The organism is Pseudomonas sp. GW704-F2 (assembly GCF_059423025.1).
In genome coordinates this window covers 1-57,433 of sequence record NZ_JBWKXO010000034.1, presented here as the reverse complement: position 1 = coordinate 57,433, position 57,433 = coordinate 1, and the positions used below count along the sequence as shown (strand labels likewise).

Genomic DNA, 57,433 nt, shown 5'->3' with positions numbered 1-57,433 from the left:
GAAAATCACCGCCCCGGTGACCTTCGGCTCCTACAGCCTGATGCCCTTGGTGACCGCGTTTTTGCGTGACAACCCCGATGTGAACATCGACCTGCACCTCACCGATCGTTTCGTCGACCTGGTGGAGGAAGGCTACGAAGCCGCCTTCCGCATTGGCCCCCCGGCGATCACTGGGCTGACCGCCAGGCCATTGGCGCCGTACCGTCTGGTGGTCTGTGCGGCGCCGGCCTACCTGGCGGCACGAGGCACACCGCTGTGGCCGGCGGACCTTCAACAGCATGAATGCCTGGGCTACGCCTTCTGGTCACGCCCGGCGGATCGCGAATGGGTGTTCTACCAGGGCTCGGTCCCGCACACCGTGCAGGTTGCCAGCCGTTTGCAGATCAACGAAAGCAGGGCCTTGATGTCGGCCGCGCTGGATGGGTTTGGCATTGTGCTCGGCCCGGAAGATTTTCTGCGCCCGGCCCTGGCCAGGGGCGAGTTGGTGCGAGTGCTGCCGGACTTTGACGCGCCGAGCCGGCCCATGCATTTGGTCTACACCGCCAACCGCCAGCGTACCGCCAAGTTGCGGCGTTTTGTCGAGGCTGTGCTGGAGCGCTTTGGCCCGGTTTGAGCGTTCAAATCGCGACCCGGCCTTCTGTCTGTTCCTCGGGATGCACTGTCGGCAGGTTCAGCAACCCGACAGACACCACCTGTTAAAAAGTACCCAGGCCTTGCAGGAGCGCGGCTGGAACAAGGGGGCATTTTTTACTGAGGCAGGTGTGGGGCGTTAGCGCCCGAGGGGTTTGTATGTTGCTACGTTATGCAGCATTGGCGGCCATGGTCGTCGCGGCGTCCGGGTGTGTGCAAGAGCGTGTCGTGCATGAGCGTCGACCGGTAGAACGTGAGTATGTGGAAGTGGTCGCGCCACAACCGCCGCCGATGCAAGTGATCGAAGTCGAGCCGGCGGTGCGTGAAGGTTATGTATGGTCACGCGGGTACTGGCGTTGGGACGGTGGACGTTATGTGGCGGTACACGGCCATTGGGAGCCGGTGCGCGAGGGCTACCGTTATGTGCATCCGCATTGGGTGCAACGAAATGACGGTTACCACTGGCAGCATGGTGGCTGGGTTCGCTGAACCCCGCTCAGGCCAGTCGCTTCATGCCCGCGCTCTTGGCCGCATCAAGGTCAAAGGTGGCGGTGTACTCGCAGCCGGCTGCGTGGGCGCAGCGCGCTATCAAACAGTCGGCGAAATCGGCTTTGTTCGCCGAAAACCGCCGGAGCGCCTGCCAGATGATCTCGGCATGCTCGACGATCAATTCACGGGTTCGCAGCAGCGTTTCCAGCACCGCCACCACATCGCTCTTGGCTGACTGGTAGCAACTTTGTAGCACCCATACCAACTCCACCACCGACACCAGGCTGACAAAGCCTGGCGACAGGGTGGTGAGGGATTCGATCAGCTCGGATGCCTTGGCGGATTGGACCGGATCATCCTGGGTGACATAGCGCACCAGCACATTGGTATCCAGGCCGATCATCGGGCTTTCGCTCCCTGTGCCGCAATCGCGCGGTTCATGTCCTCGATGGAAATGGCCTGGGCAGGCTTGCGGATCAGCCCCTTGAGGTCGTGAACGGTTTTGCTCGCGGCAATAATGGAAAATTTGCCGTCTTCCATTTCGACGAATTCAACCCGGTCTCCCGTTTCCAGGCCCAGGGCTGTCCTGACCTGGACGGGGATGGTGATTTGTCCTTTTGAAGTCAGCGTGGCGGTCGCCATATTGAAGGTCTCCATCGTGATGCTCCTTACATTAGGGTAAGGCGTCTGGGAGAACAAGATCCGTTGGTCCATAGGTCGCTCCTCGGTGTGGGTCAGTCGGGCTTCGTAAAAACGATAGCCCGACGTCTCCCGCCGACAAGCCTGAACACAAGGTTAAAGCGCTACAGCATGTGTGCTGACTTATTGCACCACGCGGTAACACGGCACATATGCCGCGCCACCCGGCAACTTCATGCGGTGCTGGGCGACGAACGCCTGCAGCAGTTCATCCAGCGGCTTCATGATGGCCGGGTCGCCATGGATCTGGTAAGGGCCGTTCTGCTCGATCAGGCGAATGCCCTTGTCCTTGACGTTGCCCGCCACAATCCCCGAGAACGCGCGACGCAGGTTGGCCGCCAGTTCATGGGGCGGCAGCGCGTGGCTCAGTTGCAGGCTGGCCATGTTTTCGTGGGTCGGGTCGAACGGGCGCTGGAAGCCTTCGTCGATCTTCAACAGCCAGTTGAAGTGGAACGCATCGTTACGCTCGCGGCGGAACTGCTTGACGGCCTTGAGCCCGGCGGTCATCTGGCGGGCCACTTCGGCCGGATCGTCGATGATGATCTGGTAGTGCGCCTGCGCGGCCTCGCCGAGGGTGGCGCCGACGAATGCGTGCAACTGTTGCAGGTACGGTGCGGCGTGCTTTGGCCCGGTGAGGATGACCGGGAACGGCAGGCCGCGGTTGTCCGGGTGCATCAGGATGCCCAGCAGGTAGAGGAACTCTTCCGCCGTGCCGGCGCCGCCCGGGAAGATGATGATGCCGTGGCCGACGCGCACGAAGGCTTCCAGGCGCTTCTCGATGTCCGGCAGGATCACCAGCTCATTGACGATCGGGTTCGGTGCTTCCGCAGCGATGATGCCCGGCTCGGTCAGGCCCAGGTAGCGCCCGCCGTTGATGCGTTGCTTGGCGTGGGAAATGGTCGCGCCCTTCATCGGGCCTTTCATCACGCCGGGGCCGCAACCGGTGCAGACGTCGAGGCTGCGCAGGCCCAGTTCGTGGCCGACTTTCTTGGTGTATTTGTATTCTTCGGTGTTGATCGAGTGCCCGCCCCAGCACACCACGATCTTCGGCTCGACACCCGGGCGCAGCGTGCGCGCGTTGCGCAACAGGTGGAACACGTAGTCGGTGATGCCCTGGGAGTTGCTCAGGTCGATGCGCTGGCTGTCCAGTTCGTTCTCGGTGTAGACGATGTCGCGCAGGGCGCTGAACAGCATTTCGCGGGTGCTGGCGATCATTTCGCCATCGACGAAGGCGTCGGCCGGTGCGTTCAGCAGTTCCAGGCGCACGCCGCGATCCTGCTGGTGGATACGCACTTCAAAGTCTTTATAGGCGTCGAGGATGGTCTTGGCGTTGTCGATGTGCGCGCCGGTGTTGAGGATGGCCAGGGCGCACTGGCGGAACAGGGTATAGATGCTGCCGGAGCCGGCTTCGCTCAGTTGCTGGACTTCACGCTGGGAGAGTGTTTCGAGGCTGCCCTTGGGGCTGACGGAGGCATTGATGACTTGACGTTGGGGCATTCTGATTCCTTGAAAGCACAGCCACCGCGCCCGTCATGGGGGCGATGGCTTGAGAAGAATGGGCGCCGGATACGGTCGCACGAGACGGCTATTTTCGCTGGCCCGCAGGCGCTACGCAAATACTGTCCAGCCCCATCATGCCGCAGAACCTACTGGATCAGCTTCCAGTTTTTGTAGAAAACCCGACGCAGCGTGAACACCAGGCCGGCAAACCCTGTGATCACGGCATTGAGGACGGCGGGCAACGCGGTCGGCCGCACGATATCAATGAACAGGCAGTAGCGCTTGGCATCGTTCTTGTTGAAGGACGCATGCATCAGCGTGTCATCGAAGATAAACAGTGGGTCGTCGTGCCAGTAATGCTTGTGTTTGCCCACCTGGATGTACACGCCCTCATGGTGAGGCGCCGGCGCCATGTTATAGAGCACCCGGAACATCATGCGCAGGGGGCCGAAGTGGAAGGAGGTCGAACGGTTTTCGTTGAACACCGACACGCCGATGGTCTTCACGAACGGCAATTTCTTGCGCAGTTCCGGGATGTCCAGGGTGGTTTCGATCGGCCGGCCGTACCATTGGAAAAACAGCATGCCGCGTTTCTTCTCGGTCATGCGTTCGTCCAGGTAGCCGATGATTTCATCCTTGTGGGCCATGGCGTCGTCGATCACCTGTTGCAGGTCTTCACGCCAGGCGGGCGGCAGCTCGCGCATCGTGTAGACGTGGCGGTTGCGGCTGCTCAGCAGGTCGAACAGGGTGTTGAACGGTGCCAGCAGCCAGGTATTGCGGCCGCTGCCGATGAAGTATTTCTTGAAGGTGTCGCGGTCATACAGGCCGTTACGCAGGAAATCATAAATACCGCAGACCAGCACGAGGCCGAGGAACACCACGGTGGTCAGGGGAAAGAGGTAAATAATCAGCAGGGTGCCGAATGCCCAGGCGAACGACACGGCTTTTTTGCGTAACGCAGATTGACTCATGAAACTCAGCTCCAGCTGGACGCCATTCGACAGGTCTATATGCGTGGCTGCGAGTGGTGGGGTTGCGAAACATATTGAAACAACCTCGTCATGATAAGGCGTTCCCAGGTCGATGGGCGTTTTAAATATTACGAAATTGTGAAGAGCTGACACAGTTTTTAACCCTCGGCGCGGCTTGCGCGGCGCGTTTTGGATTGGATTTTGTAAACAGAAGATTTGCGACTATCGTGACGCTTCGGTTTTTTGGACGTCATAGACCGGTACGATTACGTTGAATGGCCACCATTGGCCTTCGGCACCTTGGAAGAGGCAGAAATTTTATGATCATCAAACCGCGGGTTCGTGGCTTTATCTGTGTGACCGCTCACCCTGTTGGCTGTGAAGCGAACGTCAAGGAACAGATCGACTACGTCACCCAACACGGCGTCATCGAAGGCGGCCCGAAAAAGGTGCTGGTCCTCGGTGCTTCCACCGGTTACGGCCTGGCCGCGCGCATCAGTGCTGCGTTTGGCTGCGGCGCCGATACCCTGGGCGTGTTTTTTGAGAAAGAAGGCGAAGAAGGCAAGCTGAGCTCCGCCGGCTGGTACAACAGCGCCGCGTTCGAGAAGTTTGCCGTCGAAAAAGGCCTGTACGCCAAGAGCATCAACGGCGACGCGTTCTCTGACGAGATCAAGCGCCTGACCATCGAGACCATCAAGAAAGACCTGGGCAAGATCGACCTGGTGGTCTACAGCCTGGCCGCGCCACGCCGCACCGACCCGCAGGGCGTGGTGCACAACTCCACGCTCAAGCCGATCGGCAAGGCCGTGACCCTGCGCGGGATCAACACCGACAAGGGCGTTGTCGTTGACACCACCCTTGAGCCGGCCACCCAGGAAGAAATCGACGGCACCGTGAAAGTCATGGGCGGCGAAGACTGGCAGCTGTGGATCGACGCCCTGCGTGAAGCGGACGTGCTGGCCGAAGGCGCCAAGACCACGGCGTTCACCTACCTCGGCGAGAAGCTGACCCAGGATATCTACTGGAACGGCTCCATCGGCGAAGCCAAGAAGGACCTGGACAAGAAAGTCCTGACCCTGCGCGACAACCTGGCCGCACTGAAGGGCGACGCCCGCGTGTCGGTGCTCAAGGCTGTGGTCACCCAGGCCAGCTCGGCGATCCCGATCATGCCGCTGTACCTGTCGTTGCTGTTCAAAGTGATGAAAGAGCAGGGCACTCACGAAGGTTGCATCGAGCAGGTCTATGGCCTGTTCAAGGACAGCCTGTACGGCCGCGAGCCGAAGCTCGACGCCGACGGCCGCCTGCGTGCCGACCTGGCCGAGCTGCAACCGAAAGTCCAGGACGCCGTGGCTGCGCTGTGGAATCAGGTCACCGACGACAACGTCAACGAGATCAGCGATTTTGCCGGCTACAAGGCTGAGTTCCTGCGCTTGTTCGGCTTTGAGATCGACGGCGTGGACTACGAGGCTGATGTGAATCCGACCGTGAAGATCAACGGTCTGGTCCAAGCCTAAACACCCTCGAAAAACATGTGGGAGCGGGCTTGCCCGCGATTGCAGTGGGTCAGCCGAAACCTCCGGCACTGACAAACCGCCATCGCGAGCAAGCCCGCTCCCACATTCGTTGTGTGTAAAGCCATCGCGATCTGCCAGACTCCATCCGCTATCAACTCACGCTAACGGAGGATCTGATGACGATTCGTGCAGTCGTTTTTGATTTTGGCGGTGTCCTGTTCGATTGGAGCCCGCAGCACCTGTACCGCCAGCTGATCGCCGATGATGAGGAGCGGCAATGGTTCCTCGACAACATCTGCACCCAGGCCTGGAACACCGAGCAAGACGCCGGTCGCACCCTGGCCGAGGCGACGCGCAGCCTGGTCGCGCAATATCCCCAGCACGAACCCTTGATCACGGCCTACTACGACCGCTGGCATGAAATGTTGCACGGGCCGTTGCCCGAGGGCGTGGCCATTCTCAAGGCGCTGCATCAGGCCGACATGCCGCTGTTCGGGCTCACCAATTGGTCGGCCGAGACGTTCCCCTATGCGCGGGCCAACTACCCGTTCCTGCAGTGTTTTCGCGACATCGTGGTCTCCGGCGAGTTGAAGCTGATCAAGCCCGATGCCGCGATCTATCACGCCAGCCTCGACCAGGTGCGTGCTCATCTGCCGGATATCCAGCCTGCCGAAGTGGTGTTCATCGATGACGTCGCGGGCAATATCGACGCGGCCATCGCCCTGGGCTGGCAAGGCATTCACCACGTTTGCGCCGAGCGCACCGCTGAGCGTCTGCGTGAATTGGGCGTGGGCTTTTAGCGCGCCCATTTCTCCAGGGCAAAATCCACGAACGCCCGCAGTTTAGGCAGGCGGTAACGATCCTGGCCGTACAGCAAATGCATGGGGCGGCGAGGCAGTTGATAGGCGGTCAGCAAGGCCACCAGCTTCCCGCTCTGCAGGTCGGGCTGCACCAGGGCATCGGGCAGCATGACGATGCCCATGCCTTGCACCGCCGCCTGGCGCAGGGCTTGCGAGCTGTTGATGGTCAGCGAGCCGGACACCGGAATCTCCACTTCGCCGTCCGCGTCGCTCATGCGCCACAGTTTGTCGGCGTTACGCCAATCGTCGCCGGATGGGTAGGCGAAGGCCAGGCAGTCGTGTTGTTGCAGATCCTCGGGCGTTTGCGGCGTGCCGCGTCGCGCCAGGTAATCCGGCGCGGCGCACAGGGTGATGGTGTAGTCCTGCAGGGGCCGGGCGATCAGGCTTGAGGGTTCCAACTCGCCCAGGCGGATGGCCACGTCGAAGCCGCTGTCGACCAGGTCCATGCGTTGATTGCTGAGCACCACGTACAGCTTGATCAGCGGGTAACGTTGGGAAAATTCGCTCAAGGCCGGCGCCAGGCGTTCGGTGCCGAAGGCGGGCGGGGCGGTGATGCGCAGGGTGCCCTTGGGCACGTCGCTGTGGGCCTGTTCGGCCAATTGCTCGGAGTCGGCCACCAGCCCCAGCACTTCCAGGCAGCGCTGGTAATACTGCCCGCCGAATTCCGTGAGGCTTTGCTTGCGCGTGGTGCGCTTGAGCAGGCTGACCCCCAGGCGTTGCTCCAGGGCGCGCAAATGGTTGCCGACCATGGTGGTCGACATCCCACTGGCATGGGCCGCGGCGGTCATGCTGCCGGTCTCGACCACTTTCACATACACCGACATCGCCTGGAACAGATCCATTATCAAGCCCTGATTTAAAGTCATTGCAGGAAAGCACAGTTTATCCAGCTTGGGTGGCTAACGATACTGGACCCATCCCAACCCAGCACTGGAGCTTGCCACCATGACCGCCGCTTGCCTGATGACCACTTACCAACCCTTGGCCTTGAGCTTTGCGCGTGGCCTGGGCACGCGCCTGTGGGACCAGCAGGGGCGCGAATACCTGGACGCCGTGGCAGGCGTGGCCGTGACCAACGTCGGACACTCCCATCCGAAACTGGTGACAGCCATCAGCGAACAAGCCGGGTTGCTGTTGCACACCTCCAACCTCTACAGCATCGATTGGCAACAACGCTTGGCCCAGCGTCTGACCCAACTGTCGGGCCTCGATCGTGCGTTTTTCAACAACTCCGGCGCCGAAGCCAACGAGACCGCGCTAAAACTGGCGCGGCTGCACGGCTGGAAAAAAGGCATCGAGGCGCCGTTGGTGGTGGTGATGGAAAACGCCTTCCACGGCCGCACGCTGGGCACCATGGCGGCCAGCGACGGGCCTTCGGTACGCTTGGGGTTCCAGCGCTTGCCGGGGGATTTTCTCAAAGTCGGCTTCGGCGACCTGGCGGCGCTGGAGGCGATCACGCAAACGTTCGGCACGCGCATCGCAGCAGTCTTGCTGGAACCGATCCAGGGCGAAAGCGGGGTGCAAGTGGCGCCGCCGGGTTACCTGAAAGCCCTGCGCGCTCACTGCACGCGCCACGGCTGGCTGATGATGCTCGATGAAATCCAGACCGGCATCGGCCGCACCGGCGCCTGGTTTGCCTTCCAGCACGAGGGCATCGTGCCGGACGTGATGACCCTGGCCAAAGGCCTCGGCAACGGCGTGCCCATCGGTGCCTGCCTGGCCAGGAACGTGGCGGCCGACTTGTTCACCCCGGGCAGCCACGGCAGCACGTTCGGCGGCAACCCATTGGCCTGCCGGGTGGGTTGCACCGTGCTGGAGATCATTGAAGAACAAGGCCTGCTGCAGAACGCCGCGCAACAGGGCGAGCGCTTGTTGGCCCGCTTACGGGTGGAGTTGGATGAGCACCCGCAGGTCCTGTCGATTCGTGGCAAGGGCTTGATGATAGGCATCGAGCTGGCAGACCCGTGTCGCGAGCTGGCCCTGCGCGCCGCCGAGGAACATGGGTTGTTGATCAACGTGACGCGGGGCAAGGTGATTCGCCTGCTGCCGCCGCTGACCCTGGAGGCCAAGGAGGTCGAGATGATCGTGCGGGCCATCACCCGCTTGCTGGATTGAAATGAGATCCCCTGTGGGAGGGTGCTTGCTCCCGATGGCGGTGTATCAGTCGAGCAATCTGCAACTGACACACCGCCATCGGGGGCAAGCCCCCTCCTACAAGGGATTCCGGTGATCTTCAGTGGTCACTCCCATTCAACCACTCTTGGTTCATCGTCTCGCTATCCCCCAGGTAGTCCAGCAACCAACTCATCGCCGGGGACAGTTTGTTCTGTGCCCAGGCCACGCATGACGGGCTGGCCGGGAACGGCCTGTGCAGTTGCAGCGCGACCAACTCACCACGTTCGATCCACGGCAACACCTGATGCGCCGGCGCCATGCCGACGCACAGGCCGTCGCGCAGGCAGTCAATGGCCGAGGCCCAGTTCGGTACCACCAGCCGGCGCTGGTTATCCAGGGTCCAGGTATCGCGCTTGGGCAGGTTGCGCGAGGTATCGGTCATGCACAGGGACGCGAACGGGCGCAGTTGATCGTCACTGAGCAAACCATCCAACGCCGCCAGCGGGTGTTTCGCGCTGACCACGCACAACCAGTTCAACAGGCCCATATCGCGAAACGTGAAGTGACTCGCCACCGGCACCGCGCTGGTGGCGCCGATCACGATGTCGGTGCGCTCATCGGCGAGGGCGTCCCACACGCCGTTGTACACCTCGTACTCCAGCAGCAATTCCACGTCAGGGAACTGCCGATAGAAATCCAGCACCAATTGCCGGCAGCGCTGGGGTTTGACGATGGAGTCCACCGCGACCTTCAACTGGCCGCTCCAGCCATTGGCCACTTGCTGGCACAGGCGCCGTGTACCGAGCATGGTTTTCATCACGCCGCGGGCTTCGTCTATAAATAGACGGCCGGCCGCGGTGAGCTCGACGTCGCGATGGCGCCGCACGAACAAGGGCACGGCCAGCCACTCTTCCAACTGACGCACCGTGTAGCTGATGGCCGACGGCACGCGGTGCAATTCCTGGGCGGCGGCGCTGAAGCTGCCATGGCGTGCGACGGCATCGACCACATCCAGGGAGTATTCGGACCACATGGCAGTTGCCTTCAAATTAATTGATAGAAGTGTCCAATTATTATCGCTTCACAGAGAGGCTGCCAGCTTCATAATGGGCAGCAGTCAGCAAATAGTTTGATGGCAGGTTCAACAAGGCTTCAATGAAAAATTCTTTTGGTTTCACCTGGTACCTGGCGGGGCTGAGCATGCTCGGTTATCTCGCCATGGACATGTACTTGCCGGCGTTCGGCGCCATGGGCGAGCAATTACACATCGGCGCGGGCGCGGTGGGCGCCAGCTTGAGTATTTTCCTCGCGGGCTTTGCCGTGGGGCAGTTGTTGTGGGGGCCGTTGTCTGACCGACTGGGGCGCAAACCGATCCTGCTCACGGGCCTGAGCCTGTTCGTGCTGGGTTGCGTCGGCATGTTCTGGGTCGAGACCGCCACGCAGCTGCTGGCACTGCGTTTTATCCAGGCGATTGGCGTGTGTTCCGCCGCCGTGAGTTGGCAGGCACTGGTGATTGACCGCTACCCGGCCGACAAGGCTCACCGCGTGTTCGCCAGCATCATGCCGCTGATGTCGTTGTCGCCGGCCCTGGCGCCGCTGTTGGGGGCCATGGTGCTGAATCACTTCGGCTGGCAGGCGATTTTCGCGGTGTTGCTGGGCGTGTCGCTGCTGTTGCTGCTGCCGACTCTGTTCCTGCGCACGGCGCCGAAACGGCTGGCGGAGGAAGGCGAACCGACGCGCCTCGGTTACGGACAATTGCTCGGCTCGCGCGTGTTCACCGGCAACGTCATGATCTTTGCTGCCTGCTCCGCCAGTTTCTTCGCCTGGTTGACCGCCTCGCCATTCATCCTCGGCGATATGGGTTACAGCCCGAATGACATTGGCCTGAGTTATGTGCTGCCGACCCTCGCGTTCCTGATCGGAGGCTACAGCTGCCGCAGCGCGTTGCAGCGATTCCAGGGCAAGACGCTGTTGCCCTGGCTGCTGGTGGCCTACTGCATCAGCATGCTGGCGTTGTACCTGGTCGCCACCTTGAGCGTGCCGACCCTGACCACCTTGCTGATTCCGTTCTGCCTGATGGCGCTGGTCAACGGCGCGAGTTATCCCATCGTGGTGGCGAATGCGCTGATGCCGTTTGCGGAAAACTCCGGCAAGGCAGCGGCGCTGCAAAACACCCTGCAACTGGGCCTGTGTTTTCTCAGCAGCCTGTTGGTGTCGTCGATGCTCGAGCAGCCGCTGCTGATCACCGTGATCGTGATGCTGGCGACCGCGCCGTTGGCGGTGCTGGGTTACTGGTTGGCGCGGCCGAAAACCGATGATTCGCAGTTGGCGAATGCTTGATCTGACAGGTGGGCGCTGGATTGCCTGCGCTGCGCTGCATCAGGTTTACCGAGCCGATGCGATCGCAGGCAAGCCAACCCCCACACTTGATTGCGGCTTTTTCAGTGTCTTGAGCGGTAGATCCTAGAACGTCACTTCCATATTCAGCGTGGGTGTCGACGTGCGACTGCCCCGACCGCCGTCCACACCGAACTTGTTATGCCAGTACTCGTAGCCCACTCCGAGGTACAGGTTCGGCGTTACGCGCTTGCCGGGTCGCACCGCGACCATCAGCGCGCTACGCATCAGCGTTTCCGCTGCGGTATCGCGGCCGTGGAAGTCCTCGCCCTTGTTGCCGACATGGTTGATAAACCCCTGGAACTTGGCCGCGTGGCTGCCGATCTCGAACGGACGCATCCACGTCAGGTTGAGCATATAGGTGTCGTCGAAGGTATGGTCCGACTCTTTCGCGCCGGGAATCCCGCTGTGATTGCGTTCTTTGTAATACATCAGGCTCAGGTCCAGCACGCCGACGGTGTTGAACTTCAAGGTCGGGCCGAGCACCAGCGCGCGTTTTTTCGCCGAGGCAAAGTTGTTGTTGCGGTTGGCATCGAAGCCCAGGGTCAGGGCGTAGTCCTTGATCAGCCCGGTGCCCAACGGCGTATCGAAAACGCGAGAGGCATACAACTGGTGTCGGTATACCGCATACACCTCACTGCCGCCGTGGTCGGTGCCCTTGCGCGGGTCGCGGCTGTCGGACAAAAACACATCGAGGTTCAGAAAGTTGCTGCCGTACTGGTAGCCACTGGCGTGGGTGACGCTGTAGATGCGCTTGCTGAATGCGTCGGGGTTGTTCGGGTTGGTGAATTGCTGGCCGTAGCGAAATCCTACGCTGTTGTTCTTCCATTCCAGCGCGACAGCCTCCCCGCCGCCGAGGAGGGTCAATGCAACGGTTGCGCCCTGTAATGCCTTTTTCATTGTTTTAGGTCCTATGGCGTTCTGGCTCATGACGGCCGGATTGTTTTTGTAACGCCGGTGGAGGGTATCTTGTCCGAATGATTGTATACAACTCTATGGACATCTAGTCTCGGTATTGCATACAGTGGCGCCACAACAAAAACAGAGAACCCCTCACCATGACTATCCCGAAGGCGTCATCGCAACGACCCGAAGATGAGAATCTCGGCGTCGCCGCCAACATGGCTTACGGCCTGCAGCATGTGCTCACCATGTACGGCGGCATCGTTGCCGTACCGTTGATCGTCGGCCAGGCGGCCGGGTTGTCGCCGGCGGATATCGGCCTGTTGATCGCCGCGTCGCTGTTTGCCGGTGGCCTGGCCACGTTGTTGCAAACCCTTGGCCTGCCGTTCTTTGGTTGTCAGTTGCCGCTGGTGCAGGGCGTGTCGTTTGCCGGCGTGGCGACGATGGTGGCGATTGTCGGCAGTGATGGCGCCGGTGGGGTGCCGGCGATTCTCGGGGCGGTGATGGCTGCGTCGTTTATCGGGCTGCTGATCACGCCGGTGTTCTCGCGGATCACCCAGTTTTTCCCGCCGTTGGTGACCGGCATTGTGATCACCACCATCGGCCTGACGCTGATGCCGGTGGCCGCACGCTGGGCCATGGGCGGCAACAGCCGTGCGGCGGATTTCGGCAGCATGGCGAACGTCGGCCTGGCCGCGTTGACCCTGTTGCTGGTGTTGTTGCTGAGCAAGATTGGCAGTGCGACGATCTCGCGGTTATCGATCCTGCTGGCGATGGTGATCGGCACCGTGATTGCGGTGTTCCTGGGCATGGCGGACTTTTCCGGCGTGACCCAGGGGCCGATGTTCGGCTTCCCCACACCGTTCCATTTCGGCATGCCGACCTTCCATGTGGCCGCGATCATTTCCATGTGCATTGTGGTGATGGTGACGCTGGTGGAGACTTCGGCGGACATCCTGGCCGTGGGCGAGATCATCGACACCAAAGTCGACTCCAAACGCCTGGGCAATGGCTTGCGTGCCGACATGCTGTCGAGCCTGTTCGCGCCGATCTTTGGTTCGTTTACCCAGAGCGCGTTCGCCCAGAACGTCGGCCTGGTGGCGGTCACCGGGGTGAAAAGTCGTTTTGTGGTCGCGACAGGCGGGTTGTTCCTGGTCGTCCTCGGCCTGCTGCCGTTCATGGGGCGGGTGATTGCGGCAGTGCCGACCTCGGTGTTGGGCGGTGCCGGAATCGTGTTGTTCGGCACCGTGGCGGCCAGCGGTATTCGTACACTGTCCAAGGTGGATTACCGCAACAACATGAACCTGATCATCGTGGCCACGTCCATCGGTTTCGGCATGATCCCGATTGCCGCGCCGAGCTTCTACGATCATTTTCCCAGCTGGTTCGCGACCATTTTCCATTCGGGCATCAGTTCGTCGGCGATCATGGCGATCTTGCTGAACCTGGCGTTCAACCACTTCACCGCCGGCAATTCGGACCAGCAGTCGGTGTTTGTGGCCGGGACTGAGCGCAGCCTGTGTTTCCAGGATGTGGCCGTCTTGCGCGAAGGCGATTACTTCAGGGGCGGCAAGCTGTTCGATGCCGAAGGCAAGGAGATTCCAGTGGTGGCCGAGGTGCCGAGAAAAGCCGCGAAGGTCGAGACCAGCGAGGCTTGAAACGGTGGCAGCGGGTTTGCTCGCGATGGCGGTCAGGCGCTGACTGAACCACCGCCATCATGAGCAGGCCCGCTGCCACATTGCTCGTCAGCTTGCTTTGAGGGTCTTGTGCGGCACTGAACAGGCCTCATCCAAAAACTTCACCACTGTCCCCATGCACGCCTGGCGCTCTTCGACATGGGGCATGTGGCTGGAGTCTTCAAACAGCGCCCAGCGCACATCCGCGATTTCATCCAGGAACGGCTTGACCACCAGCGGTGTGGCTTCGTCATGCCGGCCGGAGATCACCAGGGTCGGCACCTTGATTGCCGACAGACGGCCAATCACGTTCCAGTCCTTCAAACTGCCGATCACATGGAACTCGGTCGGGCCGCTCATGGCGTGGTACACGGTCGGGTCTGCATCGACCTGGGCGAACGTGCGCGCAACCTCGTCCGGCCATGGGTTGACCCGGCAGACGTGCTGGTCGTAGAAAATCCGCGAGGCGGCGAGGTATTCCGGGTCCTGGTAGGTGCCGGCGGCTTCATGCTTGAGCAGGGTTTCATGCACGCCTTCGGGCAGCAGCTGACGCAGGCGGTTGGCTTCGCTGACCCAGGTACGCATGCAGGTGGGCGAGTTGGCCGGGATAAACGCACGCAGGCCCTTGGGTTGCAGAATCGCGTGTTCGCTGCCGAGCATGCCGCCCCAGGATTGCCCGAGAATCGCGTAGTCCTGGCTGATTTGCAGGTGGTCCAGCAGGTTGTTCAGTTCGTCGAGGAACAGGCTGACAGTCCAGAAGGAGGGGGCTTTGTCGGGCAAGTGCGTGGAGCGGCCGTTGCCCAGTTGGTCGTAGTGGATGACGGCGTGACCGCTGGCGGCGACGTCCTTGAAGGCATCGACGTAATCATGGGTGCAGCCGGGACCGCCGTGGATGATCACCAGCGGTGTACGGCCCGAGGCCCGGTCGCCGGTGACGCGATACCAGGTCTGATAGGGGCCGAAGGGCGCAAACCCTTCGCGGACTTTTTCGATGAATTCCATTTCGTATCCTGCTTTGAAAAAAAAGTATCAGGGACACGATAATCGGCACGCGACGTTTAAGTAACTAGCAAAACAGCTAGGTTTTGCCGAAGGGTCAATCTTCCAGCAGGCGATAATGAGTGGCGCGCACCACGGCCTGTACGCGATTTTTCGCCCCCAGTTTGTGCATTGCCGAGGCAAGATGCAGGGTAACGACCGCCAGCGAGCGGCTCAGTTGCGTGGCGATTTCGGCGGCGGTCAGGCCGTCGGCGGCCCATTTCAGGCACTCGCGCTCGCGTTTGGTCAGACGGATATGCGGGTAGGTGCGTAGTTCATTGCTGAACAGTGGGTAGGCCGCTTCCTGCAGGGCATGGGAAATCAGGCCGAAATCCGACAAGCTCTGGTGCGCGTCCTCCAGCACCGTATGCGCCTTGCCGGTGCGCAAACCGGTCAACGATGCGAAGCCGCCCCGGGGCAGATGAATCGGCACGCTGACGCCGCAGGTCAGTTGCTGGTCATGCAGGTAAGACGAGACGGGGGCGTGGCACGGGTCGATGATCTTCTGCAGCGCCGTCTGCGCCTTGGCCTCGTAGGACCAGACAAACGGCGACACCGTATTCAAGGCCAGGTGCTGCACCGGATCGATCTGGTAGAACCCTTCGCTGCACCACAAGGCATGCCAATCGGAAGGCGTGTTGCGCAGTTGCAGCACCGAAGGTGTGATCAACGTGCCGTTGAGGTCGATGGGCACTGGCGAGTAGTCATACACCAGTGCATCGAAACCCAACTGTTGGGCTAGGATAAACGCGTTGTCCATCTGCTCGTCCAGGCTCCTGCCCGGCATGAGACGGTGATTGAAGGCAGTTAGCTTGGCCAGCATCCGTTCTGCTCCCGAATTCATATGAATCTCGACTTACTGCAAGTAGAATGCCACGCCCCGGCGAAGGACTGCCAGGCCAAACCTATAAGAAATACTAGGTTATGGATGCACGGCATCCTCGGTAGCTTATGGCCTCATAAGCGGCCGCAACCCGCCAGGCCGATACCACACAAGGAACGTATGCATGTGGCGTGAAATAGCCCCCGACCAGCAGTACACCGTGCAAGTCGATGGCCATGACCTCGCGGTCTACAGCTTTGGCGAAGGCGATGAGGTGCTGTTGTGCCTCAACGGCGGGCCGGGGCTACCGTGTGACTATTTGCGCGACGCCCATGGCTGGCTCAAAGAGCATGACCTGCGAGTGGTTGCATTCGACCAGCTTGGCACCGGTGCTTCAGCCAGACCGACCGATGTTTCCCTGTGGGAAATCGGCCGTTATGTCGAAGAAGTCGAAACCGTGCGCCAAACCCTGGGCCTGGGCCGTGTGCATTTGCTCGGGCATTCCTGGGGCGGCTGGCTGGGCATCGAATACGCCATCCATTACCCCGATGCGCTGAAAAGCCTGATCTTGGAAAACACCGTCGGCGACATTCCGCACCTCTCCCAGGAACTCGAACGCCTGCGCGGCGCCCTCGGCAGCGAAACTGTGGCGATGATGCAGCGCCATGAAGCCATGGGGACGCTGGATCATCCGCAGTACCAGGCCGCGATCACCTTGCTCAATTATCGCCATGTGTGCCGCCTGGACGAATGGCCGGCGCCGCTCCGGCGCTCCCTTGACGACTGGAACATGGGGCCCTACGCAACCATGCAGGGCCCCAACGAATTTCTGTATATCGGCAACCTCAAGGACTGGAACCGCATCGCCGAGATGGCCGATTTCAACATGCCGATGCTGATCACCACCGGCCAGCACGACGAGCTCACCCCGGCCTGCGCCCTGCGCATGAAACTGGCCGCCCGGCACGCCGAATTGCATGTGTTCCGCAACAGCAGCCATATGCCATTTTACGAAGAGCCCCAGGCGTACTTCCCGGTACTGCTGGACTTCCTCGCTCGTCACCGAGGCTGACGGATGAACCTGGCGCGCTACCGCTTCGTGCTGACCCGGCCGCTGCAATTGCTGCCGGTGCTGTTCGGCATCAGCCTGATCACCTTCGTGCTGGTGCGCGCGATTCCCGGTGACCCGGCGCGCGCGCTGCTCGGCTCGCGCAGCACGCCGGATGCGTTGCTGAAGATCCGCGCACAGTTCGGGCTCGACCAGCCGCTGTGGCTGCAATATTTTTACTTCTTGAAAAACCTGCTCAAGGGCGACCTCGGCCAATCGCTGTTGTACAAGGTCGATGCGTTGAAGCTGATCGTCACCCGTATCGAGCCGACCCTGGTGCTGGTGCTCGGCAGTGTGTTGCTGGCGCTGCTGATCGCAGTGCCGCTGGCCACCGTCGCGGCGCGGCGCAAAGGCGGCTGGGCGGACAACCTGATCCGCGTGTTCACCACCGTCGGCCTGGGCATGCCGGCATTTTGGCTGGGGTTGATGCTGATCCTGCTGCTTAGCGTGCAATGGGGCCTGTTTCCGGTGTCCGGCTACGGTCGCACCTGGCTGGACAAGGCGCACCATATGGTCCTGCCGTGCCTGACCATCGCCCTGGCCCTGTCGGCGGTGCTGGTGCGCAACCTGCGGGCGAGCATGTTGATGGAATTGCAGGCGGACCATGTCACCGCCGCCCGGGCGCGCGGGTTGTCGGAAGCGGCGGTGTTTCGCCGGCATGTGCTGCCCAATTCCCTGGTGCCGACGGTCAACCTGCTGGCGGTGAATATCGGTTGGCTGATCAGCGGCACGGTGGTTATCGAAAGCCTGTTCGCCATTCCCGGCATCGGCCAGTTACTGGTGCGCGGCATCTTTACCCGCGACTACATGGTGGTGCAGGGCGTGGCCATGGTGCTGGCCTGTGCGACGGTGGTGGTCAACTTCGTCGCGGATGTGGTGACCGTCGCCCTCGACCCACGGGTGAAGATGCAATGAGCACTCGTCCGCTGATCGCGCCATGGCGCTTGCGCCTGCGCTTTGGCTTGCGCGACGGGCGGCTGACCGCCGCGTGGGGGTTGCTGATTCTGTTGACGTGGCTGGGCCTGGCGTTGTTTGCGCCGTGGCTCGCGCCGTTCGACCCGATCGCGCAGAACACCGATCTCAGCTTGCTCGGGCCGAGCCTGGGCCATCCCTTCGGTACGGATAATTATGGCCGCGATATTCTCTCGCGGGTGATCTGGGGCGCACGCATCGACCTGCAATTGGCGATTGTCGGGGTGATCTTCCCGTTCATGATCGGTACCTTTATCGGCGCGGTCTCCGGCTATATCGGCGGGCGTTTCGACAGCGTCTGCATGCGCGTCATCGACGTGATCCTGGCGTTCCCGTTCCTGGTGTTGATGCTGGCAATCATGGCCATCCTCGGTCCGGGCTTGAAGAGTTTCTATATCGCCATGGCGCTGGTGGGCTGGGTGTCGTATGCGCGGTTGATCCGCTCGCAGATCCTGGTGCTCAAGGAAAGTGACTTCGCCCTGGCGGCCAAAAGCCTCGGCTTTGGCCATGGGCGCATTCTGTTCCGGCACTTGCTGCCGAATGCGATGTTTGGCTCGATTGTGTTTTCCATGTCTGACGCGGTGCTGGTGCTGCTCAACGGCGCAGCGGTGAGTTACCTGGGCCTGGGCGTGCAACCGCCGACCGCCGAGTGGGGGACGATGGTCGCCGAAGGGCAGGCCTTCATTACCACCGCCTGGTGGATCTGCACCTTTCCGGGGCTGGCCATCGTGACCCTGGCCATGGGCTTCAGCCTGCTGGCCGATGGCGTGGCGCAAGTGTTGGGAGAGCGCCCATGAGCTTGCTGCAGGTGCGCGACCTGAGCGTGATCGCCAACAATGCCGGGCGCGACGTGACCCTGGTCGACCGCGTCTCCTTCGACCTGGCCGAAGGCGAGATCCTCGGCCTGGTGGGCGAAAGCGGCTCGGGCAAGACCATGGCCTGTCGCGGGCTGATCCGCCTGTTGCCGTCGCCCAACCTGCGCGTGCAGGGCGGCGCGGTGCGCCTGGCCGGCCAGGACTTGCTGCCACTGGACGACGCAGGCATGCGCGCAATCCGTGGCGGGCAATTGGGCATGATCTTCCAGAACCCCAGCAGCCACCTCGACCCGCTGATGCGTATCGGCGAACAGATCGCCGAGGGCATCCGCCTGCATCAAGGCGCGTCGAAAAAAGACGCACGCCGGCAAGCCATCGAGGTGTTGCGCCAAGTGGGCATTCCCGATCCCCTGGCGCGGGTCGACAACTACCCCCACGAGTTTTCCGGCGGCATGCGCCAGCGCGCCATGATCGCCGTGGCATTGGGCTGCAACCCGACAGTGCTGATTGCCGACGAACCCACCACGGCCCTCGATGTGACCGTGCAGGCGCAAATCCTGCGGCTGTTGCTGGAGCTGCGCGACCAGCGTGGCTTGTCGATCATCATGATCACCCACGACCTCGGCGTGGTGGCGCAAACCTGCGACACCATCGCGGTGATGTACGCCGGGCGCCTGTGCGAGCACGCCAGTAAATACGAGTTGCTCGCCCATCCCCGACACCCGTACACCGCGGGGCTGATCGATTGCCAGCCGGCCCACAGCAGCGGCCACGCCTTGCTGCGCACCATTGCTGGCCAGCCGCCGTTGCTCGATGCGTTGCCCGTCGGGTGCCGCTTCCACCCGCGTTGCCCGCAAGTCGGCAGCCTGTGTCGCGAACGCTTGCCGGAAGGTGCGCGGGTGGCCTGTCACTACCCGTTGGGAGATTGCCCATGAGCCTGTTGCAGATCAAGGACCTGGAGGTGCGGTTTGCCGCGTCCGGCAGCGGGATGTTCGGCCTGCACAAACAGTGGGTGAGGGCGGTCAACGGCGTGTCGCTGAACCTGGCGGCGGGCGAGACCCTGGGCCTGGTGGGCGAATCCGGCAGCGGCAAAAGTACCCTCGGCCGGGCGATTCTGCATCTCAACCCGATCAGCGCCGGGCAGGTGCTGTTCGACGGCATCGACATGGCCCACGGCAGCGCCGTCGACATCGCCCGCCTGCGCCATGAAACCGCGATGATCTTCCAAGACCCGTATGCCGCGCTGAACCCACGCCACACCATCGGCGAAACCCTTGCCGAAGTGTTGCGGGTGCAGCGCAAAGTCGCGCCGCAGCAGATCGCGCGGCGTGTCGACGAATTGCTCGAGCTGGTCGGCCTGCGCCCTGAATTGGCCGCTCGCAAGCCCGGCTCCCTCAGCGGCGGCCAGTGCCAGCGGGTCGGCATCGCCCGGGCGCTGGCGGTGGAGCCGCGCTTGATCGTTGCCGATGAATGCGTGGCGGCACTGGATGTCTCGATCCAGGGGCAGATCATCAACCTGTTGCTGGAGCTGCAACAGCGCATGAACCTGGCGATCCTGTTCATCGCCCATGATCTGGCCATCGTGCGCCGCCTGTGCGACCGCGTGGCGGTGATGTACCTGGGCCAGATCGTCGAGGAGGGGCCGGTGGAAGCGGTCTTCACTTCACCGCGTCACCCGTATACGGCGGCGTTGATCCAGGCGATTCCCGAGATCGATCCGCATCGGCCGTTGCCCACGGAACCCTTGCCCGGCGAGCCGCCGAGCCCGCTGAATTTGCCTACAGGCTGTGCTTTTCACCCGCGTTGCCGGTATGCCCAGGCCATGTGTTCCGTGGTGTTGCCGCCGACCCATTTCCTGCACGAGCATCGGTACAGTTGCGTGCTTGAAGAACCTTTGCTTTGACCCCTGCCATTCTTGAACAACCGCCGTTATAAACAAGGAGTTATGACATGCAATCGCGCCACTTGAAGTTGCTCGCCGCCGCGACCTTGACCGCCTGGTCGCTGACCGCCGGTCTTGCCCAGGCCGCCGGTGTTCTCACCATCGGTTGCCGGGAAGACAGCACCACGTTTGATCCGATCAAAAGCGCGCAAAACCGCGACACCTGGGTCTTTGCCAACGTCTACGACACCCTGGTGCGCGTGGACAACCTGGGCACCAAGATGGAGCCGGGGCTGGCTGAAAGCTGGGAGATTTCCAAGGACGGCCTGACCTACACGTTCAAGCTGCGTGCGGCGAAGTTCTCGGATGGCTCGCCGATCACCGCAGAGGATGCGGCGTTCAGCCTGTTGCGCATCCGCGACAACAAGGCCTCGCTGTGGAGCGACCCGTTCAGCCTGATCGACACGGCCAAGGCCGCCGACCCGCAAACCCTGGTGGTGACGCTGAAGACCCCGGCGGTTGCCTTCCTCTCGCAACTGGCGTCGCCGACGGTGTCGATCCTGTCGGAAAAGGCCATGAGCAAAATGGGCGAAGACGCCTACGCGGAAAACCCGGTGACCTCCGGCGCGTTTACCGTGGGCGAATGGCGCAAGGGCGATCGGGTGATCCTGAAGAAAAACCCTAACTTCTGGCAGGCCGGGAACGTCAGCCTGGATGGCGTGGAGTGGGTCTCGGTGACCGACGACAACACGCGCATGCGTATGGTGCAGAACAACGAGCTGGACACGGCGATCTTCGTACCGTTCTCCCGGGTTGAAGAACTGAAGAAAGACAAAAACGTGGTGATTCATTCCGACCCGTCCACCCGCGAAGATCACCTGCTGATCAACCACGAGCATGGCCTGCTGGCCAAGCCGGAAGTACGTCAGGCGCTGGACATGGCCATCGACAAACAATCGCTGGTGAAGACGGCCACTTACGGTCAAGGCACCGTGGCTTATTCCTACATCCCCAAAGGTTCGCTGTACCACTACGCCAACAACCTGCAGCGCCCGTATGACCCGACCGCGGCGAAGAAACTGCTGGCCGACGCCGGTGCCAAGGACTTGAAGTTGAACTACGTGGTCAACGCCGGCAACGAAGCCGACGAACAGATCGCGGTGATCATCAAGGACCAGTTGGCCAAGGTCGGCGTGACGGCCAACCTGCAGAAAGTCGACCCGACCCAAAGCTGGCAGATGCTGGTGGACGGTGAGTACGATATTTCGGTGATGTACTGGACCAACGACATCCTCGACCCGGACCAGAAGACCACCTTCGTGCTGGGCCACGACACCAACCAGAACTACATGACCCGTTACAGGAACGACAAGGTCAAGGAACTGGTCGCCGCCGCACGCATCGAGGCCGACCCGGCCAAGCGTGAGCAGATGTATGTCGACCTGCAGAAACTGGCGAAACAGGATGTGAACTGGATCGACCTGTATTACAGCCCGTACATCAACATCTCACGCAAGAATGTGAGCAACTTCCTGCAAAACCCACTGGGTCGCTTCACCCTCGAGGAAGTCGTGAAAAACTAAAGAACACCGCTAAATAAATGTGGGAGGGGGCTTGCCCCCGATAGCAGGGTGTCAGTCACTGCATCTGTGACTGACCCACCGCTATCGGGGGCAAGCCCCCTCCCACATGTATCAGCCGTTACTGCGCGTCGAACGCTTGCCCGTTGATCCCGCTGCTGTCCGGCCCCATCAGGTACAGGTACACCGGCATGATGTCTTCCGGCGCCGGGTTGTCGGCCGGGTTTTCCCCCGGGTACGCCTGGGCCCGCATGCTGGTGCGCGTGGCGCCGGGGTTGATGCTGTTGGCCCGTACTGGCGCAACGGTGTCGAGCTCGTCGGCGAGGGTTTGCATCAGGCCTTCGGTGGCGAATTTCGATACGCCATAGGCACCCCAATACGCCCGGCCCTTGCGCCCGACGCTGCTGGAGGTGAACACCACCGAGGCGTCCTGGGACAGCTTGAGCAGCGGCAACAGCGTGCTGGTCAGCATGAACATCGCGTTGACGTTGATGTGCATCACCCGCATGAAGTTCTCACCGGACAACTGCTCGATCGGCGTGCGTGGGCCGATGATCGAGGCGTTGTGCAGCAGGCCGTCGAGGTGGCCGAATTCCTTTTCGATCATCGCCGCCAGCTCATCGTATTGATGGGGCAGGGCGGTCTCCAGGTTGAACGGGATCACCACCGGTTGCGGGTGGCCGGCGGCTTCGATCTCGTCGTACACCTGGGCCAGGTTGGCTTCGGTCTTGCCCAGCAACAGCACGGTCGCGCCATGGGCGGCATAGGTTTTCGCCGCCGCCGCGCCAATCCCGCGACCGGCACCGGTCACCAGGATGACGCGGCCTTTGAGCAGTTCGGGACGTGCAGAGTAATCAAACATAAATAGCCTCGACAAAATTCACTAGGTGACCAACACCGAGCTGGAAAACACTGAAGATCCAATGTGGGAGGGGGCTTGCCCCCGATTGCAGTGTGTCATTCAACACATTCATTGACTGAACCACCGCAATCGGGAGCAAGCTCCCTCCCACATTGGGGCTTCATAGGTCAGCAAGACCGGTAGACCATCAGCAACTGCACAGCGCGTTATCCAGCACCTTGCGCAATTCCAACGGGTGATCCACCACCACATCCGCGCCCCAGTGACGCGGGTTGTCGTCCGGGTGGATGTAGCCATAGGTGACCGCCGCCGTGCGGGTGCCGGCGTCGCGGCCGGACTCGATGTCGCGCAGGTCATCGCCGACGAACAGCACGCTGGCCGGGTCCAGGTTGAGCATCTGGCACGCCAGGATCAGCGGCTCCGGGTGCGGCTTGCTGTTCGTCACGTGGTCTGGGCAGATCAGCAGCGCCGAGCGCTCGGCCAGGCCCAGCTGCTGCATGATCGGCTCGGCAAACCGCAACGGTTTGTTGGTGACCACGCCCCAGATCAGCTTGGACTTTTCGATGTCTGCCAGCAGCTCGGCCATCCCGTCGAACAACGCGCTGTGGATCGCGCAGCCCTTGAGGTAGCGCTCGAGGAACTCCAGGCGCAGTTCTTCAAAGCCCGGGGATTCCGGGTCCATCGAGAAGGTCACGGCGACCATCGCCCGCGCGCCGCCGGAGATTTCATCGCGGATATGCTGGTCGTTGATCGGCGCCAGGTCACGGTCGGCGCGCATCGCCTGGCAGATGGCGATAAAGTCCGGCGCGGTGTCCAGCAGGGTACCGTCCATATCGAAGAGAACCGCTCGCAACTTCACAGGCTTACTCCTCGCGCAGGGTCTGGATCATGTAGTTGACGTCGACGTCGCTGGCCAGCTTGTAGTGCTTGGTCAGCGGGTTGTAGGTCAGGCCGATGATGTCCTTGACGCTCAGCCCGGCCTGACGGCTCCAGGCGCCCAGCTCGGAAGGGCGGATGAATTTCTTGAAGTCGTGGGTGCCGCGCGGCAGCAGCTTCATGATGTATTCGGCGCCGATGATCGCGAACAGGTAGGCCTTGGGGTTGCGGTTGATCGTGGAGAAAAACACCTGGCCGCCGGGCTTGACCATGCGGAAGCAGGCGCGGATCACCGAGGAGGGGTCCGGTACGTGTTCGAGCATTTCCAGGCAGGTGATCACGTCGAACTGCTCGGGCATTTCCTCGGCCAGGGCTTCGGCGGTGATCTGGCGGTATTCGACGTTCACCCCGGATTCCAGCTGATGCAACTGGGCCACGGCCAACGGCGCTTCGCCCATGTCGATCCCCAGCACGGTGGCGCCGCGCTGGGCCATGGCTTCGCTGAGGATGCCGCCGCCGCAACCGACGTCCAGCACCTTCTTGCCGGCCAGGTTGATGCGTTCGTCAATCCAGTTGACCCGCAGCGGGTTGATGTCGTGCAGGGGTTTGAACTCGCTTTCGCGGTCCCACCAGCGGTGGGCCAGGGCTTCGAATTTGGCGATTTCGGCGTGGTCGACGTTGCTCATGGTGGTTCCTCTAAATCGGATAAATCGGTTTGTCGGCCCTGAACACGGGTTCAGGACCGGCGTTATTCGCGGTGCCCGCTGATGCGCTGGCCCCAGGCAATGGCCATGGCGATCAACTGTGGTTCATCCATGCGGGTCAATTGCCGGTTGTCGAGCAACTGCTTGCCGGCGACCCAAAGGTGTTTCACGCTATCGCGTCCGGTGGCATATATAAGCTGTGAGACCGGATCGTAGATCGGTTGTTGCGCCAGCCCCGAAAGATCAAAGGCGACGATATCCGCCGCCTTGCCGACCTCCAGCGAGCCAATCTCGCCCTCCAGGCCCATGGCGCGGGCGCCGTTGAGGGTCGCCATGCGCAAGGCGCGATGGGCATCCAGGGCGGTCACCGAACCGGAGACGGCCTTGGCCAGCATCGCAGCGGTACGGGTTTCGCCCAGTAGGTCGAGGTCATTGTTGCTGGCTGCGCCGTCGGTACCGATGGCCACATTGACGCCAGCCTGCCACAGACGCTCCACCGGGCAGAAGCCGCTGGCCAGTTTCAGGTTCGATTCCGGGCAATGGATGACGCTGGTGTTGCTTTCTACCAGCAAAGCCAGGTCGTCCTCGCTGATTTGGGTCATGTGAACGGCCTGAAAGCGCGGGCCCAGCAGGCCAAGCCGGCCGAGGCGCGCCAATGGGCGTTCGCCGGTCTGCTCGACAGACTGTTGTACCTCGAACGCGCTTTCGTGCACATGCATATGGATCGCCGCGTCCAGCTCCTCGGCGATCACCCGGATCTTTTCCAGGTTGGCGTCGCTTACGGTGTAGGGCGCGTGGGGGCCGAAGGTGATCTTGATGCGCGGGTGATGCTTGAGGTCGCCGAACAACTCGATGCCCTGGCGAATCGCCTCGTCGGCGCTGCTGGCGCCGGGAATCGGGAAGTCGAGGATCGGAATCGCGATCTGCGCGCGCATCCCGCTGTTGTGGACGCAATCACTGGCGACCTTGGGAAAGAAGTACATGTCCGAGAAGCAAGTAATGCCACCCTTGAGCTGTTCGGCGATGGCCAGGTCGGTGCCGTCGCGCACGAAGGCTTCATCGACCCACTTGGTCTCGGCGGGCCAGATGTGTTTTTCCAGCCAGGTCATCAGCGGCAGATCATCGGCCAGGCCGCGAAACAGGGTCATCGCCGCGTGGCCGTGGGCGTTGATCAGGCCGGGGCTGAGCAGCATGCCCGGCAGCTCGCGCACTTCACTGGCGGAAAGTTTCAGTGCCGCGGCCCGCGGGCCGATAAAGGCAATACGCCCATCGCGGATGCCCAGGCCATGCTCCTTGAGCACCACGCCGGCGGGTTCGACAGGTACCAGCCACGTCGGCAGTAGCAATAAGTCGAGCGGGGCGGCAGTGGAGGTCATCGCAGGCTTCTTCCCGGGCAGCAATAAAAGAAGGGCGAAGTATACCCGAGCGTCCTGGCTGGCGGATCGCTATAATCGGCGGCTTTTGTTCATGAGTGCGGGGTGAGGGATGCGCGATCGACTGTTGGCTGCGGAGAAAGTGAAGGCCATCGATTGGCGCGATGGCGCACTGCACCTGCTCGACCAGCGTGTTTTGCCGTCCCGGGAAAGCTGGGTGACCTGCTCCACGGTCGATGAAGTGGCCGCGGCTATACGCTCGATGGTCGTGCGCGGCGCGGCAGCCATCGGCATCAGTGCCGCCTACGGCCTGGTACTCGCCGCCCGCGAACGGATCGCCGAGGGCGATGACTGGCAGGCTGGATGGGAAGAAGACTACGCACTTTTGGCCGATACCCGCCCGACCGGCGCAAACCTGCTCTGGGCCCTCAAACGTATGCGCGACCGCCTGGACCGTCTCAAACAGCACGCCGATCCGCTGGCGGTGCTGGAGGCCGAAGCCATCGCGATCCATGAGAGCGACCGCGAAGCCAACGTCGTCATGGCTCAGTTGGGTGTCGAGCGGATTCGCAAGCACCAGGGCAACGCCCAGGCGATCCTGACCCATGGCAACGCAGGCGCCCTGGCCACGGGAGGCGTCGGCACGGCCCTCGGCGTGATCCGCGCGGCCTTCCTGGAGGGTCTGGTCGAGCAGGTCTATGTCAACGAAACCCGGCCATGGTTGCAAGGTTCGCGGCTGACGGCGTGGGAATTGGCTGGCGAGGGGCTGCCCGTCACGGTCAATGCCGACTCGGCGGGCGCGCATATCCTCAAGACCAAAGGCGTGACCTGGGTGATCGTCGGTGCCGACTGCATTGCGGCCAACGGTGATGTGATCGGCAAGATCGGCACTTATCAATTGGCGGTGTGCGCCATGCACCATGGTGTGCGTTTCATGGTGGTCGCGCCGAGTTCGACCCTGGACCTGATGATGGCCTCCGGCGACGACGTGGCCCTGGAAGAGCGCGCTGCGGGCGAGTTGCTGGACGTCGCCGGGCAGCGTTTTGCTGCGGATGTGAATGCCTTCAATCCGGTATTTGATGTGACCCCGGCCGACTTGATCGACGTGATCGTGACCGAAAAGGGTGTTGTCGAACGGCCCGACACGGCCAAGCTCGCCAAGTTGATGTGCCGTAAACGCCTGCATTGAGGGCTTTGGTGGCTGTTAGATTGCCATCGGGAGCAAGCTCCCTCCCACATTTGACTGTGTTTACAATTTGAGTGTGGCAGGGGGCTTGCTCCCGATTGGCCTTGAAAGGCCATGGTTTCTTCGGATCTGCCGCGCAAAAACAGCACCACCCCGGCTCTAAGCCCCTCTCGTCGCCCTCAAGCCTGTCATCCGTCAACTTACTATGCTCCATGCCCGTCAGGGGGATAGGTGCGTGGCGGCGATTGTGATAACATCCGGCGGTTTCCAGGGTCGCCCCGAGGGGCTGCCTTTAACGTGCAGATCCGTGTCATAACTCGTTGATTTGTCGTAAGTCGTTGCCAGGCACCATGCCGGCAGCGGCGAGCTTCGTTCGTCCCATATGGATGTGACGAGGTTTCACCCGAAAAAGGAATCAGGCTTCTCATGGGCGAACTGGCCAAAGAAATCCTCCCGGTCAATATCGAAGACGAGCTGAAACAGTCCTACCTCGACTACGCGATGAGCGTAATTGTCGGTCGGGCACTGCCTGATGCGCGCGATGGCTTGAAGCCCGTGCACCGGCGTGTGCTGTTCGCGATGAGCGAGCTGGGTAACGACTGGAACAAGCCGTACAAGAAATCTGCCCGTGTTGTCGGTGACGTGATCGGTAAGTATCACCCTCACGGCGACACTGCGGTGTACGACACCATCGTTCGGATGGCCCAGCCGTTTTCCCTGCGCTACCTGCTGGTAGACGGCCAGGGCAACTTCGGTTCGGTCGACGGCGATAACGCCGCGGCCATGCGATACACCGAAGTCCGCATGACCAAGCTGGCGCACGAGCTGCTGGCCGACCTGCACAAAGAAACCGTGGACTGGGTGCCGAACTACGACGGCACCGAAATGATCCCGGCGGTCATGCCAACCCGTATTCCCAACCTGCTGGTCAACGGCTCCAGCGGTATCGCCGTGGGCATGGCCACCAACATCCCGCCGCACAACCTCGGTGAAGTCATCGACGGTTGCCTAGCCCTCATCGACAACCCCGAGTTGACCGTCGATGAGCTGATGCAATACATCCCGGGCCCGGACTTCCCGACCGCCGCGATCATCAACGGTCGCGCCGGTATCATCGAAGCCTATCGCACCGGCCGTGGCCGCATTTACATGCGCGCCCGCTCGATCATCGAAGACATCGACAAGGTCGGTGGCCGCCAGCAGATCGTCATCACCGAGCTGCCTTACCAGTTGAACAAGGCGCGTCTGATCGAGAAGATCGCCGAGCTGGTCAAGGAGAAGAAGCTCGAAGGCATCACCGAGCTGCGCGACGAGTCCGACAAGGACGGTATGCGCGTCGTGATCGAGCTGCGTCGTGGCGAAGTGCCTGAGGTGATCCTCAACAACCTCTACGCCCAGACCCAGCTGCAAAGCGTGTTCGGTATCAACGTCGTGGCCCTGATCGACGGTCGCCCGCGCATCCTGAACCTCAAGGATCTGCTGGAAGCCTTCGTCCGTCACCGTCGCGAAGTCGTGACCCGCCGCACCGTGTTCGAACTGCGCAAGGCCCGCGAGCGCGGCCACATCCTGGAAGGCCAGGCGGTTGCGCTGTCGAACATCGACCCGGTCATCGCCCTGATCAAGGCTTCGCCGACCCCGTCGGAAGCCAAGGAAGCGCTGATCAAGATGCCGTGGGAATCCAGCGCCGTGGTGGCGATGGTTGAACGCGCCGGCGCCGATTCCTGCCGTCCCGAGACCCTCGACCCGCAATACGGTCTGCGCGACGGCAAGTACTTCCTGTCGCCGGAACAGGCCCAGGCCATCCTCGAACTGCGCCTGCACCGCCTGACCGGTCTGGAGCACGAGAAGCTGCTGGCCGAGTACCAGGAGATCCTCAACCAGATCGGCGAGCTGATCCGCATCCTCAACAGCGCCGTGCGCCTGATGGAAGTGATCCGCGAAGAACTGGAAGTGATCCGCGCCGAATACGGCGACGTGCGCCGCACCGAAATCCTCGATGCGCGTCTCGACCTGACCCTGGGTGACATGATCCCGGAAGAAGAGCGCGTCGTGACCATCTCCCACGGTGGCTATGCCAAGACCCAGCCATTGGCTGCGTACCAGGCCCAGCGTCGTGGCGGTAAAGGCAAATCGGCTACCGGCGTCAAGGATGAGGACTACATCGCTCACCTGCTGGTCGCCAACAGCCACACCACGCTGCTGCTGTTCTCCAGCAAGGGCAAGGTGTACTGGCTGAAAACCTACGAAATCCCGGAAGCCTCCCGTGCCGCCCGTGGGCGTCCGCTGGTCAACCTGCTGCCGCTGGACAGTGATGAGTACATCACCACCATGCTGCCGGTCGATGAATACACCGAAGGTCACTTCATCTTCATGGCCACCGCCAAGGGCACCGTGAAGAAGACCCCGCTGGAATCCTTCAGCCGTCAACGCAGCGTGGGCCTGATCGCCCTGGAGCTGGATGAAGGCGACGTGTTGATCTCCGCAGCCATCACCGATGGCGAGCGTGAAGTCATGCTGTTCTCCGATGGCGGCAAAGTGACGCGCTTCAAAGAATCCGACGTGCGTGCCATGGGCCGTACCGCCCGCGGTGTGCGCGGGATGCGCCTGCCGGAAGGGCAGAAGCTGATTTCCATGTTGATCCCGGAAGAAGGCAGCCAGATCCTCACCGCTTCGGCGCGTGGTTATGGCAAGCGCACCGCCATCAGCGAGTTCCCGGAGTACAAGCGTGGCGGCCAGGGCGTTATCGCCATGGTCAGCAACGACCGCAACGGCCGTCTGGTCGGCGCGGTACAGGTGCTCGATGGCGAGGAGATCATGCTGATTTCCGACCAGGGCACCCTGGTGCGTACCCGTGTCGCTGAAGTATCGAGCCTGGGCCGTAACACCCAGGGCGTGACGCTGATCAAGCTGGCCAACGACGAAACGCTGGTTGGCTTGGAACGCGTCCAGGAACCGTCGGAAGTCGAAGGCGAAGAGCTGGAAGGCGAGGCATTTGACGGCGAGGTGATCGCAACCGGCGATGACAGCGTCGACGAGCCGACCCTCGACGCTGCCGCAGACGAAGAAGAACCGCAGGAATAAGCGGACAAACAGGGGGGCGGATGAAGATTCGCCCCTTGTTGTTTGTCACCTTTGAAATATCAATGCTCCCCCTGTAGGAGCGGGCTTGCCCGCGAAAATCGTCAACGATAACGCGTGCATCCTGGATAAACGCGGTGATCTTGCGTTTTTCGCGGGCAAGCCCGCTCCTACAGGCAGCGTTAGCAGTTAATATTCGATTTATTGCACCACCCCCACCAGATCAGAGTGAGATTGGATGTGAGCAAGAGAGCCTATAACTTCTGTGCCGGTCCCGCGGCGCTTCCTGAAGCAGTCCTGCAGCGCGCGCAGGGTGAACTCCTCGATTGGCATGGAAAAGGCCTCTCTGTGATGGAAATGAGCCATCGCAGTGATGAGTTCGTGTCCATCGCCACCAAGGCTGAGCAGGACCTGCGCGACTTGCTGGACATTCCCTCCGACTACAAAGTGCTGTTCCTGCAGGGCGGCGCGAGCCAGCAGTTCGCCCAGGTGCCGCTGAACCTGCTGCCCGAAGACGGCACGGCCGATTACATCGATACCGGTATCTGGTCGCAGAAAGCCATCGAAGAAGCTGCGCGCTACGGCAACGTCAACGTCGCCGGTACCGCCAAGCCTTACGATTACTTCGCGATTCCAGGTCAGAACGAGTGGAAGCTGTCGAAGGACGCGGCCTACGTACACTACGTGGCCAACGAAACCATCGGCGGCCTGGAATTCGACTGGGTGCCGCAAGTGGGTGACGTGCCGCTGGTGTGCGACATGTCTTCGGACATTCTCTCGCGGCCGATCGATGTGTCCAAGTACGGCATGATCTACGCCGGCGCGCAGAAGAACATCGGCCCGAGCGGCATCCTGGTCAACATCGTCCGTGAAGACCTGCTCGGTCGCGCCCGCTCGCTGTGCCCGACCATGCTCAACTACAAGGTCGCGGCCGACAACGGCTCGATGTACAACACGCCGCCGGCGTTTGCCTGGTACCTCTCGGGCCTGGTGTTCGAGTGGCTCAAAGAGCAGGGCGGTGTTGCCGCCATGGGCAAGCTCAACGAAGTGAAGAAGCGCACCCTGTACGACTTCATCGACGCCAGCGGTTTGTACAGCAACCCGATCAACCTGACTGACCGCTCGTGGATGAACGTTCCGTTCCGCCTGGCCGACGACCGTCTGGACAAGCCGTTCCTGGCCGGTGCCGAGGCGCGCGGCCTGCTGAACCTCAAGGGTCACCGTTCGGTGGGCGGCATGCGCGCCTCCATCTATAACGCTGTCGATATCAATGCCATCAACGCGTTGGTGGCCTACATGGCAGAGTTCGAAAAGGAACACGGCTAATGTCTGAGCAAGAACTCAAGGCCCTGCGTGTACGCATTGACAGCCTGGACGAGAAAGTCCTGGAGCTGATCAGTGAGCGCGCGCGCTGTGCCCAGGAAGTGGCGCGGGTGAAGATGGCGTCCCTGGCGGAAGGCGAAGTGCCGGTGTTCTACCGTCCGGAGCGTGAAGCCCAGGTGCTCAAGCGCGTGATGGAGCGCAACAAGGGGCCGTTGGGTAACGAAGAGATGGCGCGGTTGTTCCGTGAAATCATGTCTTCCTGCCTGGCGCTCGAGCAGCCGCTGAAAGTGGCTTACCTCGGCCCGGAAGGCACCTTCACCCAGGCGGCGGCGATGAAGCACTTCGGCCACGCGGTGATCAGCAAGCCTATGGCAGCGATCGACGAAGTGTTCCGTGAAGTGGCGGCCGGCGCGGTGAATTTTGGCGTGGTGCCGGTGGAAAACTCCACCGAAGGCGCGGTCAACCACACCCTGGACAGCTTCCTTGAGCACGACATGGTGATCTGCGGCGAAGTCGAGCTGCGCATCCACCACCATTTGCTGGTGGGTGAAAACACCAAGACCGACAGCATCAGCCGCATCTACTCCCACGCCCAGTCCCTGGCCCAGTGCCGCAAGTGGCTGGATGCCCATTACCCGAATGTCGAGCGCGTGGCGGTGTCCAGCAACGCCGAAGCGGCCAAGCGGGTCAAGGGCGAGTGGAACTCGGCGGCGATTGCCGGCGATATGGCGGCGGGCCTGTACGGCCTGACGCGCCTGGCCGAAAAAATCGAAGACCGCCCGGACAACTCCACGCGCTTTTTGATGATCGGCAGCCAGGAAGTGCCGCCGACTGGCGACGACAAGACCTCGATCATCGTCTCCATGAGCAACAAGCCCGGCGCGCTGCATGAACTGCTGGTGCCGTTCCACGACAACGGGATTGACCTGACGCGCATCGAGACTCGTCCTTCGCGCAGCGGTAAATGGACCTACGTGTTTTTTATCGACTTCATCGGCCATCACCGCGATCCGCTGGTCAAAAGCGTGCTCGAGAAAATCAGTCAGGAAGCCGTGGCACTCAAGGTGCTGGGCTCTTACCCGAAAGCGGTTTTGTGAGGCGTTAACATGAGTGGCAACTTCCTCGCCCTGGCGCAGCCGGGCGTGCAACAACTGTCGCCTTACGTTCCAGGCAAGCCTGTGGACGAGCTGGCGCGTGAGTTGAACCTGGACCCGGCGAAGATCGTCAAGCTGGCCAGTAACGAGAACCCACTGGGCCCAAGCCCCAAGGTGCTGGCGGCGATTCGTGAAGAACTGGCCGAGCTGACCCGTTATCCGGATGGCAACGGTTTTGCCCTCAAGTCCCTGCTGGCGCAGAAGTGCGGGGTCGAGCTGAATCAGGTGACCCTGGGCAACGGCTCCAACGACATTCTTGAACTGGTCGGTCGTGCCTATCTGGCGCCCGGCCTGAACGCCGTGTTCAGCGAGCACGCGTTTGCGGTCTACCCGATCGTCACCCAGGCCGTCGGTGCCGATGCGCGGGTTATTCCTGCCAAGGACTGGGGTCACGACCTGCCGGCCATGCTGGCGGCGATCGATGCACAGACCCGCGTCGTGTTTATCGCTAACCCGAACAACCCGACCGGCACCTGGTTCGATGCACAGGCACTGAACGACTTCCTACAGGATGTGCCGGAACATGTGCTGGTGGTGCTGGACGAGGCCTACATCGAGTACGCCGAAGGCAGCGACCTGCCCGACGGCCTGGATTTCCTCGCGGCCTACCCGAACCTGCTGGTCTCGCGCACGTTCTCCAAGGCTTATGGCCTGGCGTCGCTGCGCGTCGGTTATGGTCTGTCGACGGCGGTGGTGGCCGATGTGCTCAACCGTGTGCGTCAGCCGTTCAACGTCAACAGCCTTGCCCTGGCGGCGGCCTGCGCAGCGTTGCAGGATGCCGAGTACCTGGAAGAAGGGCGTCGCATCAACGAAAGCGGCATGCTGCAGTTGCAGGCAGGCTTTCGTGAGCTGGGCCTGGGCTGGATTCCGTCCAAGGGCAACTTCATCTGCGTCGATCTCGGCCAAGTGGCGGCCCCGGTGTTCCAGGGCTTGCTGCGCGAAGGCGTGATCGTGCGTCCGGTGGCCAACTACGGCATGCCGAACCACCTGCGCATCACCGTCGGTCTGCCGGCTGAGAACAGCCGCTTCCTGGAGGCGCTGGCCAAGGTTCTGGCCCGTGGTTGATGTCACTGCATTGCAACCTGCTGTGCCTATGATCGGTCGCCTGGTGGTGGTCGGTCTGGGGTTGATCGGTGGTTCCTTCGCCAAGGGCCTGCGCGAGAGCGGGTTGTGTGGCGAAGTGGTCGGCGTGGACCTGGACCCGCAATCGTGCAAGTTGGCGGTTGAGCTGGGTGTCGTCGATCGCTGTGAAACCGACCTGGCGCTCGCATGCCAGGGCGCCGATGTGATCCAGCTCGCCGTGCCGATCCTGGCCATGGAGAAGTTGCTGGCGGTGCTGGCCGGCATGGACCTCGGCCAGGCGATCCTCACCGACGTCGGCAGCGCCAAGGGCAATGTGGTGCGGGCGGCGCAGCAGGCGTTTGGCGAGATGCCCGCGCGTTTTGTGCCGGGCCATCCGATTGCCGGTTCCGAGCAGAGCGGGGTGGAAGCGTCCAATGCGCAGTTGTTCCGTCGGCATAAAGTGATTCTGACGCCGCTGGCGCAAACCGATCCGGCGGCCTTGGCCGTGGTCGATCGTCTGTGGCGCGAGCTGGGCGCGGATGTTGAGCATATGCAGGTCGAGCGCCACGACGAAGTGCTGGCGGCGACCAGTCATCTGCCCCATCTGCTGGCGTTCGGATTGGTGGATTCGTTGGCCAAACGCAACGAAAACCTCGAGATTTTCCGCTATGCCGCCGGTGGCTTTCGCGATTTTACGCGGATCGCCGGCAGCGACCCGGTGATGTGGCACGACATCTTCCTCGCCAACCGCGAGGCCGTGTTGCGCACCCTGGACACCTTCCGCAGCGACCTTGACGCCTTGCGCGACGCGGTCGATGCCGGGGATGGTCACCAATTATTGGGCGTGTTTACCCGTGCGCGGGTGGCGCGTGAACATTTCAGCAAGATCCTGGCACGCCGGGCCTACATGGAAACCGCAGTGAACGCCGACGACCTGACTTTCCTCGCCAACCCGGGCGGCCGCTTGAGCGGGCGTATTCGGGTGCCGGGCGACAAGTCGATCTCCCATCGGTCGATCATGCTCGGTTCGTTGGCCGAGGGCGTGACCGAAGTCGAAGGTTTCCTTGAGGGTGAAGATGCCCTGGCGACCTTGCAGGCGTTTCGCGACATGGGCGTGGTGATCGAGGGGCCGCACCACGGGCGCGTGACCATTCATGGTGTCGGGCTTCATGGTTTGAAGCCGGCGCCGGGGCCGATTTATCTCGGTAACTCCGGCACCTCCATGCGCCTGCTGTCCGGCTTACTCGCCGCACAGGCCTTCGACAGCGTGCTGACCGGCGATGCTTCGTTGTCCAAGCGCCCAATGAACCGCGTGGCCGAGCCGCTGCGGAAGATGGGCGCGGTGATCGAAACCGGGCCGGAAGGGCGCCCACCGCTGACCATCCGTGGCGGCCAGAAGTTGAAAGGCCTGACGTATGTGCTGCCGATGGCCAGTGCGCAGGTCAAATCCTGCCTGCTGCTGGCGGGCCTCTATGCCGAGGGCAAGACGTCCGTCACCGAGCCGGCACCGACCCGCGACCATACCGAGCGCATGCTGCGCGGTTTCGGTTATCCGGTAGAGGTCGTGGGTGCAACGGCGACGGTCGAGTCGGGCCATGCGCTGGTCGCCACCCATATCGAAGTGCCGGGGGATATTTCCTCGTCGGCATTTTTCCTGGTGGCGGCGTCAATCGCGGAAGGTTCCGAGCTGTTGCTGGAACATGTCGGCATCAATCCGACGCGCACCGGGGTGATCGATATCCTGCGGCTGATGGGCGCGGATATCCGCCTGGAAAACCCGCGCGAAGTGGGCGGCGAACCGGTGGCCGACCTGCGGGTGCGGGCGGCTGCGTTGAAAGGGATCGAGATCCCCGAAGCGCTGGTGCCGTTGGCAATCGATGAATTTCCTGTGCTGTTTGTGGCTGCTGCCTGCGCTGAAGGGCGAACCGTCCTGCGCGGTGCACAAGAATTGCGGGTCAAGGAGTCCGACCGTATCCAGGTCATGGCCGATGGTCTGCTCGCCCTTGGCGTGAAGTGTGAACCCACCCCTGATGGGATTATCATTGACGGTGGCCTGATGGGCGGTGGCGAAGTGCATGCCCATGGCGATCACCGGATCGCCATGGCGTTCAGCGTGGCTTCGCTGCGGGCAACGGCGCCGATTCGTATCCGTGACTGCGCCAATGTTGCTACGTCTTTTCCGAACTTTCTTACACTGTGTGCCCAAGTCGGCATCCGTGTTGCCCAAGAGGCTCAATTGTGAATATCAAAGCACCGGTGATTACCATCGACGGGCCAAGCGGCTCGGGCAAAGGCACGATCGCCGGCATCCTGGCCAAGCGCCTGGGCTGGTGCCTGCTGGATTCCGGCGCGCTGTACCGCCTGCTGGCATTTGCCGCCCGCAACCACGGCGTCGACCTCACCAACGAAGAATCTCTGAAGCTGCTGGCGGCGCACCTTGATGTGCAGTTCGTCGCTGCGACGGAAGGTCATCCCCAGCGCATCATCCTGGAAGGGGACGATGTGACCGATGACCTGCGTAACGAACAAGTCGGTTCCTGGGCCTCCCAGGTTGCCGCGCTGCCGGCCGTGCGTGATGCGCTGCTGCAGCGCCAGCGCGCGTTTCAGGAACCGCCGGGCCTGGTAGCCGATGGCCGCGACATGGGCACGGTGGTATTTCCCGAGGCGCCGCTGAAGATTTTCCTGACCGCCAGTGCCGAGGAGCGGGCGCGTCGCCGCTACTTGCAGTTGAAGGGCAAAGTGGATGGTGTTAGTCTGTCGAGTCTGCTAGATGAGATCCGTGCACGCGACGAGCGTGATACCCAGCGCGCAGTAGCCCCGCTCAAGCCGGCGGCTGATGCCATACAGCTGGATTCCACGGAGTTGTCCATCGAGCAGGTGCTGGAACGCATCTTGAGTGAAATCGCTATTCGCGATATCGCCGGGTGACCAAGAAGTCTGCAGGGGACCAGTCATAGTCCTGCGGTGCTTCTTTTAATTGAAACTAACCCACACCGTCTGGGGCGTGGAGATGGGCGTATTCTTCGCCCTTATCAACAGGAATTAAAATGAGCGAAAGCTTTGCGGAACTCTTTGAAGAAAGCCTAAAAACCCTGAACCTTCAGGCAGGCTCCATCATCACCGGTGTTATCGTTGATATCGATTACCAAGCTCGCTGGGTAACCGTTCACGCTGGTCTGAAGTCTGAAGCACTCATCCCGCTTGAGCAGTTCTACAACGACGCTGGCGATCTGACTATCAATGTCGGTGACGAAGTTCACGTTGCTCTGGACTCGGTTGAAGACGGTTTCGGTGAAACCAAGCTGTCCCGTGAAAAAGCCAAGCGCGCTGAATGCTGGATTGTTCTCGAAGCAGCCTTCGCAGCTGAAGAAGTGGTCAAGGGCGTTATCAACGGTAAGGTTAAAGGCGGCTTCACTGTCGACGTTAACGGCATCCGTGCGTTCCTGCCAGGTTCTTTGGTCGACGTCCGTCCAGTGCGCGACACCACGCACCTGGAAGGCAAGGAACTCGAATTCAAGGTCATCAAGCTCGATCAGAAACGCAACAACGTTGTCGTTTCCCGTCGTAGCGTCCTGGAAGCAGAGAACTCCGCCGAGCGTGAAGCTCTGCTGGAATCCCTGCAGGAAGGCCAACAAGTCAAAGGTATCGTCAAGAACCTCACCGATTACGGCGCATTCGTCGATCTGGGTGGCGTCGATGGCCTGCTGCACATTACCGACATGGCTTGGAAGCGTATCAAGCATCCTTCCGAAATCGTCAACGTTGGCGACGAGATCGATGTCAAGGTTCTGAAATACGATCGCGAACGCAACCGTGTTTCCCTGGGCCTGAAGCAACTGGGTGAAGATCCATGGGTCGCTATCAAAGCCCGTTACCCAGAAAGCACCCGCGTGACCGCGCGTGTTACCAACCTGACCGACTACGGCTGCTTCGCTGAGCTGGAAGAAGGCGTTGAAGGCCTGGTACACGTTTCCGAAATGGACTGGACCAACAAAAACATCCACCCTTCGAAAGTCGTACAAGTCGGCGACGAAGTGGAAGTTATGGTTCTGGACATCGACGAAGAGCGTCGTCGTATCTCCCTGGGCATCAAGCAGTGCAAATCTAACCCATGGGAAGATTTCTCTGGCCAGTTCAACAAGGGCGATAAAATCTCCGGCACCATCAAGTCGATCACCGATTTCGGTATCTTCATTGGTCTGGACGGCGGCATCGACGGCCTGGTTCACCTGTCCGACATCTCCTGGAACGAAGTGGGCGAAGAAGCTGTTCGTCGCTTCAAGAAGGGCGACGAGCTGGACACCGTTATCCTGTCGGTTGACCCAGAGCGCGAGCGCATCTCCCTGGGCATCAAGCAACTGGAAAGCGATCCGTTCTCCGAGTACGTTCAAGAGAACGACAAAGGCGCAATCGTTAAAGGCATCGTGAAAGAAGTTGACGCTAAAGGCGCCATCATCACCCTGGCCGACGATATCGAAGCGACTCTGAAAGCCTCCGAAATCAGCCGTGACCGCGTTGAAGACGCGCGCAACGTTCTGAAAGAAGGCGAAGAAGTAGAAGCCAAGATCATCAGCGTTGACCGCAAGAGCCGCGTAATCCAGCTCTCCATCAAGTCGAAAGACGATGCTGAAGAGAAAGAAGCCATCCAGAGCCTGCGCGACAAGCCAGCTACCTCTGAGCCTTCTGCTGGTCCTACCACTCTGGGCGACCTGCTGCGTGCACAAATGGAAAAACAGAACTGAGTTCTGTCAGGCCATAGAAAAAGGGCGACTTCGGTCGCCCTTTTTTGTGCCTGAAATTTGTTGAATCAACAACTTAGAATCACGTAGAGCTGATCGGTGTCAGAACTGATTATAGTCTTTGGATAAGCTATTCCCGTGCTGCTGATTCAGTAAGGATTTTCAATGAACAGGCTCATCTTAGTGTTCGCAATGGCCATGCTTGCAGGTTGCGCCGCCACCAATGCCAAGACTCACGCACGGCATGGCGTCAGTGGCATCGAGATCGACTGCTCAGGCTTGGGCTCCAACTGGGAGAAGTGCGAGAAGCGCGCGGCTCGAGAGTGCAAGATGCAGGGGTACAAGGTCATCACAAGGTCCAGTGACGCCAAGGACGAGGAAGGGGATTACTTGTTCGGCTGGAACCCGGCAGGCGCCGTTACCCGCACGATGCTGGTGATCTGCAATTGAGCGCGTAAGCGCTTGATAGTGAAGTCGATCTGGCGTGTAGATAAGTTATTGGATGGGCTGTTCAAATTCATCAAGTCATGCTAAAACCTTTGAAGCGCTTTTCCTAGCTGCTTGAAAAAGAAGGGAAAAATATGACGAAGTCGGAGTTGATCGAACGAATTGTCACCCATCAAGGGCTGCTTTCATCCAAGGATGTGGAGCTGGCCATCAAGACCATGCTTGAACAAATGTCCCAATGCCTGGCTACGGGCGATCGTATTGAGATCCGAGGGTTTGGCAGCTTCTCGCTACACTACCGCGCCCCGCGCGTAGGCCGTAACCCTAAGACCGGGCAATCCGTCAGCCTGGACGGCAAGTTCGTGCCTCACTTCAAGCCGGGCAAGGAATTGCGTGATCGAGTGAACGAAGACGAAGAAGAAAACGTCTGAGTGTCTTTAGGGTAGGAGAAGATTATGCGTGGGATTAAGCGCGCCGTGGTGTTACTGACAGTGCTGGTGGTCGCACTGGTGGTTATAGCGTTTGTGCTCGAAAACCAGCAGGGCGTGTCTCTCTCGTTCCTTGGCCTGGCGACCGGGCAGATGCCGGTGTCGGTGTTCGTGACCGTGGCGTTGATTGTCGGCATGCTGATAGGGCCATTGTTAGGCGTATTGGTGCGCAGTCGGCGTCATAAGTCGACTCCTGCAGGGCGTGCCTAGGGAGCTCTCTCCCGTTCCACAAAAATCGCATGCAGACTGAGACAACCGTCCGTCAGAAAACTGCCCTAAAATAGCCCGTCAATTTCTGCGCCGCCTTGTAATGATGCGGCCGCCCTCAAGTAAAAAATCCGCGGATTCATTGGGTTTCAGCTCGTAGATTCGGAAAATCCTTTCTGTTTTCACTCTCCTTGGACGTGCTGCATCAGGGCTACCCCTATACCTGTAGGAAAAGCCTACCGCTCATGTCAAGACTTGTAATATGTCAGAGAGATGGCAAAATGAAATCTGTTCTCGATAACAGGCATTTTGTGCGCTCGAAATTTGGCAGAGACGCTGGGTTTTGACGGTCATCTAATTAGAATAAAAAAGACACAATTTGGTCTGCATAACGAGCCCGCAGTTTCTTTTTGAAGGCAGGTTTTTGTTGTGAGTAGTAGTTTCCGTGCCCCCACAGTACGTTCTTCCGGCGAAATAGATCTCGTCGAGCTTTTGAAATCTGTCTGGCATCAAAAAAAGCTACTGCTTCTAGTAACACTGGCAGTTGGCTTGATTGCGGCGTGTTATGCGTTTCTGGCAACTCCACAATACCAGGTCAGTGTGGTGTTGCGTCCTGCGGCCATCAATGATTTGGATGCACTGAATCGCTCTGAGGTTTACCAACTGCCACCGGCCGATGCGCTTCTCAAGATTGGCGCGGCGCTGGAATCTTACGATACTCGCTTAGCTTTCTTTAGGGCCAACCAGAATCTATTCGAAAGGTTTGTTCGTCCGGGAGAGACACTGGAGCAGAGTTTTGAGGCGTTCAATCGCAATTCCATTCATTTGATTTTGCCGGATTCAGATAAAAAATATACAATGAGCAATTATGTCAAGCTTGAAATGACTTATCCAAGAGGTATCGATGGCGTTGCCATTCTGAATGGTTTGGTTGACTACGCCATTGGCCGTGAGCGTGAGCAGATCAGTGCGGATGTGAGTGTAATCGTCCAAAACCGGCTCAATGAACTCAAAGGAAAACTCGATTCGGCGCGCTCGAACTACAACGTTGAGAAAGAAGCCAAAATTGCTTCTCTGCGCGAAGTCGACTCATTAAGGCGTGCGCAGTTACAGGACGAGTTGGCGGCCTTACGTTCGCAATTGAAGGCGTTGCGCAGCGATCGTATTTCTCAACTGAATGAAGCTGTCGGAATCGCCAGAACCTTAGGTATCCAAAAACCGGCTACGCCGTCTTCATTCGGTGATTCTGACAGTGCGGGCTCTGGCAGCTTGATTCGCACCGAAGTAAATAATCAGCAAATCCCTCTTTATTTTATGGGCGTGGAGGCGCTTAAGGCTGAGCTTGCCGCGTTGGGGCAGCGTAGGTCGGATGACTTCACCGATCCTCGCGTCGCCCAGATCGCGAAGGAACTTCAGTTGCTGGCGGCCAACCGCGAAATTGAAGTGCTGAGCGCACGGAAAAATGAGGATGTTTTTCTCGCCGGTGTTCAGCCGTTGCGTGCAGAGATGACCCGTTTGAGGCACTTGAATACTGATATGGCGGACATCAAATTAGTCACTATCGATCAGCAGGCCCTCGAGCCGCTAGCGCCGGCTAACCCAAATCGTCTACTTATCGTGGTGCTTGGTTTGTTTGGAGGGGCTGTATTGGCGGTTTTCATCGCGCTCATCAGGCATATGGTTCTCGCCGGCGGCGCCTCTACCACCGGTAGCACCCCGACCGTGCTCTCTCGTGCGCTTAGCGATGCTAAGTCGATCAGTGGTGCTCAACCTTAGCTGTCCAAAAGTAGCTGAGCGGCGTTGTGTGATTGATCGTACCTGTCTTTATTCGAATGGCTTTTATCGCTCTCGATCCCCAGGGCACCGCTATCTGGCGTGTGCCCGCTTGTCTGTGAAATTTTTGGTAAGTCTGAGTATTGAATCTAAGCCCGCAGCCATAAGCGACGCTGAACCTTTCGGCTTTCGAATTGGTTTTAACGCGGCTATGCAGCTCTGAAAAAGATTTGTATATGTGGTAAAAACTTGCCGCGGACCCTCCCAGCTCGGGAGGGCGCAGGTGTTAGGATTGATTGCTTTTATCGAGTGGTATCATCCAAAAGCTGAAGAAGGTCGCGCAGGGCGGCGGTCCATTGTCGTGTTGCGCGCTCATTTGACGCGAAACTGTTTCATAGCGGCATGATCCAGCTAGGAAGAGTCGCTGTATCAAACGAATATGATGTGCCAGTTCGTGGCTTGCTGGAAAGGCATGAATGTTGGTGTGGATTTTTTCGGCTGATTAACTGATTGAGGGTCGTTCGTGATAGGTCATGGCATTTCGGTGTCGTGTTTGAACCAACGTTACGCGTTGAGCTCTACCAAGAGCTCGAGCTGCGAACGGAATTCCGAAATGTATCGAATCAAAAAAGAGAACGATATTTTTTGTGTGAAAGAACACGTCGAGATCGATGCTTAAAACGGCTATTGTACTTAGTTTGACGCACGTGAGGCGATTCGATGACCGTCCTGTCGAATTTATAGATGCTTATAAATCCGTCGATCGGCATAAGCAGCGTGAGTAGGTGATATAGGCCAACGGCTCTGAAAGGCGCGGTCTACGAATTAATCATTAATTGAGAGCAAAAAAGCCTTTTTTATGCGCGTGCATTTTTTGAGCCTCAGGCAAAGGCGTAAAAAATGGTGTGTACTTCAGACCTTCCAAAGGGGGACCGCGTTAACGACCAAGCGAGGCCAGATGAGGCTGATCGCGAAAAGCCATCATGATAAGGTGCTTCCCCCTAGTTCATAATTTTTCCAGAGTCAAATGCGAAAGCTTTAATGACGAATGAGCGCTTCTAGCGCTGTTTGAGTTTAAGGAGAGTGTTTTGAAAATATTAGTGACCGGTGGCGCTGGTTTCATTGGTTCGGCAGTTGTCCGCCATATCATCGCCAATACCAAGGATTTGGTGGTCAATCTCGATAAACTGACCTATGCTGGCAACCTAGAGTCACTGGGAGAAATCGCCACGAGTAGCCGATATAGCTTTGAGCGCGTTGATATTTGCGATGCCGACCAACTCAAGCGAGTGTTTGAAAAGCATCAGCCGGATGCAGTCATGCACCTTGCTGCAGAATCCCATGTGGACCGCTCGATCAGTGGCCCATCGGATTTTATTCAGACTAATATCGTCGGTACCTACACTCTCCTTGAAGCGGTACGTCATTACTGGATGGGTCTGAATCCTGACGCCAAACAGCGCTTTCGTTTCCATCATATCTCCACTGATGAGGTATATGGTGACCTTGATGGTCCGGAAGACCTGTTTACCGAGCAGACGCCTTACCAGCCCAGCTCTCCTTATTCGGCCAGCAAAGCAGGTTCCGACCACTTGGTTCGGGCGTGGACTCGAACCTATGGTTTACCGGCAATCATAACGAACTGCTCGAATAACTACGGTCCGTGCCACTTCCCTGAAAAGCTGATACCCCTGGTCATCTTGAATGCACTCGAAGGCAAGCCCCTGCCTATTTATGGCAAGGGTGATCAGGTTCGTGACTGGTTGTACGTGGAAGACCATGCCCGCGCTCTTTATAAAGTGGTGACTGAGGGCGAAATCGGCGAGGCCTACAATATTGGCGGTCACAACGAGAAGAAGAATCTCGAAGTGGTACACACCGTGTGCGCCCTGTTGGATGAGCTTTGCCCTGAGTCGTCTCATCGTCCGCACGCGCAGCTGATTACTTACGTTCAGGATCGTCCAGGACACGACCGGCGCTATGCGATCGACGCAAGCAAAATTCAGCGTGAGCTGGGCTGGAAGCCCGAGGAGACATTCGATTCGGGTATTCGCAAAACGGTTGAGTGGTATCTGCAGAATCAAGCTTGGGTAGAGAACGTGAAAAGCGGTAACTACCAGCAATGGATCGAAAAAAACTATACCGAGCGTAAAGCCTGACATGAAAGTTTTGCTGCTAGGTAAAAATGGCCAGGTGGGTTGGGAGCTTCAACGTTCCCTTGCGACGTTGGGCACTGTCGTCGCGCTTGATCGCAACGTGAGCAATGGTCTGTACGGCGACCTTGCCAGTGACCAGTCCTTGCGCGCCACCATCCAGCAAATAGCTCCGGACATAATCGTCAATGCAGCCGCTTATACTGCTGTGGACAAGGCTGAGTCCGATAAAGATCTTGCGTTGCAAATCAATGCGACGGCGGTGGCGGCAATCGCTGAAGAGGCGAACAAGCTCGGGTGCTGGTTTGTGCATTTTTCCACGGATTATGTATTTGACGGCGAAGGCGACACGCCATGGCAGGAGAACGACGCGGTCTCTCCAGTCAATTATTACGGCACTACGAAACTGATGGGCGAGCAAGCCATTGCAGCGTCAGGCTGCAAGTACCTGATTTTTCGTACAAGCTGGGTTTACGGTGTAAAAGGCAATAATTTTGCCAAGACGATGCTGCGCCTTGCTGCGGATTGCGAAGAACTTAACGTCATTGCGGACCAGATTGGCGCGCCTACTGGCGCGGATCTTATCGCCGATGTATGCGCAGTTGCTGTCAGGAAGGCACTGATAGATCCATCTGTAGCTGGGGTTTATCATTTGGCGGCCGGAGGGTTTACCTCTTGGCACGAGTACGCCCAGGTGGTCATCGATTACGGCAAATCTATGGCACTGCCGATGCAGGTAAAGGTTGTAAACCCTATTCCAACATCGCGGTTCCCAACGCCTGCCCGTCGACCATTGAATTCACGGCTCAATACCGAGAAACTGCGTCAGACTTTTTCCATCCACCTGCCTGAATGGCGCGGTGGTGTGACTCGGATGTTAAAGGAAGTTTTAGAGAAATGACGGTTATTAAACGCAAAGGCATTATCCTGGCAGGCGGTTCCGGTACGCGCCTGCACCCCTTGACGTTGGGCGTGTCCAAACAGATGTTGCCCATCTTTGACAAGCCGATGATTTTTTACCCGCTGTCCGTTCTGATGCTAGCTGGCATGCGTGAAATCCTGATTATTTCTACTCCAGAAGACCTGCCGTGCTTCAAAAAATTGCTGGGCGACGGTAGCCAATACGGTATCGAACTCACCTATGCAGAACAGCCGAGCCCGGACGGATTGGCACAAGCTTTCATCATCGGCGAAGAGTTTATTGGTAATAATCCTTGCTGTCTGATTCTGGGCGACAACATTTTCTATGGCCAGCATTTCTCCGATAATCTGCGCTCTGCGATGTCTCAAAGTTCCGGCGCGACAGTGTTTGGTTATCATGTTTCGGACCCTGAGCGTTTTGGGGTGGTTGAATTTGACCACAGCGGCCGCGCGCTCAGCATCGAGGAAAAGCCAGCACTGCCTAAGTCAAACTATGCAGTTACAGGTTTGTATTTCTACGATAACCGTGTTGTTGAAATTGCAAAGAACATCAAGCCTTCACCGCGTGGTGAGCTCGAGATTACAGATGTAAACAAGGCTTACCTGGACGACAAATCATTAACGGTGGAAATGTTAGGTCGAGGCTTCGCCTGGCTTGACACAGGTACTCACGAGTCGTTGCTTGAAGCGAGCCACTTCGTTCATACCATCGAACACCGTCAGGGGCTTAAAGTAGCTTGCCTTGAAGAAATCGCCTTCAGCAGCGGTTGGATCTCGCCAGAGCAACTTAGTGAACAAGCTGAGAAACTCAAAAAAACAGGGTACGGGCAGTACCTGCAGAAGCTACTTAAAGAGGCTTGTGATAAATGAAATTGATCCAAACCTCGATTCCGGACGTCGTGATAATTGAACCTGGTGTTCACACTGATGAACGCGGCTGGTTCATGGAAAGTTTCAATCAAGCGAAATTTGATGCGGCTCTGAAGGATCTCGGCCTGTCTGCCCCGAATGTGTTCGTACAAGATAATCACTCTTATTCCGCTAAAGGGGTTTTACGTGGACTTCATTTTCAACGTGCGCCACATGCACAAGGAAAATTGGTCCGGGTTGTAAGGGGAGCGGTTTTTGATGTTGCAGTTGATATCCGCCCCGGTTCACCTACCTATCTGCAATGGGTTGGCGTTGAATTAAATACAGTTAACAATCTAATGCTGTGGATTCCTGAAGGCTTTGCTCACGGATTCGTTGCGTTAGAAGATGATACGCACTTCCTTTATAAGACCACTGATTACTACGATAAAAAGTCTGAGGGGGCGCTTCATTGGAATGATCCGCTACTTTCTATCGAATGGCCAGGAGCCGAAGATTACATTGTCAGTGCTAAAGACGATGAAGCCCTCGGTGTCGAAAGCTTATCGGTAGCTGTAGAATGAGTTTGATAAATTTTTTAGATATCAAGAAATTGGGTGATGATCGTGGCCACCTTATTGTGCTTGAGAATAACAAAAATATCCCATTCGCTATAAGGCGTGTCTATTATTTGGCCGATACGCAAATCGGCGTGCCTCGTGGGTTTCACGCTCATAAGGAACTCACTCAAGTCGCGGTCTGTGTGTCAGGACGTTGCCTGATGAAAATGGACGACGGTGTAAATAAAGAAGAAGTTTGGTTGGACGCAGCTGACAAGGCTATCGTCATTGATAAAATGATTTGGCACGAAATGCATGAGTTCAGCGCAGATTGTGTGTTGTTAGTGTTAGCCAATGATTATTACGACGAACAGGATTATATTCGGAATTACGACGCATTTTTGGAGCTGACAAAACATGCCTAAAATTCATCCGCTCGCCGATGTGAAAAGCACAAGCATCGGAAAAGACACTCGGGTGTGGCAGTTTGCAGTGATTTTTGACGGTGCGGTCATTGGTGAAAACTGCAACGTTTGTGCGCATACGCTGATAGAAAACGGTGTATCGGTAGGCAACAATGTAACGATAAAGTCGGGCGTATTTCTCTGGGAAGGAACGGTAGTTGCTGATGGCGTGTTCATCGGACCCAACGCCACATTTACGAATGACGCTTTGCCCCGTTCCAAAGTTTACCCGGAGATTTTTTCAGGGATTACTATCAAGCGAGGTGCCAGCATCGGTGCCAACGCGACGATCTTGCCAGGAGTGACTATTGGCGAGTACGCGATGGTAGGTGCGGGCGCTGTAGTCGTTTCCGATATTCCTGATCATGCAGTCGTTGTTGGTAATCCAGCTAAAGTTATTAGGTACTTAGCCAAATGATAAATTTTCTCGATTTGAAGTCAATCAATCACATGTGCCGCCAGGAACTGATTGACGCGTGTACCCGAGTCATCGATTCCGGTTGGTATATAGGCGGAAGCGAACTGCAGCAGTTTGAACAGAGCTATGCTGAGTATTGCGGAACGAAGCATTGTATTGGCGTTGCAAACGGGCTTGACGCTCTGGTACTGGTCATCCGGGCATGGAAAGAGCTGGGCTATTTGAGCGAAGGGGATGAGATTCTTGTTCCTTCAAATACCTATATCGCGAGTATTCTCGCTATATCAGAGAATGGACTTGTACCTGTTCTAGTAGAGCCGGACCCTGCGACGTTCAATATGTGCCCCCTTAAGGCAGAAGACGCTATTACTAGCAGAACCAAAGCGATTCTGCCCGTGCATTTATATGGTCGTCTTGCGGATATGCCGGCCATCATGGAGCTCGCTGAGCGATCTGGCCTACTCGTGCTGGAAGATTCTGCTCAATCCCACGGGGCCAGCATGGATGGAAGGAAAGCCGGTAACTGGGGCCATGCCTCCGGTTTCAGCTTCTATCCTGGAAAAAATCTTGGTGCGCTTGGTGATGCGGGTGCAATTACTACAAATGATGAAGTGCTAGCGTCGACGCTTAGGGCTTTACGTAATTACGGTTCTCACGAAAAGTACAAAAATCTGTACCGTGGAATGAATAGCCGATTGGACGAGATTCAAGCCGCTTGTTTGTCTGTAAAACTAAAATATCTGGACGAGCAAACGACTCACCGCCGTCGGATTGCTGACCTGTACACCAGAACCATCAGTAACCTCGCAATTGTTTTGCCTGAGTCCGACGCTTTCGAGACTTTGCAGAATACAAGTCACGTGTGGCATGTATACACTGTGCTCTGCGAGCAAAGAGAAGCGCTTCAAAAACACTTTTTGGAAAGTGGAATTCAAACGTTAATTCACTACCCGATTCCTCCACATCACCAGCAGGCCTATGCTGAATTAGCTGGCTGCTCTTTCCCGGTCTCAGAGAAAATACATAATCAGATCTTGAGCTTGCCGATTGGTCCAACCTTGTCGCTGAGCGATGCTGAAGCCGTCGTGCGCGCATGCAATAGTTTTGTGGTTAAAGAAAGCAAATGAACCTTGTGAAGACCAGCTTTTTTAACGGAATAGCTGTTGTCGTTAAAATGTTGACCCTCTTGGGAATCAATAAGATTTTGGCACTGTATGTTGGGCCGTCAGGTTATGCTGCTCTGGGGCAACTACAGAACGCCCTTACGATGATAATAACGCTCTCCAGTGGTGCTGTTAATACCGGTGTTACCAAGTACACAGCTGAGTATGCTGATGATCCGAGCAAGCAGCAGGCGGTTTGGAAGACCTCGACAGCTTTGGCTGTTGTAGGTTCTTTTGCTGTAGGCATTGCGGTTGCAGTGTTTAGCCATAGATTATCATTGTATTTTTTTAAAAAAGAAGAATACGCCAGTGTATTTTTGTGGGTTGCGTTATCCCTGGTATTTTTTACATTCAATGCTTTGTTGATGGCCATCATCAATGGAAAAAAAGATGTAAAAACATTAGTGATCGCTAACATTGCTGGCAGTTTCTTATCTTTGATAGTGACTGGCTTACTCACTTGGTTCTTAGGGCTTTATGGAGCTTTGGTTTCTCTCGGCATATACCAGGCGCTGGCTTTCGTTACGACTGTTTTTTTATGCAGGCATGCCGAGTGGTTTCGAGTCGAGTTTTTTTTTGGACGGTTCGATAAAGGTATCGCTGTTGATTTGAGTAAGTATGCTGTAATGGCGTTGACCACTGCTGTGTGTCTTCCGATCGCTCAAATATTGATTCGAGATCATTTAACAAATGAATTTGGAATCGAGTACGCTGGTTATTGGGAGGCGATGTGGCGGCTAAGCAGTGCATACCTCTTGCTGGTGACGACCACGCTAGGGGTTTATTATCTACCCCGTCTTTCTGAACTTGTTGGCTATAATGCCATTCTGAAAGAAGTGATTGATGGTTATAAAATTGTGCTTCCTGCTGCCATAGTAGGCTGTGTGGCAGTGTATTTTTTACGCGATTTTGTTATCTATACTCTGTTTAGTAATCAATTTTTGCCGATGAGGGATCTCTTCGCGTTCCAGCTCATTGGTGATGTGATGAAAGTTGGGAGCTGGATACTTGCTTACGTCATGCTGGGTAAAGCTATGTATAAGTTATATATAGTCACAGAGGTGTTGTTTTCCATGTCATGGTACTTTTTGGTTTTGCTGTTCACACGATGGCATGGTTTTGATGGAGTGGTTGAAGCCTATGCATTCAATTATTTCCTCTATTGGATTGTTATGGCTGTATGTGTGATGTACGCACTGAATACCCATTCTAAGGGTCAGACGGACCCATCGATGAAGAGCGGCCAATGAAAATTTTAATCCCGATGCTCGCGTTTTCCAGCGCCGGCGGGATGAGGGTATTGTCGAGACTGTCTACCGAGTTGATAGAGAGCGGTCACGAAGTCGAGTTTTTAGGGCCGCACTTCATTAATAAGCCTTACTATCCGACGCTCGCTAATGTCAGAGTATTTTCGAATGTTTTTCATCGCATACCGGTGGTGCGAGGAATTTTTAACCTTATAGGAATGTTCCTGTTTATTTTAAAGCATCGTAAAGAATATGATGTTTTTTTGGCAAGCTATAATTTAACTGCATTTCCGGTCGCGTTGGGCGCTCTGGGGACAGGTAAAGGTTTTTATTATATTCAGGCTTATGAACCTAGTTTTTATGATAAGAAAAGTTTTATAGGTTTCTTTGGCTATCTCATGGCGTCGGCTTCATATTTCTTACCGCTCCGACGAATTGTTAATGGCAAGATCTACCAAAGTTATAAGTTGTTAAAGGCGAAATGTGTTGTTGAACCGGGGATTGATTTGGAAATATTCAAGTTTTCGCCCAGGCCGTTTCCTTCCGAAGAAATAGTTCTAGGCTGCATAGGTCGGGAGCTGGCTTGGAAGGGCACCTATGAGGTTGTGCAGGCAGTAAAGTTTGTTAGAGCAACGACAGGTAAGAACTTAATCTTAAAAGTGGCTTTCGAACTTCCAAAAACGATAGCCTTGAAAGGCTATGACTTTATCGAGATGAGTGCGCCTCATGGAGATGAAAATTTGGCGAAATTTTATAGAGGCGTTGACTTGTTTATCGCCATTGGGCTTCTCCAGGATAATGCGTTTCACTATCCTTGTTTAGAGTCTCTGGCGTCGGGTTGTATAGTCGTTTCAAATTATGGGCCGGCCAGTGAAATTAATTCATTATATGTTCAACAGGTAACGATTGAGAGGATAGTTTCTCAGATATTGCGTTATCTTCAATTGGACCAGCAAGCTTTAGCCACTATGCGGGCTCATGCGGAGCATGACGTAAAAGCATATGAATGGTCGGCGATAGCAAGAAAAATGCTTGGTTCATTTGCTTCTCTACGTTAACAATATTTTAAGAATATTTATATGAATTCTTCCGTTGCCGCAGTAGTAGTGCTTTTTAAACCTGATCTGGTCGTACTTGATAGGTTGCTGCTCAGTATCCATGAGCAGATTCAGCTTGTGTATATTATTGATAATACGCCAGCATCAAGTATTGATGATTACGCGGGTAGATTTGATGACGGGAAATTATTTTATAAATCCCTTCAGGATAATTACGGTATAGCCCGTGCACATAATGTTGGTGCTCAACTTGCCGAAAAAGCGGGCTATTCACACGTTTTGCTGCTCGACCAAGACAGTGAGTTGTTACCGGGTACCGTTAACACATTGTTGGCCGAGGAGAAGAAACTACTCGATATGGGTGTTAAAGTTGGTGCAATAGGACCTGTATTTGTCGATGAAAAAACAGGTGATGCAGCCCCAATACTTAGGTCGTCATTTTTTGGCACTAAGAAAATTGATATCGATTTAGACTCTACACTTCCGGTGCTTAGTAATTACATTATTGCTTCCGGGTCTTTGATTCGGGTTAGTGTTTTTAGCGTCGTAGGGTTGATGCAGGAAAGTTTGTTTATTGATTGGGTCGATATAGAGTGGGGGGAGAGGGCCTCCATAGCTGGTTATGGGTCGTACTTGACTCCACTTGTTACAATGCGCCACAGCATTGGTGATGAGTTTGTAACCCTTCTAGGAAAAAGAATTACGCTGCACAGTGATTTTAGAAACTATTTTATTGTGCGTAATGCTGCTTATCTTGCAGTGTGGAGTAACACGCGTATTCAGACTCGTTTTGAGTTTGCGCGGAAGGTTCCTTATTATATTGTGTGCTATACGCTGTGTTCCAAGAGGAAGTTGTATTCCGCGAAATTGTTGTGCCAGGCTTTTTATGATGGCATAGTGAGAAATATGTTCAAAGGTAGGTTTTGATGTTGTACCTGTTAATTTTTTTGACTGCGTTATCGTGCGGTTTTTTTTCGTTGGTGCGCGACCAGAAAAACATAACAGCGATTTCACGCGTTTTATTTGCTGTTTTGTTTTTATACTTAGTTCTTTTTGCAGGCCTGCGCGCATCTGACGTGGCGCCTGATTATTTGAATCATATTGACTGGCTCTATCGAGTCGGAACGTCGCCTGAATCAATATTTGAAGAATTTAAAGATCCAGGGTTTTTACTGACGTTCAGTTTTATACATTGGCTGGGTCTGCCAGATTATGTGTTTTTTTCTCTTGTTGCATTGATTTCGGTATACGCCAAATCAGTTTTTTCAAATATTGTTTTGCGTGGTTATTTTTCTTATCTGCTTTTCTTTATGATTTTTTCTCGATTCTATATCGTTCAAGATATGGTTCAGGTTCGTGTCGGAGTTGCGATAGCACTCGCCTCCTGTGGCATGATGTTTTTTTACACGGGACAGAAAACAAAGGGCCTGATTTTTTATTTTTTAGCGCTTGGTTTTCATCTTTCGGTCATCGTGTTCCTTCCTTGTTTCGCCCTCGTCATACTTGGGTTTAGATACGTTGGACGAGTGGGGATTGCTGTTCTCTTGGGCTCGGCTTTTGCGTTGAGTACTTTGATTTCAGGATTTGCTGATCGTTTGAGTGGGTTTAGTCGTCTGGCGCCTTATATTAACGGCGAATATCATACAAGCGCACTGTCATTGTTCTCTTTCTATTTTCTTTCGCGCATCACGCTGGTTGTGACGGTGTTGATTGTACTTTATCAACGACTCACCGAATCTGAGCGTTTTGTTTTAAGTCTGTCGGCCGTCGGTTTGGCCCTGCAGGTTTCTCTCTCGTGGAACGATTCTTTTTCATTGAGATCTGCCGAGATTTTTGGTTTTTTTGATATGTCTTGCTTTGTTATGTTGATTCGATTATTTGACTATCGAAGCAGATTTCTCTATTGGCTAATGCTCATTGGGATAGCCACCGTTTTCTACGCTTCATCTTTGAAGGTGGTCGAAGATTATCATTCGGTCTTTTCTTGATTTTTATTCGGATATATTTGTGAAACCTAAGTTCCTTGTTCTTCTCGCTGCTTTTAATGGCATGAAATGGATCTCCGATCAGGTCCATTCAATACTCAATCAGCAGGGCGTTTCGGTGACATTGCTCATCAGCGTCGACAGCTCAAATGACGAGACTGAAGAGTGGGTCAGTGCGTTGTCTGAGCGCAATCCGAATGTCGTGGTCCTTGAGCACGGGAGGAAGTTCGGGGGCGCGGCACCTAATTTTTTTCGGCTAATCAACGATGCCCCGCTCAAGGAGTTTGATTACTTTTCCTTCGCTGATCAAGATGATATCTGGCTACCCAACAAGTTGATTGAGGCTGTTGGAGTGATGCATTCAGCCGTTGCTCAGGGCTATTCAAGTAACGTCACGGCATTTTGGCCTGATGGCAAAGAAACACTTATCGTTAAGTCTCAGCCCCAGGTGGAGTTCGATCATCTTTTCGAGGCTGCAGGCCCAGGGTGTACTTACGTGTTCTCAAAAGAGCTATTTCACGATTTACAGAAGCATATTGCTAATCGTTTTTCGGATATTCAAAACGTTACCCTTCACGATTGGTACTGCTATGCCTTCAGTCGTACTCATGGGTATAAGTGGATCATAGATGTTCACTCATATATGCGTTATCGACAACATGGTAACAATCAGGTCGGAGTAAATAGCGGTTTAAAAGCACTTAAAAGTCGACTGTTTCAGGTTTTCAACGGCTGGTGGCTAAGTCAGGCAGCTTTGATTTCTAGGTTAACGGGCGTTGAAAATACTCCTTTCGTTCAACGTTGGATAAGTTTGCGCCGAGTCGCTCTGATTCGCTTAGCCTTCTCCGGTTATAAGTGCCGTAGACGTGTTCGCGATAAAATCGTATTTACAGTATTGTGCGTCGTATTGGCAATTTTGAGACAGAAGAAATGACCAGAATATTGGTTACCGGTGGCAGTGGGTTTGTGGGAAAGCGCTTGATTGAAAAACTCATGAGCTTTACTGATGGTCACGTGCGCGCGATCGTTCGACGAGTACCCGCACAGCCCGCCAAAAATGTCGTTTATCATCATGTTCCCGATTTTTCCATTATTGATGCGGACCTCGATGCGCTGAAAGGCGCTGAGGTCGTGATCCATCTCGCGTCACGTGTCCACGTCATGAATGATACAGAAGTTGATCCTCTGGCCGCTTTTCGTCTGGTCAATGTCGGGTACACGCTGAAATTGGCGCGCAGCGCCGCAATGGCAGGTGCTAAGCGGTTCATCTTCGTAAGTTCGGTGAAAGTCAATGGAGAGGGCACCGTGCCTGGGCATCCATACCGGGAAACTGATGTGCCTGCACCCGTTGATCCATATGGCGTTTCTAAAATGGAAGCCGAAGCAGGCTTGCGTCTGATCGCTGCCGAGACAGACCTGGAAGTTGTCATTATTCGCCCAGTGCTCGTTTATGGTCCGGGCGTGACCGCCAATTTCGAAAGCATGATGAAGTGGTTGCAAAGGGGAATACCGTTGCCATTCGGCGCGATACGTAATCAGCGCAGTCTGGTTGCTTTGGATAATCTGGTGGACTTCATAATCACGTGCGTGAGTCACCCTGCGGCTTGCGATCAGACATTCTTGGTGAGTGATGGCGAGGATGTTTCCACTACGCAACTATTACAAAAACTGGCAAATGTGCTGAACAGTCCTGCACGCCTGTTGTCTGTTCCTGAGTGGGTACTGAAAGCTGGCGCTAAGCTATTGGGGAAGACTGCACTTTCTCAACGGCTATGTGATTCGTTGCAAGTCGATATTACCAAAGCTCGCCGCTTGTTGGAATGGAGCCCGGTGATCACTGTGGATCAGGGGTTACGCAAGACGGCAGATCATTTTCTCAACGAGCGAACTAAATGAAGTATTGGTATATTTTTCCGATAGTTGCGTTGTTATCTTTGGTTTTGACGGCAGTGTTGCGACGCTACGCGTTGCATCGTAGCATTATGGACATCCCGAACGAACGGAGTTCCCATTCAATTCCTACTCCGCGTGGCGGTGGAGTTGCAATTGTCGTGACGTTCTTGATTTCGTTGGTTTTGCTCGGATGCCTGCAATTACAACCCTATGCTTGGCTAACTGGGTTACTCGGCGCCGGTAGCTTAGTAGCGGTGATCGGTTTTATGGACGATCATGGGCATATCGCGGCACGTTGGCGGTTGTTAGGTCATTTTGTATCGGCGCTATGGGCACTGTTTTGGCTCAATGGATTACCTGCTCTCAGTATCTTTGGCATCGCTATAGATTTGGGTTGGATAGGCCATGCGCTGGCAGCGTTTTATCTTGTATGGATGCTCAATCTTTATAATTTCATGGATGGTATCGACGGGCTAGCCAGTGTTGAGGCAATCAGCGCATGTTTAGGGATGTGCGCCATTTACTTTCTTTTCGGCGCTGAAAATTTGATTTGGGCACCCGCAATACTCGCCATGGCGGTAGCCGGATTTCTTTTTTGGAATTTTCCTCCGGCTAAAATATTCATGGGCGACGCAGGTAGCGGTTTCCTGGGGATTACGTTGGGTGTTCTGTCGCTGCAAGCGGCATGGTCTAAGCCGGGCTTTATCTGGGCTTGGCTGATTATGCTCGGCGTATTTATTTGCGATGCGACCTTTACGTTGATTCGCAGATTGCTTCGAGGGGATAAGGTATATGAGGCCCACCGAAGTCACGGTTACCAGTTCGCATCGCGTAAGTTTACGGGACATTTACCCGTTACTGTCGCTGTGCTTTGTATAAATATATTTTGGTTATTGCCAATTGCTTTTTTAGTCACTAAATTCCCAATGGTGGGTTTTTTTGGATTGGTTTTTGCTTACATTCCGCTTATTTTTCTCACGGTTAAATTTAACGCGGGTGCAGTTGAAAATTCTAACTTAAAATAAATTAACAGTTTTTGTCTTCACAGTGTGCCGAGGGCATACGATGCACGTCTCTGGACCTTCAGGGGCAGATAGTAAAGAACGGCGGGGATTTTATGGATAAAGTTAGATTGTTTCTATTGGCGCTTTCGCGCCGACAAAAGCGTTTCATCCAGGTCGGGACCGACGTCGTGTTGGTCTGGCTCTCCTTGTGGGTGGCCTTTCTCGTTCGCCTTGGTATCGACGAAATGATAAATCCTGTCAGCAGACATTTCTGGCTATTCGTCGCCGCCCCACTGGTGGCCGTCCCTCTGTTCATTCGCTTCGGGATGTACCGTGCAGTGATGCGTTATTTTGGTAACGACGCATTAATAGCAATCATCAAGGCAGTCAGCTTGTCAGCTCTTATTCTTGGTGTGGTTGTATATTGGTATAGCAATCATCAAAACGTGGTACCGCGCTCGATCATCTTCAACTATTGGTGGCTTAGTCTGATCATGATTGGCGGGCTGCGTCTGGCGATGCGCCAGTATTTCTTGGGGGACTGGTTTACAGCTGTTCAACACGTACCATTCACTAGCAGGGATAACGGGTTACCCAGGGTTGCCATCTATGGTGCGGGGGCTGCTGGTAATCAGCTTGTCGCTGCGCTGCGCATGGGGCGAATAATGCGTCCAGTGGCATTTATTGACGATGACAATGAAATCTCTGAGCGCGTTATTTCCGGGTTGCAGGTATACAAGCCCAAGCGAATTCAGCAGATGATCGAGGAAACGGGGGCGCAAGAAATTCTACTGGCCATTCCCTCTTCGAACCGAGGTCGCCGCCGCGAAATCCTTGGCTTCCTTGAGGGTTTCCCTCTTCATGTACGAAGCGTTCCCGGATTCATGGACTTGGCCAGTGGCCGGGTCAAGGTAGATGATATTCAGGAAGTCGACATCGCCGACTTGTTGGGGCGGGATGCGGTACCTGTGCAGGATGAGCTGCTGGAGCATTGTATCAAGGGGCAAAGTGTCCTGGTAACAGGGGCGGGCGGTTCCATTGGCTCAGAGCTCTGCCGGCAGATTCTCGCCCTGCAGCCGACCACGTTGTTATTATTTGAGCACAGTGAATTCAACCTCTACAGCATTCTTTCAGAGCTTGAGCAACGTATTACCCGAGAGTCGCTACTGGTGAAGTTGTTGCCGATCCTCGGCTCTGTACGTAATGAGTCCAAACTGCTGGATGTGATGAAAACCTGGCACGTTGACACGGTCTATCATGCAGCGGCTTACAAACATGTGCCAATGGTTGAACACAATATCGCAGAGGGCGTATTGAACAATGTTCTCGGTACGCTGAATACTGCGCAGGCAGCGCTCCAGGCCGGGGTGTCGAATTTTGTACTGATTTCTACAGACAAAGCCGTTCGCCCGACCAACGTGATGGGCAGCACCAAACGTCTGGCTGAGCTGACTCTGCAAGCCTTAAGCCTTGAGCTGGCACCAGTATTATTTGGTGATAGATCTAACATCTCGCGGGTTAACAAAACGCGTTTTACCATGGTGCGTTTCGGTAATGTGCTGGGTTCTTCCGGCTCGGTGATCCCGCTCTTTCACAAACAGATCAAGTCTGGAGGACCGTTAACTGTTACTCATCCGAAAATCACCCGCTACTTCATGACTATCCCCGAAGCGGCTCAACTGGTTATCCAGGCAGGCTCGATGGGGCTGGGTGGAGATGTTTTTGTTCTGGACATGGGCGAACCGGTTAAAATCGTCGAGCTGGCTGAAAAGATGATTCACTTATCGGGCCTGAGCGTTCGTTCCGAAAAAAATCCGCATGGTGATATTGCCATCGAGTTCTCCGGTCTACGTCCGGGTGAAAAGCTTTACGAAGAGTTGCTGATTGGTGACAACGTTTTAGCCACTCGGCACCCGATGATCATGAGCGCTAATGAAGATCACCTTTCTTGGGATGTTCTCAAGGTCAAGCTGAGCGAGTTGCTCGCTGCCGTGGATCAAGACGATTATATCCGCGTTCGTCAACTGCTCCGCGACACCGTCAGCGGCTATTGCCCGGACGGCGAAATCGTTGACTGGATCTACCAACAGCGCCGCTTCGAGCCGTAATTTAACACCCTGTAACTCAAGCTTTTTTGTACGCGCTCCATAAACCCCACCGACGTCAAGATGGGTGGCACGCTTAGCTAGGCGACACCGGCGAGCAGTTCCACGGCAACAGCGCTTCTTAATCTTCAACCGAGGTCGCCAGTGGCAACCGTTCTAGTGCGTGGCGCAGCCACGCATAGGGCTCTTGGTCGTTGGCTTTGGCAGTCTCGACCAGGCTGTAAAGTTGAGTACTTGCCCTAGCGCCTTTGGGCGTATCGCTGAACAACCAGTTCTTTCTTCCGATAACGAAGTAAGCGATCCATCACCTACACATTCAAAGCCGCCCATTGAAGCCTGATGCTGTGCTCCCGATCTCTTTACGGAGCC

53 protein-coding genes and 1 pseudogene (1 of these 54 cut by a window edge) are annotated in these 57,433 nt (G+C 57.0%); 40 read left to right on the top strand and 14 right to left on the bottom strand.

Annotated elements, in window-relative coordinates; genetic code table 11:
- Window positions 1–613: the 3' portion of a LysR family transcriptional regulator gene (locus AC07W0_RS23800; RefSeq protein ID WP_102618391.1), read on the top strand. It extends 284 nt beyond the left edge of the window; 613 of the gene's 897 nt are visible here — the last part of the coding sequence; its start codon lies beyond the left edge, outside the window; it ends in the stop codon at window positions 611–613.
- A 176-nt stretch (window positions 614–789) separates the two neighbouring features.
- A complete protein-coding gene (locus AC07W0_RS23795) occupies window positions 790–1,119 on the top strand; it encodes a YXWGXW repeat-containing protein (protein WP_046490468.1) in 330 nt (109 codons plus the stop codon).
- 7 nt (window positions 1,120–1,126) lie between these two features.
- Here the strand turns inward: AC07W0_RS23795 and AC07W0_RS23790 are convergent, their stop codons facing one another.
- The 4 genes from AC07W0_RS23790 to AC07W0_RS23775 all read right to left on the bottom strand — a co-directional run bounded on the left by AC07W0_RS23790 (window position 1,127) and on the right by AC07W0_RS23775 (window position 4,289).
- A complete protein-coding gene (locus AC07W0_RS23790; RefSeq protein ID WP_017848878.1) occupies window positions 1,127–1,522 on the bottom strand; it encodes a type II toxin-antitoxin system VapC family toxin in 396 nt (131 codons plus the stop codon).
- On the bottom strand, window positions 1,519–1,776 hold the full coding sequence (locus tag AC07W0_RS23785) for an AbrB/MazE/SpoVT family DNA-binding domain-containing protein (protein ID WP_026140263.1): 258 nt from the start codon (window positions 1,774–1,776) through the stop codon (window positions 1,519–1,521). The genes AC07W0_RS23790 and AC07W0_RS23785 overlap by 4 nt, the downstream gene beginning before the upstream one ends.
- A gap of 165 nt (window positions 1,777–1,941) precedes the next feature.
- Window positions 1,942–3,315, bottom strand: a complete 1,374-nt coding sequence (ppnN, locus tag AC07W0_RS23780; protein WP_046490470.1) for a nucleotide 5'-monophosphate nucleosidase PpnN — start codon at window positions 3,313–3,315, stop codon at window positions 1,942–1,944.
- Between the two features lie 149 nt (window positions 3,316–3,464).
- Window positions 3,465–4,289, bottom strand: a complete 825-nt coding sequence (locus AC07W0_RS23775; RefSeq protein WP_102618390.1) for an aspartyl/asparaginyl beta-hydroxylase domain-containing protein — start codon at window positions 4,287–4,289, stop codon at window positions 3,465–3,467.
- Between the two features lie 320 nt (window positions 4,290–4,609).
- Here AC07W0_RS23775 and fabV point away from each other — a divergent pair, with 320 nt between their 5' ends.
- A complete protein-coding gene (gene fabV, locus AC07W0_RS23770) occupies window positions 4,610–5,803 on the top strand; it encodes an enoyl-ACP reductase FabV (protein WP_046384297.1) in 1,194 nt (397 codons plus the stop codon).
- 176 nt (window positions 5,804–5,979) lie between these two features.
- The gene (locus tag AC07W0_RS23765; RefSeq protein WP_102618389.1) at window positions 5,980–6,603 is read left to right on the top strand and encodes an HAD family hydrolase; all 624 of its coding nucleotides are present in this window, start codon (window positions 5,980–5,982) and stop codon (window positions 6,601–6,603) included.
- On the opposite strand, the gene AC07W0_RS23760 is transcribed toward AC07W0_RS23765, so the two are convergent.
- The gene (locus AC07W0_RS23760; RefSeq protein WP_017848872.1) at window positions 6,600–7,505 is read right to left on the bottom strand and encodes a LysR family transcriptional regulator; all 906 of its coding nucleotides are present in this window, start codon (window positions 7,503–7,505) and stop codon (window positions 6,600–6,602) included. The genes AC07W0_RS23765 and AC07W0_RS23760 overlap by 4 nt on opposite strands.
- Window positions 7,506–7,608: 103 nt before the next feature.
- Here AC07W0_RS23760 and AC07W0_RS23755 point away from each other — a divergent pair, with 103 nt between their 5' ends.
- On the top strand, window positions 7,609–8,778 hold the full coding sequence (locus AC07W0_RS23755) for an aspartate aminotransferase family protein (RefSeq protein WP_102618388.1): 1,170 nt from the start codon (window positions 7,609–7,611) through the stop codon (window positions 8,776–8,778).
- A 118-nt stretch (window positions 8,779–8,896) separates the two neighbouring features.
- Here AC07W0_RS23755 and punR read toward each other — a convergent pair whose 3' ends face one another.
- Entirely contained in the window at window positions 8,897–9,811 is a 915-nt protein-coding gene (punR, locus tag AC07W0_RS23750; RefSeq protein ID WP_102618387.1) for a DNA-binding transcriptional activator PunR, read from the bottom strand.
- A 122-nt stretch (window positions 9,812–9,933) separates the two neighbouring features.
- Here punR and punC point away from each other — a divergent pair, with 122 nt between their 5' ends.
- Entirely contained in the window at window positions 9,934–11,118 is a 1,185-nt protein-coding gene (punC, locus tag AC07W0_RS23745) for a purine nucleoside transporter PunC (protein ID WP_017848869.1), read from the top strand.
- A gap of 123 nt (window positions 11,119–11,241) precedes the next feature.
- On the opposite strand, the gene AC07W0_RS23740 is transcribed toward punC, so the two are convergent.
- On the bottom strand, window positions 11,242–12,075 hold the full coding sequence (locus tag AC07W0_RS23740; protein ID WP_046490483.1) for a hypothetical protein: 834 nt from the start codon (window positions 12,073–12,075) through the stop codon (window positions 11,242–11,244).
- Window positions 12,076–12,233: 158 nt separating this feature from the next.
- Here AC07W0_RS23740 and AC07W0_RS23735 point away from each other — a divergent pair, with 158 nt between their 5' ends.
- Window positions 12,234–13,736: a nucleobase:cation symporter-2 family protein gene (locus AC07W0_RS23735; protein WP_102618386.1), complete on the top strand. Its 1,503-nt coding sequence runs from the start codon at window positions 12,234–12,236 to the stop codon at window positions 13,734–13,736.
- A gap of 87 nt (window positions 13,737–13,823) precedes the next feature.
- Here the strand turns inward: AC07W0_RS23735 and AC07W0_RS23730 are convergent, their stop codons facing one another.
- Together AC07W0_RS23730 and AC07W0_RS23725 are read right to left on the bottom strand one after the other, a co-directional pair.
- Window positions 13,824–14,756, bottom strand: a complete 933-nt coding sequence (locus AC07W0_RS23730) for a proline iminopeptidase-family hydrolase (protein ID WP_102618385.1) — start codon at window positions 14,754–14,756, stop codon at window positions 13,824–13,826.
- Between the two features lie 94 nt (window positions 14,757–14,850).
- A complete protein-coding gene (locus AC07W0_RS23725) occupies window positions 14,851–15,615 on the bottom strand; it encodes a LuxR family transcriptional regulator (protein ID WP_102618384.1) in 765 nt (254 codons plus the stop codon).
- Window positions 15,616–15,799: 184 nt separating this feature from the next.
- On the opposite strand from AC07W0_RS23725, the gene AC07W0_RS23720 reads away from it, so the two are divergent.
- The 6 genes from AC07W0_RS23720 to AC07W0_RS23695 are packed head-to-tail and all read left to right on the top strand — an operon-like array spanning window position 15,800 to window position 21,975.
- Entirely contained in the window at window positions 15,800–16,687 is an 888-nt protein-coding gene (locus AC07W0_RS23720; RefSeq protein WP_017848864.1) for a proline iminopeptidase-family hydrolase, read from the top strand.
- Between the two features lie 3 nt (window positions 16,688–16,690).
- Entirely contained in the window at window positions 16,691–17,638 is a 948-nt protein-coding gene (locus AC07W0_RS23715) for an ABC transporter permease (protein WP_057003761.1), read from the top strand.
- Entirely contained in the window at window positions 17,635–18,492 is an 858-nt protein-coding gene (locus AC07W0_RS23710; RefSeq protein WP_017848862.1) for an ABC transporter permease, read from the top strand. The genes AC07W0_RS23715 and AC07W0_RS23710 overlap by 4 nt, the downstream gene beginning before the upstream one ends.
- On the top strand, window positions 18,489–19,445 hold the full coding sequence (locus AC07W0_RS23705; RefSeq protein WP_102618383.1) for an ABC transporter ATP-binding protein: 957 nt from the start codon (window positions 18,489–18,491) through the stop codon (window positions 19,443–19,445). The genes AC07W0_RS23710 and AC07W0_RS23705 overlap by 4 nt, the downstream gene beginning before the upstream one ends.
- Window positions 19,442–20,413 carry an ABC transporter ATP-binding protein gene (locus tag AC07W0_RS23700; protein ID WP_079443133.1) on the top strand — a complete coding sequence of 324 codons (972 nt, stop codon included), beginning with the start codon at window positions 19,442–19,444 and terminating at the stop codon, window positions 20,411–20,413. The genes AC07W0_RS23705 and AC07W0_RS23700 overlap by 4 nt, the downstream gene beginning before the upstream one ends.
- Before the next feature lie 47 nt (window positions 20,414–20,460).
- Window positions 20,461–21,975: an ABC transporter substrate-binding protein gene (locus AC07W0_RS23695; protein ID WP_102618382.1), complete on the top strand. Its 1,515-nt coding sequence runs from the start codon at window positions 20,461–20,463 to the stop codon at window positions 21,973–21,975.
- Between the two features lie 118 nt (window positions 21,976–22,093).
- On the opposite strand, the gene AC07W0_RS23690 is transcribed toward AC07W0_RS23695, so the two are convergent.
- From AC07W0_RS23690 to AC07W0_RS23675, 4 genes are all read right to left on the bottom strand, one after another.
- A complete protein-coding gene (locus AC07W0_RS23690) occupies window positions 22,094–22,834 on the bottom strand; it encodes a YciK family oxidoreductase (RefSeq protein ID WP_017848858.1) in 741 nt (246 codons plus the stop codon).
- Between the two features lie 187 nt (window positions 22,835–23,021).
- A complete protein-coding gene (gene mupP, locus AC07W0_RS23685) occupies window positions 23,022–23,693 on the bottom strand; it encodes an N-acetylmuramic acid 6-phosphate phosphatase MupP (protein WP_026140262.1) in 672 nt (223 codons plus the stop codon).
- Between the two features lie 4 nt (window positions 23,694–23,697).
- Window positions 23,698–24,396, bottom strand: coding sequence for a bifunctional 2-polyprenyl-6-hydroxyphenol methylase/3-demethylubiquinol 3-O-methyltransferase UbiG (gene ubiG, locus AC07W0_RS23680; protein ID WP_017848856.1), 699 nt, complete (start codon window positions 24,394–24,396; stop codon window positions 23,698–23,700).
- A 62-nt stretch (window positions 24,397–24,458) separates the two neighbouring features.
- Window positions 24,459–25,790, bottom strand: coding sequence for a TRZ/ATZ family hydrolase (locus tag AC07W0_RS23675; protein ID WP_102618381.1), 1,332 nt, complete (start codon window positions 25,788–25,790; stop codon window positions 24,459–24,461).
- 109 nt (window positions 25,791–25,899) lie between these two features.
- Here AC07W0_RS23675 and mtnA point away from each other — a divergent pair, with 109 nt between their 5' ends.
- From mtnA to AC07W0_RS23540, 27 genes are all read left to right on the top strand, one after another.
- Entirely contained in the window at window positions 25,900–26,976 is a 1,077-nt protein-coding gene (mtnA, locus tag AC07W0_RS23670) for an S-methyl-5-thioribose-1-phosphate isomerase (protein WP_057003757.1), read from the top strand.
- 423 nt (window positions 26,977–27,399) lie between these two features.
- The gene (gyrA, locus tag AC07W0_RS23665; protein WP_017848853.1) at window positions 27,400–30,054 is read left to right on the top strand and encodes a DNA gyrase subunit A; all 2,655 of its coding nucleotides are present in this window, start codon (window positions 27,400–27,402) and stop codon (window positions 30,052–30,054) included.
- A 237-nt stretch (window positions 30,055–30,291) separates the two neighbouring features.
- Window positions 30,292–31,377, top strand: coding sequence for a 3-phosphoserine/phosphohydroxythreonine transaminase (gene serC, locus AC07W0_RS23660; RefSeq protein ID WP_026140261.1), 1,086 nt, complete (start codon window positions 30,292–30,294; stop codon window positions 31,375–31,377).
- Entirely contained in the window at window positions 31,377–32,471 is a 1,095-nt protein-coding gene (gene pheA / locus AC07W0_RS23655) for a prephenate dehydratase (protein ID WP_017848851.1), read from the top strand. Before serC ends, pheA begins: the two co-directional genes overlap by 1 nt.
- Before the next feature lie 9 nt (window positions 32,472–32,480).
- Window positions 32,481–33,593, top strand: coding sequence for a histidinol-phosphate transaminase (gene hisC, locus AC07W0_RS23650; protein ID WP_017848850.1), 1,113 nt, complete (start codon window positions 32,481–32,483; stop codon window positions 33,591–33,593).
- 28 nt (window positions 33,594–33,621) lie between these two features.
- Window positions 33,622–35,832: a bifunctional prephenate dehydrogenase/3-phosphoshikimate 1-carboxyvinyltransferase gene (locus tag AC07W0_RS23645; RefSeq protein ID WP_233098857.1), complete on the top strand. Its 2,211-nt coding sequence runs from the start codon at window positions 33,622–33,624 to the stop codon at window positions 35,830–35,832.
- Complete coding sequence (gene cmk, locus AC07W0_RS23640) at window positions 35,829–36,518, top strand: (d)CMP kinase (protein ID WP_017848848.1); 690 nt, start codon at window positions 35,829–35,831, stop codon at window positions 36,516–36,518. Before AC07W0_RS23645 ends, cmk begins: the two co-directional genes overlap by 4 nt.
- A 119-nt stretch (window positions 36,519–36,637) precedes the next feature.
- Complete coding sequence (rpsA, locus tag AC07W0_RS23635; protein ID WP_003218806.1) at window positions 36,638–38,332, top strand: 30S ribosomal protein S1; 1,695 nt, start codon at window positions 36,638–36,640, stop codon at window positions 38,330–38,332.
- Between the two features lie 162 nt (window positions 38,333–38,494).
- Window positions 38,495–38,779 (top strand): hypothetical protein, encoded by a 285-nt coding sequence (locus AC07W0_RS23630; protein WP_017848847.1) that lies wholly within the window; start codon window positions 38,495–38,497, stop codon window positions 38,777–38,779.
- A 131-nt stretch (window positions 38,780–38,910) separates the two neighbouring features.
- A complete protein-coding gene (ihfB, locus tag AC07W0_RS23625; protein ID WP_017848846.1) occupies window positions 38,911–39,207 on the top strand; it encodes an integration host factor subunit beta in 297 nt (98 codons plus the stop codon).
- A 24-nt stretch (window positions 39,208–39,231) separates the two neighbouring features.
- Window positions 39,232–39,474, top strand: coding sequence for a LapA family protein (locus tag AC07W0_RS23620; RefSeq protein WP_057003754.1), 243 nt, complete (start codon window positions 39,232–39,234; stop codon window positions 39,472–39,474).
- A 426-nt stretch (window positions 39,475–39,900) separates the two neighbouring features.
- A complete protein-coding gene (locus tag AC07W0_RS23615) occupies window positions 39,901–41,247 on the top strand; it encodes a Wzz/FepE/Etk N-terminal domain-containing protein (RefSeq protein WP_102618379.1) in 1,347 nt (448 codons plus the stop codon).
- A gap of 1,085 nt (window positions 41,248–42,332) precedes the next feature.
- Window positions 42,333–43,403 carry a dTDP-glucose 4,6-dehydratase gene (rfbB, locus tag AC07W0_RS23610; RefSeq protein ID WP_102618378.1) on the top strand — a complete coding sequence of 357 codons (1,071 nt, stop codon included), beginning with the start codon at window positions 42,333–42,335 and terminating at the stop codon, window positions 43,401–43,403.
- 1 nt (window position 43,404) lies between these two features.
- Window positions 43,405–44,298, top strand: a complete 894-nt coding sequence (rfbD, locus tag AC07W0_RS23605) for a dTDP-4-dehydrorhamnose reductase (RefSeq protein ID WP_102618377.1) — start codon at window positions 43,405–43,407, stop codon at window positions 44,296–44,298.
- Window positions 44,295–45,188, top strand: coding sequence for a glucose-1-phosphate thymidylyltransferase RfbA (gene rfbA, locus AC07W0_RS23600; protein WP_102618376.1), 894 nt, complete (start codon window positions 44,295–44,297; stop codon window positions 45,186–45,188). The genes rfbD and rfbA overlap by 4 nt, the downstream gene beginning before the upstream one ends.
- The gene (gene rfbC / locus AC07W0_RS23595) at window positions 45,185–45,751 is read left to right on the top strand and encodes a dTDP-4-dehydrorhamnose 3,5-epimerase (protein WP_102618375.1); all 567 of its coding nucleotides are present in this window, start codon (window positions 45,185–45,187) and stop codon (window positions 45,749–45,751) included. The genes rfbA and rfbC overlap by 4 nt, the downstream gene beginning before the upstream one ends.
- Window positions 45,748–46,152 (top strand): sugar 3,4-ketoisomerase, encoded by a 405-nt coding sequence (locus AC07W0_RS23590; protein ID WP_102618374.1) that lies wholly within the window; start codon window positions 45,748–45,750, stop codon window positions 46,150–46,152. The genes rfbC and AC07W0_RS23590 overlap by 4 nt, the downstream gene beginning before the upstream one ends.
- Entirely contained in the window at window positions 46,145–46,609 is a 465-nt protein-coding gene (locus tag AC07W0_RS23585) for an acyltransferase (protein WP_102618373.1), read from the top strand. Before AC07W0_RS23590 ends, AC07W0_RS23585 begins: the two co-directional genes overlap by 8 nt.
- A complete protein-coding gene (locus AC07W0_RS23580) occupies window positions 46,606–47,736 on the top strand; it encodes a DegT/DnrJ/EryC1/StrS family aminotransferase (RefSeq protein WP_102618372.1) in 1,131 nt (376 codons plus the stop codon). The genes AC07W0_RS23585 and AC07W0_RS23580 overlap by 4 nt, the downstream gene beginning before the upstream one ends.
- Entirely contained in the window at window positions 47,733–49,022 is a 1,290-nt protein-coding gene (locus AC07W0_RS23575) for an O-antigen translocase (protein WP_102618371.1), read from the top strand. The genes AC07W0_RS23580 and AC07W0_RS23575 overlap by 4 nt, the downstream gene beginning before the upstream one ends.
- Window positions 49,019–50,077 carry a glycosyltransferase family protein gene (locus AC07W0_RS23570; RefSeq protein ID WP_102618370.1) on the top strand — a complete coding sequence of 353 codons (1,059 nt, stop codon included), beginning with the start codon at window positions 49,019–49,021 and terminating at the stop codon, window positions 50,075–50,077. The genes AC07W0_RS23575 and AC07W0_RS23570 overlap by 4 nt, the downstream gene beginning before the upstream one ends.
- A gap of 21 nt (window positions 50,078–50,098) precedes the next feature.
- The gene (locus tag AC07W0_RS23565) at window positions 50,099–51,004 is read left to right on the top strand and encodes a glycosyltransferase family 2 protein (RefSeq protein WP_102618369.1); all 906 of its coding nucleotides are present in this window, start codon (window positions 50,099–50,101) and stop codon (window positions 51,002–51,004) included.
- Window positions 51,004–52,065, top strand: coding sequence for an EpsG family protein (locus AC07W0_RS23560; protein WP_102618368.1), 1,062 nt, complete (start codon window positions 51,004–51,006; stop codon window positions 52,063–52,065). Before AC07W0_RS23565 ends, AC07W0_RS23560 begins: the two co-directional genes overlap by 1 nt.
- Before the next feature lie 19 nt (window positions 52,066–52,084).
- Complete coding sequence (locus AC07W0_RS23555) at window positions 52,085–52,996, top strand: glycosyltransferase (protein WP_309474176.1); 912 nt, start codon at window positions 52,085–52,087, stop codon at window positions 52,994–52,996.
- Complete coding sequence (locus AC07W0_RS23550) at window positions 52,993–53,958, top strand: UDP-glucose 4-epimerase family protein (RefSeq protein WP_102618366.1); 966 nt, start codon at window positions 52,993–52,995, stop codon at window positions 53,956–53,958. Before AC07W0_RS23555 ends, AC07W0_RS23550 begins: the two co-directional genes overlap by 4 nt.
- Complete coding sequence (locus AC07W0_RS23545) at window positions 53,955–54,980, top strand: MraY family glycosyltransferase (RefSeq protein ID WP_102618365.1); 1,026 nt, start codon at window positions 53,955–53,957, stop codon at window positions 54,978–54,980. The genes AC07W0_RS23550 and AC07W0_RS23545 overlap by 4 nt, the downstream gene beginning before the upstream one ends.
- A gap of 92 nt (window positions 54,981–55,072) precedes the next feature.
- On the top strand, window positions 55,073–57,067 hold the full coding sequence (locus AC07W0_RS23540; RefSeq protein ID WP_102618364.1) for a polysaccharide biosynthesis protein: 1,995 nt from the start codon (window positions 55,073–55,075) through the stop codon (window positions 57,065–57,067).
- Window positions 57,068–57,185: 118 nt separating this feature from the next.
- On the opposite strand, the pseudogene AC07W0_RS23535 reads toward AC07W0_RS23540, so the two are convergent.
- A pseudogene (locus AC07W0_RS23535) lies at window positions 57,186–57,356 on the bottom strand (transposase domain-containing protein); the annotation flags it as partial.
- Window positions 57,357–57,433 lie beyond the last annotated feature (77 nt).

Coding starts and splice junctions, on each gene's coding strand:
- AC07W0_RS23795 (WP_046490468.1), top strand. CDS start 790: ATGTTGCTACGTTATGCAGCATTGGCGGCCATGGTCGTCGCGGCGTCC.
- AC07W0_RS23790 (WP_017848878.1), bottom strand. CDS start 1,522: ATGATCGGCCTGGATACCAATGTGCTGGTGCGCTATGTCACCCAGGAT.
- AC07W0_RS23785 (WP_026140263.1), bottom strand. CDS start 1,776: ATGGAGACCTTCAATATGGCGACCGCCACGCTGACTTCAAAAGGACAA.
- ppnN (WP_046490470.1), bottom strand. CDS start 3,315: ATGCCCCAACGTCAAGTCATCAATGCCTCCGTCAGCCCCAAGGGCAGC.
- AC07W0_RS23775 (WP_102618390.1), bottom strand. CDS start 4,289: ATGAGTCAATCTGCGTTACGCAAAAAAGCCGTGTCGTTCGCCTGGGCA.
- fabV (WP_046384297.1), top strand. CDS start 4,610: ATGATCATCAAACCGCGGGTTCGTGGCTTTATCTGTGTGACCGCTCAC.
- AC07W0_RS23765 (WP_102618389.1), top strand. CDS start 5,980: ATGACGATTCGTGCAGTCGTTTTTGATTTTGGCGGTGTCCTGTTCGAT.
- AC07W0_RS23760 (WP_017848872.1), bottom strand. CDS start 7,505: ATGGATCTGTTCCAGGCGATGTCGGTGTATGTGAAAGTGGTCGAGACC.
- AC07W0_RS23755 (WP_102618388.1), top strand. CDS start 7,609: ATGACCGCCGCTTGCCTGATGACCACTTACCAACCCTTGGCCTTGAGC.
- punR (WP_102618387.1), bottom strand. CDS start 9,811: ATGTGGTCCGAATACTCCCTGGATGTGGTCGATGCCGTCGCACGCCAT.
- punC (WP_017848869.1), top strand. CDS start 9,934: ATGAAAAATTCTTTTGGTTTCACCTGGTACCTGGCGGGGCTGAGCATG.
- AC07W0_RS23740 (WP_046490483.1), bottom strand. CDS start 12,075: ATGAAAAAGGCATTACAGGGCGCAACCGTTGCATTGACCCTCCTCGGC.
- AC07W0_RS23735 (WP_102618386.1), top strand. CDS start 12,234: ATGACTATCCCGAAGGCGTCATCGCAACGACCCGAAGATGAGAATCTC.
- AC07W0_RS23730 (WP_102618385.1), bottom strand. CDS start 14,756: ATGGAATTCATCGAAAAAGTCCGCGAAGGGTTTGCGCCCTTCGGCCCC.
- AC07W0_RS23725 (WP_102618384.1), bottom strand. CDS start 15,615: ATGCTGGCCAAGCTAACTGCCTTCAATCACCGTCTCATGCCGGGCAGG.
- AC07W0_RS23720 (WP_017848864.1), top strand. CDS start 15,800: ATGTGGCGTGAAATAGCCCCCGACCAGCAGTACACCGTGCAAGTCGAT.
- AC07W0_RS23715 (WP_057003761.1), top strand. CDS start 16,691: ATGAACCTGGCGCGCTACCGCTTCGTGCTGACCCGGCCGCTGCAATTG.
- AC07W0_RS23710 (WP_017848862.1), top strand. CDS start 17,635: ATGAGCACTCGTCCGCTGATCGCGCCATGGCGCTTGCGCCTGCGCTTT.
- AC07W0_RS23705 (WP_102618383.1), top strand. CDS start 18,489: ATGAGCTTGCTGCAGGTGCGCGACCTGAGCGTGATCGCCAACAATGCC.
- AC07W0_RS23700 (WP_079443133.1), top strand. CDS start 19,442: ATGAGCCTGTTGCAGATCAAGGACCTGGAGGTGCGGTTTGCCGCGTCC.
- AC07W0_RS23695 (WP_102618382.1), top strand. CDS start 20,461: ATGCAATCGCGCCACTTGAAGTTGCTCGCCGCCGCGACCTTGACCGCC.
- AC07W0_RS23690 (WP_017848858.1), bottom strand. CDS start 22,834: ATGTTTGATTACTCTGCACGTCCCGAACTGCTCAAAGGCCGCGTCATC.
- ubiG (WP_017848856.1), bottom strand. CDS start 24,396: ATGAGCAACGTCGACCACGCCGAAATCGCCAAATTCGAAGCCCTGGCC.
- AC07W0_RS23675 (WP_102618381.1), bottom strand. CDS start 25,790: ATGACCTCCACTGCCGCCCCGCTCGACTTATTGCTACTGCCGACGTGG.
- mtnA (WP_057003757.1), top strand. CDS start 25,900: ATGCGCGATCGACTGTTGGCTGCGGAGAAAGTGAAGGCCATCGATTGG.
- gyrA (WP_017848853.1), top strand. CDS start 27,400: ATGGGCGAACTGGCCAAAGAAATCCTCCCGGTCAATATCGAAGACGAG.
- pheA (WP_017848851.1), top strand. CDS start 31,377: ATGTCTGAGCAAGAACTCAAGGCCCTGCGTGTACGCATTGACAGCCTG.
- hisC (WP_017848850.1), top strand. CDS start 32,481: ATGAGTGGCAACTTCCTCGCCCTGGCGCAGCCGGGCGTGCAACAACTG.
- AC07W0_RS23645 (WP_233098857.1), top strand. CDS start 33,622: ATGATCGGTCGCCTGGTGGTGGTCGGTCTGGGGTTGATCGGTGGTTCC.
- rpsA (WP_003218806.1), top strand. CDS start 36,638: ATGAGCGAAAGCTTTGCGGAACTCTTTGAAGAAAGCCTAAAAACCCTG.
- AC07W0_RS23630 (WP_017848847.1), top strand. CDS start 38,495: ATGAACAGGCTCATCTTAGTGTTCGCAATGGCCATGCTTGCAGGTTGC.
- ihfB (WP_017848846.1), top strand. CDS start 38,911: ATGACGAAGTCGGAGTTGATCGAACGAATTGTCACCCATCAAGGGCTG.
- AC07W0_RS23620 (WP_057003754.1), top strand. CDS start 39,232: ATGCGTGGGATTAAGCGCGCCGTGGTGTTACTGACAGTGCTGGTGGTC.
- rfbD (WP_102618377.1), top strand. CDS start 43,405: ATGAAAGTTTTGCTGCTAGGTAAAAATGGCCAGGTGGGTTGGGAGCTT.
- rfbA (WP_102618376.1), top strand. CDS start 44,295: ATGACGGTTATTAAACGCAAAGGCATTATCCTGGCAGGCGGTTCCGGT.
- rfbC (WP_102618375.1), top strand. CDS start 45,185: ATGAAATTGATCCAAACCTCGATTCCGGACGTCGTGATAATTGAACCT.
- AC07W0_RS23590 (WP_102618374.1), top strand. CDS start 45,748: ATGAGTTTGATAAATTTTTTAGATATCAAGAAATTGGGTGATGATCGT.
- AC07W0_RS23585 (WP_102618373.1), top strand. CDS start 46,145: ATGCCTAAAATTCATCCGCTCGCCGATGTGAAAAGCACAAGCATCGGA.
- AC07W0_RS23580 (WP_102618372.1), top strand. CDS start 46,606: ATGATAAATTTTCTCGATTTGAAGTCAATCAATCACATGTGCCGCCAG.
- AC07W0_RS23575 (WP_102618371.1), top strand. CDS start 47,733: ATGAACCTTGTGAAGACCAGCTTTTTTAACGGAATAGCTGTTGTCGTT.
- AC07W0_RS23570 (WP_102618370.1), top strand. CDS start 49,019: ATGAAAATTTTAATCCCGATGCTCGCGTTTTCCAGCGCCGGCGGGATG.
- AC07W0_RS23565 (WP_102618369.1), top strand. CDS start 50,099: ATGAATTCTTCCGTTGCCGCAGTAGTAGTGCTTTTTAAACCTGATCTG.
- AC07W0_RS23560 (WP_102618368.1), top strand. CDS start 51,004: ATGTTGTACCTGTTAATTTTTTTGACTGCGTTATCGTGCGGTTTTTTT.
- AC07W0_RS23550 (WP_102618366.1), top strand. CDS start 52,993: ATGACCAGAATATTGGTTACCGGTGGCAGTGGGTTTGTGGGAAAGCGC.
- AC07W0_RS23545 (WP_102618365.1), top strand. CDS start 53,955: ATGAAGTATTGGTATATTTTTCCGATAGTTGCGTTGTTATCTTTGGTT.
- AC07W0_RS23540 (WP_102618364.1), top strand. CDS start 55,073: ATGGATAAAGTTAGATTGTTTCTATTGGCGCTTTCGCGCCGACAAAAG.